Raw genomic sequence first — 55854 nt, 5'->3', positions numbered from 1 at the left:
ACGCTGACCATCGTCCTCGCGACGACTGCGGAACTGCCGGAACTCCTGACACGAGTGCCGGAGGAGGCGAAGGCACGCAGCTTCGTCGGTTTCATTTCCGACGCGCGCCTCGGCCCGTCCACCCTCCTGGTCACGGGGGCGAGCTGGCCGGACATCGAGAACGTGGTCGCCACGCTGCTCACGGCGCCGGTTTCCCGGCCGACCAACCTCAACCGCCGCATGATGGACACGTCGAGCTGGCATCTGCCCGACGCGCCCTTCCTGTCGGAGGCGCGCGCGCTGCGCTTCTCCGAGCTCGGCATCGCCAGCCAGGAATCCTCCGCCCGGCGCCTGCGGACCCGCGCCGTCGTCGCCTTTCCGGGCGATTTCTATGCCGCCGCCTATGGCGAGGCGACACTCTATCTCGACGCCGCCTATTCCGCCGACGTGCTGCCGGGCGACAGCCATATCGAGGTCTTCGTCAACGGCAACGTCGCCGCGACCGTTCCCTTGAATGCGACGACCGGCGGGCTGTTCCAGCAGTTCCCGATCACCCTGCCGCTCCGGCATTTCCGACCGGGCATCAACGAGATCTGGTTCGAGGCGGTGACGCTCACCAGCTCCGACCTGTCCTGCGGTCCGGGGGCGACCCTGCCGGGCCGGAATCGGTTCGCGCTGTTCGACACGACGAGCCTCTCCTTCCCGGACTTCGCCAAGATCGGCGTGCAGCCCAATCTCGCCGCCGTCGCCGGAACGGGCTTCCCCTATTCGCTGGCGACGCGCACGCCTTTGATCCTCGGCCGTCACGACACCGCCAATTACGGGGCCGCTGCGACCCTGCTGGCCCGGCTGGCCCAGCGCGCCGCGCGGCCGCTCGCCGTCGACGCCCTGACCAGCGTCTCGACCGTGAGCGACCAGCCGGCCCTGATCGTTGGCGCTGCGAGCCAGCTGCCGCCCGGCCTCCTGCCTCGCGTCGGGGTGTCGGAGACCGTCAGGACCACCTGGCCGACCCGAGCCGATGCCGTGGTCGTCGCGCCGGAGAACGATGCCGGCGCCGTCTTCGACGCGGTGATCAACCGCTTCCAGGGCCAGAAGGGACCGGCCGTCGCCGAGAACACGCAACCGACGACCGACGCGCTGCGCGATCGCTGGCGCAGTTCGCTGGGGGGGCCGCTCGCCCGCTACTTCGTCGCCTTCGACCAGTGGCTGCAGCGCAACTTCCATCTCTCCTTCGCCCAGCTGCGCATCCCGTCCTCCAACGAGGCTCTCTACGAGCCCGCGGATGGCACGGACCTGATCGCTGCGCAGGCCGTGGAGCCTGCCAGCAAGCAGGTCTGGACCGCCTTCGTCGCGCGCCGCGAAGAGACGCTGGAGGCGACGATCGCCCGTCTCGTCACGCCTGGGAACTGGGCCAATCTCGCCGGACGGGTCACGGCGTTTCGCGGCACCCAGGACGTTCACGTCGTCGCAGCGAACGATCCCAATTTCGTCATGACGCGCAGCTTCTCGCTGACGAACATGCGGCTCATCCTCGCCAACTGGCTCTCGGACAATATCGGCGCCTATGCGCTGGCCCTGCTCGCCGCCTGCATCGCCCTCGGCATCTCGACCTCGCTGATGCTCGGCCGTCTGGGGCAGAAGCCATGAGGCGCTCTCCCATGAAACGGCTGCTCGGAGCCCTCGCAGCGATCATGCTCGCCTTCGTCCCGACGGTGCAGGCTGCCCTGCCGCTCGAAGCCTGGGAGCTCTACCGACAGAAATTCGTCATGGAGGACGGGCGCGTCGTCGATGACGTGAACGGCGCGATCAGCCACAGCGAAAGCCAGGGCTACGGCCTCCTGCTCGCCTGTCTCGCTGGAGACCGCACGAGCTTTGCCCGCATCCTCGCCTTCACCCGCACCGAGCTGCTGATCCGCGATGACGGGCTCGCCGCCTGGCGCTGGGACCCGAACGCGACCCCGCGCGTCACCGACGTCAACAACGCGACCGATGGCGACCTGCTGATCGCCTATGCGCTGAACTGCGCCGGCACAGCCTGGGCGATGCCGGGCTACACCAACGCTGCGCGTCAGCTGGCGCGGAACATTGCGAAGACGACGTTCCTGGCGCGCGGCAGCGAGACCTGGCTGATGCCAGCCGCGAGCGGTTTCTCCGAAAAGGACCGCGCCGACGGCCCGGTGATCAACCCGTCATACTGGGTCTTCGAGGCCCTGCCGGTGATGGCGCGGCTGACCGGCGACAATAGCTGGCTCAAGGTCCAGGCGACCGGGCTCAAGCTGCTCGACACGCTCGCCAAGGCGAACATGCCCGCCCCCGAATGGATGTCGGTCAAGGCCGAGCCGCGGCCGGCAGACGGCTTCCCGGCGCAGTTCGGCTATAACGCGATGCGCGTCCCGCTCTATCTCCTGCGGGCGGGCCTCGCCGAGCCGGCACGCCTTGCGCCCTTCCGCGAAGCCTGGGCCAACGGCCCTGCGATCATCGATGTCCGGACCAGGAAGGTCGTCGAGGAGCTCTCGGATCCGGGCTACCGCATCCTCGTCGCAGCCATAGCCTGCGCCATCGACGGGACCGCGATCCCGCAGGAACTGAAATCGTTCCAGCCGACGGCCTATTACCCCTCCACCCTGCATCTGCTGACCCTGGCGATGCTGAGCGAGAGGTACGCCCGATGCATGTGAAGGCAATCCTGCTCGCGGCGGTGGCATCGGGCGCGCTGTTCTACGGCCTCGGCCGCTACGGACAGGGCGTTGAGCTGCCGGCAGTGAGCCAGCCCGGCACGCCCGGCGCCCTGGCGCTGGAGCAGCCGCACGCGGAGACGGGCGAGGCGAGATCGGAGCTTGCCCAGGCGCAGCAGCCGGGGAACCAGCCCCCCGGGACGCGCCAGGGCCAGCCTCAGGCCCCGGTGGACGAGAGCGCACTGCGCTATTTCGCCAACCAGGGCGATACGCGGCGCTTTGAGGCGGAACTCGCCCGCCTGCGGGCGCTCTATCCGCAATGGCGGCCGCCGACCGACCTCAACACGCCGATCCCGGCCGGCGACCCTGAGCTCGAGCGGATGTGGAAGCTCTTCGCCGAGGGCAAGCTCAGCGAGGTCCGTGCCGCGATCGCCCAGCGCGCCACCAAAGAGACCGGCTGGAGCGCACCGGCCGACCTCGTCCAGCAGCTCGACCAGGCCGAGGCCGGGATTCGCTTGGTCAACGCCTCCAATGCCCGGCAATGGGAACAGGTGATCAGGATCGGCACCGAGACGCCTGCCCTGCTCACCTGCGCCAATGTCGATGCGCTCTGGCGTGTCGCCGAGGCCTTCGTGCGGACCGAGCGCATGGACCGGGCGCGCGACGCCTATTCCTATGTCCTCGCCAATTGCGACAAGGCCGATGAGCGGCTCGGTACGATGCAGAAGGCGCTGGGAACCCTGCCGGACGAGCAGATCAGTGCCCTGCTGGCGCTGGAGAAGCAGAACGAATTCACGAGCATCCGCGACGAGCTCGCCCGCCGCCGCATCGGCCGGGCGTCCGAAGACCCGAAGCTGGTGGTGAGCGCCGACGACCTGCGCCGGCTCGAGACGCTCGCCAATGCCGACACGACGCCGGGCGACCCGATCCTGCTCGGCTTCTACGCCCTGCACCATGGCGAACCGGCCAAGGCGTCTGACTGGTTCCGGATGGCGCTCGCCCGCAATGGCGGAGCCAAGGCGGCGGAGGGCGCGGTGCTCGCCTTCGCGGCCAGCGGAAAGTACCAGGAAGCCGAGGCGCTCGGCTCGCAATGGCTGGAGGCAGGCCAACCCAACCGCAAGGCCTATCTCGACGCCCTGACGGCGCTGCTGACGCAGGAGCCACCGCCGCGCCTGGAGCCGGCCGTGCTGGCGCGCATCGTCAAGACGGTCAGCGGCGACCGCTATGCGCTCGGAGCCGCGGCGCTCGGCTGGTATGCCTATAATTCCGGCCAGATCGTGCCGGCCGAGACCTGGTTCGAGACCGCCCTGGCCTGGGACAAGGCGCATGAGCCGGCGGCCTTCGGACTTGCGCTGTCACGCCAGCGACTGCGCGACACGGCGGGCCTCCAGGCGATCGTCGCCGAATGGCGCGGACGCTCGCAACGCATCGCCGATATTCTCGATCCGCGCCGGCGTGCCCTGCGCTCCCGCGAGCCGGCACCGCCGCGCGAGGTGCGGAGCATGCCGACGGCGCCCGAACACGAACTGGTGGAACGTGCTCCAGCGGAACGGATTTCTCCCGTTCCGCCGCGGGCATCCGTGCAGGCAGAACGCCGCGTCACCAGAAGCGAGCCTGTCGAAGACTATATCCCCGTCGAGCGTCCGCCCGCCATCCGCGAAGCGGCGCGCGCAACCAGCCCTGGCAGCTGCGGCAGCGGCAATTCGGGTGCAGCGGCGCTTGCGCGCGGCTGGTGCCTGCTCAATCTCAAGCGCCCGGCTTCCGCCATGCAGGCCTTCGAGGCGGCGATGCGGACCGGCACCGGCCAGGTCGCCGCCGACGCAGCAGCAGGCAAAGCCTATGCAGCCATCCAGCAGGGACTGACCACCGAGGCGAGCGCGGCTGCGGCCTCCGCCGCCTTGCCGCCTGCCCGGCGGCGCGAGCTCCAGGCCCTGCTCCTCGCCGAACGCTTCTATGCGCAGTACGAAGCGAAGAACTACAATGCGGCGCTGATCACGCTGGGCGAGCGCGCGAAATATGCGCCGGAAACCACCGATCTGATGCTGATGCGCGGCTGGTCCTATTTCAACTCAGGCCGTTACTGGGATGCGCGCAAGGTCTTCAGCGCGCTCTACAAGATCGACAGGTCGCCCAAGGCTCTTGCCGGACTGAGCGCGATCGACGACGCGACCCGCAGGAACCGCTACTAGATCGGCGCTCGCCCGGCCGCTCGGGCCGGCAGCCTGCGCGGCGGCCTCAGACCAGGGCGATCGCTGGCCGCCGCCGTCAGCTCTTGTGCTTTCCGCCGCCGGGGCCATTGCCTTCGCTGGCCAGTTCCACGCGGGCGCGCTTCATGGCTTCGCGGGCGTCGGCGTCGAGCTTCGGGAATTGCGGGTCGAGTTCCTCGAGCTTGTCGGCGACAGCGGCCGCCACGACCAGGCGGCTGAACCATTTGTTGTCCGCCGGCACGACATACCAGGGGGCGTGCTTGGCGGCGGTGCCGGCGATCGCCTCCTCATAGGCGTTCATATAGTCCGGCCAGTGCTTGCGCTCGGCGAGGTCGCCGGCATCGAACTTCCAGTTCTTGTCGGGCTCGTCGATGCGCTCGAGCAGGCGGCGGCGCTGCTCGCCTTTCGAGACGTGCAGGAAGAACTTCAGGACAACCGTGCCGTTGCGCGCGAGATGGCGCTCGAAATCGCGGATGCTGTCGAAGCGCTCCTCCCAGATGTCGTCCTTGACCAGCGCTGGCGGCAGGTTCTGCTTCGCCAGGATCGCCGGATGGACGCGGGCGACCAGCACCTCCTCGTAATAGGAGCGGTTGAAGATGCCGATATGACCGCGCTGCGGCAGGGCGCAGGTCGTGCGCCAGAGGAAGTCATGGCGCAATTCGACCGTGCTCGGCGCCTTGAACGAGGTCACCTCGCAGCCCTGCGGATTGATGCCGGACATCACATGCTCGATCATGCCGTCCTTCCCGGCGGCATCCATGGCCTGCAGCACGATGAGCACGGACCAGCGCCCCTCGGCATAGAGGCGCTCCTGCAAGGCGTGGAGGCGCTTGGTCCCGCTCGCGAGCAGTTCCTTCGCATCGTCCTTGTCGATATCGAGGCCCGCAGTGTCGTTGGGGTCGATGTCGGCGAGCTTGAAGCCCTTCCCGTCCGTGATCCGAAAACGCTTGATCAGGTCGTCTTTCAGCATCGTCATCGCTCCGGTGGACACACAGCCTTCCAGTCGGCCTCGATGTCGATGACGACCCAGCCTTCGGCTCGGCCCCGGCGGGGCCTCGCCGAACTTAGCGGCATGCGGTCCGTGGTCATAGGCCCATCAGGGTTGCCCCACGCGCGAGGTGCCGGAGCAGGCTATCCCTCGCCGGCGGCGACCGCGCGTGCCACCGCGACGAAGCGCCGAAGCACCGGTGTCTCGCGATCAAGTGGCCAGGCGGCGACGAGTTCCGAGACCGTCGAATCCAGCCCCTTCAGGGACCGGTAGACCACGTTCTCAAGATTGAGACGCGACACCGATTGCGGCACCAGCGCGACGCCGATGCCGCCGGCGACCAGGCCGATCATGGTATGGATCTGGTGGACCTCCTGCGCCACCTGGGGCTCGAAGCCGGCGCGGCGGAAGGCGGCACGGAAACGGCCCTCGACATAGCGGCGCTTGCCCGGCGGGGTCATGATGAAACGCTCCTCGCGCAGCGCGGTCAACGGCACCGCCTCGAGCTGAGTTAGCCGGTGGCCGGCCGGCAGCGCCACCACATAGTTTTCGCGGAACAGGGGCAGCGTGCCGAGGCCCGGCTCGCTGAACATCGGCCGCAGCAGGCCGACATCGATCCGGCCGGAGCGCAGAGCCTCTACCTGCTCCTTGGTGACCATCTCCTGCAGGACCAGCGAGACTTCCGGCAATTCCCGGCTGAGCCTGGAGACCAGCACCGGCAGGATATTGAAGGGACAGGCCTCGACGAAGCCGATGGTCAGCCGGCCGATCTGGCCCTGCGCCGCGCGGCGCGCGCCCGCCACCGCCAGATCGAGCTGGCGCAGGATCGCCAGCGCGTCGTTCTGGAAGTTCCGGCCGGCATCGGTCAGTGCGACGCGGCGCTTGGTGCGCTCGAACAGCTTCACCTCAAGCGTCTCTTCGAGCTTGGCGATCTGCTGGCTCAGCGCGGGCTGGGTCACGCCGAGGCGCGCCGCCGCCCGGACGAAATGCAGCTCCTCGGCGAGGGTGACGAAAAAACTGAGCAGTCTCTGGTCCATGCCGCGACCCTAGCCGTAAAACTAATAAGCAAAACTAATTTCTTGATCGCCGATTATTGGCTCAGTCTTGAATTCGTATGCGCGCGGCCGGCAGAGCCGCCGCTTGGCGTGGCGCGATTGGGAGTCTCGGGGATGATGGGCATGAAGCAGAAGGACGTGTTTCTCCGCCTTGCGAGCTGGACGGCGGCGCTCGCGGTCGTGCCCGCCCTGTTCTCGGCTTCCGCCACGGCTCAGACGGCTTGGCCGAGCAAGACGATGCGGATCGTCGTGCCCTACCCGGCCGGCGGCAATGTCGACCTGCTCGGGCGGCTGATCGGGCCGAAGCTGAGCGAGGCGCTCGGCCAGACCATCGTCATCGACAACAAGCCCGGCGCCGCGGGCGCCATCGGCGCCACCGATGCGGCCCGCTCGGAACCCGACGGCCATACCCTGCTGATCGGCGACATCGCGACCCATGCGATCACCCCTGCCTTGCAGGACAAGCTGCCCTACAACCCGCTCACCGACTTCGCTCCGGTGATGCGGCTGACCTCGGTCTCGCTGCTGCTGGTGATCAATCCGAAGAACCCGGCCAAGGACCTGGCGGCGCTGCTCGCCGATGCCAAGGCCAATCCGGAGAAGGTCACCTACGCTTCGGCCGGCGTCGGCACGCCGCAGCAGCTCGCCTTCGAGCTGCTGAAGGAGAAGACCGGCATCAAGGCGACCCATGTGCCCTATCGCGGCTCGGCTCCGGCGATCAACGACGTCATCGCCGGCCATGTCACCGCGATGATCGACGGGACCGCCGTGCCGATGGCGCGCGAGGGCACGCTGCGCGCGCTCGCCGTGACCGGAGCGAAGCGCTCGGCCGCCATGCCTGACGTTCCGACCGTCGCCGAGGCCGGCGTGCCCGGCTATGAGTTCGCCTCCTGGCATGGCGTCTTCGTGCCGGCCGGCACGCCGCCGGCCGTGGTCGAGCGGCTGAATGCCGAGCTCAACAAGATCGTCGCCGACCCGGCCGTGCGCGAGCGCATGGCCGCGCTCAACATCGAGCTCGTCGGCGGCACCTCCGCGGCCTTCGGCGATTTCATCAAGGCCGAATCCGGCAAGATCGCGGAGCTCGTCCGCATCTCCGGCGCTAAGGCTAACTGAGCCTGGCCATGCAGAACGTCTCCGGCGATCAGGCAGGCAATCCAGCGGCGGGCGCAGCGTCCTCTCCGCCTGGAGACCGCCACGTGCTGTTCGTCACGGTCGATCAATGGCCGGCGCGCCTGCTCGGCATCGCCGGCCACCCGACGGCGGAGACGCCGACGCTCGACCAGATCGCCCGCACCGGCACGCGCTTCACCAACGCCTATGCCGAATGCCCGATCTGCATTCCGGCCCGGCGCTCGATGATGACGGGCACGAGCCCGCGCGGCCATGGCGACCGGGTCTTCCAGCCGGCGCTGCCGATGCCCGAGGGGATGCCGACCTTGGCGCGCTCCTTCCGCGATGCCGGCTACCAGACGGCTGCGATCGGCAAGCTGCATGTCTATCCGCAGCGCGACCGGATCGGCTTCGAGGAGGTGCTGCTCGCCGAGGAAGGCCGCGGCCATCTCGGCGGCATGGACGACTACGAGCTGTTCCTGACCGACAAGGGCCAGCCCGGCCAGCAGTTCATGCACGGCATGAGCAACAATGAATACAGCTGGCGGACCTGGCACCTGCCGGAAGAGCTCCACGTCACCAACTGGATCACCTTCGCGGCGGCGCGCACGATCAAGCGGCGCGACCCGACGCGGCCGGGCTTCTGGCACGTCTCCTATACCCATCCGCACCCGCCGATCGTGCCGCTGGTCAGCTATTTCGAGCGCTATCGGGCGCGCGATGTCGATGCGCCGCTGATGGCGGACTGGGCCAGGGACCCGGCGGCGCTGCCCTATGCGGTCCGCGTCGCCCACAACTACTGGGAGCAGCTGCCGCCGGCGCAGCTCGCCGACATGCGCCGCGCCGTCTATGCGCTCTGCACCCATATCGACCACCAGCTGCGGATCCTGATCGGGACGCTGCGCGAGGAAGGCCTGCTCGACGACACGATCATCCTGATCTGCGGCGACCATGGCGACATGCTCGGCGACAACGGCCTCTACGCCAAGCGGCTGATGTACGAGGCCTCGGCCGGCGTGCCGATGCTGCTTTCGGGGGCGACTGGCGACAGCCGCGTCGGGACGGGCGTCACCGATGGCCGCCTCGTCGGGCTGCAGGACATCATGCCGACCCTGCTCGATCTCTGCGGCCTGCCGATTCCGGAGAGCTGCGAGGGCCTGTCGATGGTCGGCGAGCAGCGCCGCGAGATCTTCTACGGGGAATCGCTCGAAGGGGCGAAGGCGACCCGTATGGTGCATGATGGCCGCTACAAGTTGATCTGGTACCCGGCCGGCAACCATTTCCAGCTCTTCGATCTCGACGAAGACCCGCAGGAAATGCGCGATCTTTCCAGCGATTCCGGCCATGCCGAAATCCGGGCACGTCTCGGCGAGGCGCTCGCAGCCAGACTCTATGGCGAGGACGAGGCCTGGCTGCAGGATGGCAAGCTCGTCGGCATGACCGAGCCCGAGCTGGTGATGGCGCCGAACCGCGGCCTGTCGGGGCAGCGCGGCCTGCACTATCCGCCGATCCCGCCGACCGACCCCGCCAAGGCGGTGGGCTCGGGCTGATTGCTGCGCTGTCCAGCGGCATCGGACAGCCGGCCAGCGAGCTCCTTCAGTCCCTCGGATAGGCCGGCGGCATCAGGCTGCGGGCGAACCAGTCGACGAAGCCGATGATGTCGAAGACGGGGCGCCCCGTCGCCCTGGCGATCGCAGCCGAATGCGGCGGCAGATTGGTGCATTCGCACAGGATCGCGCCGACATTCGGATGCTTCTCGACCAGCGCCCGCGCCGCGGCAACCACCTCCTGCTCGAGTACGGCGAAATCGGAGACACCGCCCTTGGCGCCGTAGACCTGGCGGAACAGGCTCTCCGGCGCCAACCCCTCGATCGGCGTATCCGTCCGCACGCCGACGGCTGAAAGATGGCGGGCGCTCAAGGCCTCGGGCGCAAAGGTCAGGATGCCGACCTGCTGCCCGGCCGGCAGCATCGCCTCGATCAGCGGCGCCTGCAGCAGGCTGCTGGTCGCGACCGGTACGGGGAGCGCCGCCGCGAGTTCCTTCTGCAACAGGGCGAGGAAGCCGCAACTCGTGGTGATGCCGCGCACCCCACAGGAGACGAGATCGAGCGCGGCCTCGATGAAGGGCTGCAGGAAATCACCGGGCCGGCCATGCACGATCGCGGCCGGGTCGGCGCCGCGCACGACGCGGAACTGCACCGGCGTGGACCAGCTGCGGGCATTGCCGATGTCGCCGGGAAGCCGCCGGAAATGCGTATCGAGCATCAGGATGCCGATGCCGAGATCGCCAACCGTCCCCGCCTGCGGGCGCGATTTGTCCGTGCCGCCCGTCATGCCGCGCTCCTCGGGTTGGTCAGGCCCCCCTCTTCCGCACTAGCCGCGAAGAACCACGAGAGGAAGCGGTTGGCGCTGAGGGCGGAGAAGGGAATTTCCTCCTGCGCGCAGAGGCCGGGTTTCCCGATCACGCCTGTGCGCAGGAGATCGAGCACCGCGGCGACATGGGCGGCGGCGGTGCGGCGCATCGCGCTGACCGTGCTGCCGCCGATCTGCGCCGGGACGACCTCGCGGGTGAACTGCTCCTCGACGCTGCGCCCATCCTGCCGGGAGGTCGCGCTGATCGAGATCAGCAGTCGGTCGTCGACGATCTCCGGCAACGCGTTGAGGAAGAGGTTGCGCAGGAGGTCGGTCCTGCCGCGCAATTTCAGGTCGTCGAGCAGGAAACGCATATAGTCGAGATGGCCGGGATAGCGGATCGTGCGTGAGGTCAGCCGCGCGACCTGCCCCTCCAGACGCGCGCACAGGCTCGCTGGAATATTGCCGGAAACGAAGTCCTCATAGTCTCGTCCGCCGAGACGCAAGCGGCCGAGATCGCTGAGGGCCGGCAGGCTCGCGCGCCTGCCTTCGACCAGAGCCGTCGAGGGCTGGATGTATTCGCGCAGCAGCGCATCGACATCCCAGGTCAGCCCGTAGCCGAGCCGATTGGCCGGCTCGCGCGGCAAGGTGCCGATGCGGACATCGACCTCCGCCTTCCCCGAGGTCCGGGAAACGAGGTCGAGCACCAACTGCGAGACCAGTCCCGGCGCGATGCCGCATTGCGGGACGAAGCAGCCGGCGGCCGAACGGGCCTCGCTCAGCACCGCACCGAGCCCGGCGGTATCGTCGCCGAGATCGAGATAATGGATGCCGTTGCGGCGCGCGGCGACGGCGACCATCGGTGTGGCCGAGGCCGGCAGCGCCGCGACCACCGCCTGCGACTGCGCCAGGAGGCGGTCGAGCTGCGCGACGTTGCCGGGATCGATCTCCGCCAGCGGCAGGTCGAGCGCCTCCATGCGCCGCCGCGCCGGCTCGGTCGGGTCGACGACCACGACCTCGAACTCCGGTGCCTCCCTCAGGAGCAGGGCCAGCGCCGAGCCGACCCGGCCGGCGCCGACGATGACGACCTTGAACGGGTGTTCAGGCTGTCGCACCGGCTCAGCCATGGAAGCGCGCGAGGAACGCCTTGAGGCGCTCATTGTCGGGACGCCGCAGGATGGCGTCGGGCGAGCCTTGCGCGACGATGCGGCCATTCTCCATGAACACCACCCGGTCGGAGACGTCGGCGGCGAAGGAGATCTCGTGGGTGACGATGACCATGGTCATGCCCTGATTGGCGAGATCGCGCACCACACCGAGCACTTCGCCGACGAGCTCGGGATCGAGCGCGCTGGTGACCTCGTCGAGCAGCAGCGCGTCGGGCTGCATGGCGAGCGCCCGGGCGATGGCGACGCGCTGCTTCTGGCCACCGGAGAGCTGGTCCGGCCGGGCATCGCGCTTCTCGGCGAGGCCAACCTTGGCGATGTAGTCCATCGCGATCTCGACCGCCTCGGCACGCGATTTCCGTTGCACGATCACCGGGCCCTCGATCACGTTCTCCAGTACGCTCATGTGCGGAAACAGGTTGAAGTGCTGGAAGACCATGCCGACATGGCGACGCAATTCGCCCTGCCCGAGCAGATCGCCACTGCCGCGATATTTCTCGCCGACGCGGCGGTTGCGGAAGAGGATCTCGCCGGCGTCCGGCTTCTCCAGCATGTTCATGCAGCGGATGAAGGTCGACTTGCCGGAGCCCGAAGGGCCGATGATCGAGACGACCTCGCCGGCCTTGAGGGCGAGATCGATGCCGTGGAGCACGGTCAGCGCCCCGAAGCACTTGGTGATGCCGCGTGCCTCGAGCACGATGTCGGAGGCGTTCTGGGCCGAAGCCGATGCCGAGGAAGCGGGGGCGGACGAAACGGAGGTCATGGGCGCTCTCGATCAGTTGCCGCGGCGCATGCGGTGTTCGATGTAGTCGGCGAACTTCATCATCGGGAAGAGGATGACGAAGTAGAGCACAGCGACGACCGTGTAGGATTCGAGCGGCCGATAGGTCTGGCCGTTGACGATGCTGGCCATGTAGGTCAGGTCCGCGACCGAGATCACCGAGACCAGCGAGGTGTTCTTGAACTGGGTGACCGACTGGTTGATGAAGGCCGGCATCATCCGGCGGATGGCCTGGGGCAGTATGATGCGCCGCATCACCTGCCAGCCCGACATGCCGATCGCCGCGCCGGCCTCGAACTGGCCCTTGTCGATCGAGACGATGCCGCCGCGGAAGACTTCGGCATAGAACGCCGCCGCATAGAGCGAGAGCGTCAGCAGTGCCGCCGCCCAGTTGGGCATGTCGAAGCCGAGCAGCAGCGGCAGCGCGTAATAGATCCAGAGCAGCTGGACCAGGAGGGGCGTGCAGCGAAACAGCTCCTGGAAGCCTTGCGCGAACCAGTTCAGCGGCCCGATGCCCGAGAGCCTGGCGAAGCAGACGGCGAGGCCGAGGACCAGACCGATCGCGATCGAGCCCGCCGTGTAGAGGACGGTGATCCACGCCCCCCACAGGAAGAGATCGCTGGCCTGGATGATCGGGGCGAAGCTCCAAGTATACATGTCTTGCTAGCCTTCCTTGGGGGCGGCCCTTTTCGGGCCGCCCTATGCTTCAACCACCGAAGCCAAAACCTTCCGGCATGTCGTCGAGCGTGATGCCGAAGGGCGCCAGGCTGTTGACGATCCAGGTCTGGTTGTTGCCGATGCGGCGGTTGTATTCGGCCCAGGCCGAGATGAAGGAGCGCCACTTCTCGTCGCCCTTCCAGTTCAGCGCGACGACCGAAGGCGTCGAGAGCACCGGGCTCGGAACCATGACCTTGCCGATGCCGTTCGCCTTCTTGGTCATCACCAGCCCGTTGAGCATGGTGTTGACGAGGCCGTCGGCCTTGCCGCTGACCACGGCGACGATCGCCTCGTCGCGCGTCTTGAAGCGCAGCATCTTGGCCTTGGGCAGGTATTGCTGGGCGATCAGGTCCTGCGAGGAGCCGAGATCGACCGCGAAGGTGTATTTGGGGTCGTTGAGCTCGGCCCAGCTGAGCTTGGAGAGCTCCGGCTTCGGCGAGACGATGACGAAGCTGTTGAAATAGGTCGGCGCCGAGAAGGCGACAGACATGGCGCGCTGCGGCGTCGCGGTCACGCCGAGGGCGAGATCGACCTTGCCGCTCTGCACATCGAGGATCGAATTCGGCCAGCTCGACTCGACCACTTCGAGCTTGACGCCGAGCGTCTTGGCGATGTCGCGCGCCATCTCGATGGCGAAGCCGCGCCATTCGCCGGTGCGCGGATCCTTGTTGAAATAAGGGTCCTCGTTGATGATGCCGGGGATACGCAGCACGCCGCGCGAACGCACGGATTCGATGCTGTCCTGCGCCTGAACCGGCGACTGGAATGCCGCCAGCCCCAAGCCGGCCGCAAAAATTGCACTGATGATCTTCTTCACGACAGATGCCTCCGTTCCCTTGCCGATGATCTTCGGTCTTGCCCCCGGCATGCCGGGTTATCGGAGGAGCCTAAGGAAGGCACCTCCGCAAACAATGCGAGAGTAGGCCGCTCGCCTACCGGTTTTCTTATATGTTCCGGGCGACCTCGAAGGCCGCCAGGCTGGCTTCGAGCGCTTTCAGATTCTCGGGCCGCAGCGCCGCGAGCGGCGCGCGCACCTCGGCCGAGATCGCTCCGCTGCGGGCCAGCGCGGTCTTCACCGGCACCGGGTTGCTCTCGATGAAGAGATGGCCGGTGACATCGAACAGCGCCTGATGGAGACGGCGCGCTTCGCGCGCCTCTCCTCTGGACCAGGCCGCGCACAGCGCCACGATCTCGCGCGGCAGCAGGTTCGAGGCGACGCTGGTGACGCCATCGGCGCCGACCGCGAGAAATGGCAGGGTCAGCCCGTCATCGCCGGAATGGATGACGAAATCCTCGCCGAGCGCTCGCCGCAGCTCGGTGATCCGCTCGGTCCTGCCGCCGGCTTCCTTGATCCCGACGATATGCGGATAGGCCTTCGCCAGCCGCGCCGCCGTCGCCGGCGCGATCTCGACTCCGGTGCGTCCCGGCACGCTGTAGAGCATGATCGGGATCGTCACCGCTTCGGCGACGGCGGCGAAATGGTCGAACAGGCCGTCCTGCGACGGCTTGTTGTAATAGGGGGTGACGACGAGGATGCCGTCGGCCCCGAGCGCCTCCGCGCGCTTCGCCTTGGCGACGGCAAGAGCGGTCGCGTTCGAGCCGGTGCCGGCCATGACGAAGGCGCGGCCCTTGGCGGCAGCGACCGTGATGCGGATGACCTCGTCGGCCTCTGCCTCGGAGAGGGTCGCAGCCTCGCCCGTGGTCCCGACCGGCACCAGGCCGGCGACGCCGGCTGCGAGTTGGGCGGCGATCAGGCGCTCGAAGGCGGGGGCGTCGACCGCGCCGTCGCGGAACGGAGTGACGAGGGCGGTGAAGACGCCGGAGAGGCGCCGGCGCAGCTCTGAATCGATCATGACTTTCTTTCCCATCTCACTCAGTCGATGACGACCTTGGTCTCGCTCATTTCGCGCAGGGTCATGTGGATGCCCTCGCGGCCGAGCCCGCTGGACTTGATGCCGCCGAACGGCACGTTCTCGGCGCGGAAATCCGGGCCTTCGTTGATCATCACGCCGCCGACCCGCAGCTCGCGCGAGAAGCGCTTCACCAGCGCATGGTCATTGGTGAAGACGCCGGCCTGCAGCCCGTAGGGGCTGTCGCTGACCTCGCCGATCACCTGACCGGGATCGCTGAAGCGGCGCACCGCGAGCACGGGCCCGAAGGTCTCGCTGCGTACCAGCTCGGCTTCAGCCGGCACGTCGTCGAGCAAGGTCGGCGCGAACATGGTGCCGCGGCGCCGGCCGCCGGCGACGACCCTCGCCCCCTGCGCGACGGCGAGCTTGACCCGACGCTCGACCTCCGCCGCCGCGGGCTCGTCGATAACGGTGCCCATCACGGTAGCCTCGTCGGCGGGGTCGCCGGTGCGGACGTCCTCGATCAGCGCCGCGATGCGCGTGATCATCGTGTCCCGGATCTCTTCGTGCAGATAGAGCCGCTTCACGGCGGCGCAGCTCTGGCCGGCGATCTCGAAGCGGTGCCCGATCGCGGTCTGCGCGGCGCGGTCGAGATCGGCATCGGGCATCACGATCAGCGGGTCGTTGCCGCCGAGCTCCATCAGACAGCGCACGAGGCCGGAGGCGTTCTTGAGCGCGAGACCGGCCGCCGGCCCGCCGGTGAAGCTCAGCAGGTCGATATCGCCGCTGGCGATCATGGCGGCGACCTCTGCCCCGCCATGGACGACGCTGAACAGCCCTTGCGGGAAGCCCGCCTTGATCGCGAGCTCGCCGAGCCGCTCCGCCGCGAGCGGCGCCTTGGGCGAGGGCTTGGCGACGACGGCGTTGCCGGCGGCGATCGCCGGGCCGAGCTTGTGGCAGAGCAGATTGAGCGGGTAGTTGAACGGCGTGATCGCCCCGACAACGCCGGCCGGCTCGTAGGTGATCGCGGCGAACTTGCTCGGGGCGCCCGCCACGATCGCGGTCGGCAGCACCTCGCCGTGCAGGACGGTGATCGCATCGCCGCTGAGGCGCAGCGTGTTCTGGGCGCGGCGGACCTCGTTGCGCGCCTCGGTGATCGTCTTGCCGACCTCGGCACAGATGATCTGCGCCATCCCTTCGGCATCCTCGGCGAGCAGCTCGGCGAGGCGATGAAGCAGGCCCTTGCGCTCTGCCGGCGTGCTGAAGCGGAAGGCACGCCAGGCCTTGCGGGCCGCACGCAGCGCATCGGCGACCGCGACCTCGTCGGCGGTCTCGACCTTGCCGACGCTCACACCGGAGAAGGGGTTGAAGACGTCGATCGTCGGCCGGGCGCTGCTTCTGAACGATTTTGCGAGAGTGCCATTCACGGCTCTAGGTCTCCGTTTGATCAATCGAGAAATTGGCGAGGGCGGCGAGAGAAACCGGCCGCAGCGGCCAACGCGGCGGCGAAGCCGAGGGCAGTGCCTCGCCACGCAGTTCATCGAGCATCGGGCGGCAGAAGCGCCCCTGGCAGGCACCGAGCCCGAAGCGACCCATCAGCCGGATCTCCCGGGCCGAGGCGTCGGCCGGCAGCGCGGCGAAATCGGCATAGCGTCGCCCCTCGCAGCGGCAGAGCATGGTTTCGGGCGTCGGCGGCGTCGCTTTGCTGGACAGAGCCTCGGCGAGCGCGAGCTGGAAGTTCCGCGCCTTGCTCAGATCCGCTTCGAGCGATGCGGCGGATGCCGTGCGCCCCAAGCCCGCGAGGATCGCCGACGCGGCGCGCTGGCCGTCGAGGATTGCCGCATCGGCACCGAGAATCTCGCGCCCGTCGCCGGCAAGCAGCACGGGAATCTCTGCCCCGGGAGCCGGCTGGGGGATGCCGGCGCGGTTCGGCTCCAGCCCGTCATGGATCAGCAGATGGCGAGCCTGCAGCAGGCTCTCGGCGGAGCCCGAGCGGACCCGGATCGCGAGCCCCTGCCCCGTCTCGCTGACGCCCAGCACCTCGCTGCCACTGCGATAGGGCACGCGCTTCAAGGCGAGCGCGGCGGCATAGGCGGCCGCTTCGGCGAGCTGCGGCCCGGCCGTCATCAGGCCGGCCAGAGCTTTCGGCTTCTGCCATGGCCTTCCGCGCTCCAGCACGGCGAGCGGCGGGTTGCCGGCGCGGGCGAGCTGGGCAGCGACGGCGAGCAGCAGCGGGCCACTGCCGGCAACGACGATCGGACCTTCCGGCGGCCGGCCGGTTTCCTTGAGCAGGACCTGGGCGCCGCCCGCGCTCATTACGCCCGGCAGCTCCCACCCCTCGAACGGGTGGATCCTCTCGACCGCCCCCACCGCGACGATCGCTGCCCGGACGCGGCGCGCAAAGACCTGACCCACCCTGCGATCCTCGAAGAGGAAGCGCCCCGCGCCATCGACGCCGAGGAAGACGGTCGAGGTCCGCAGCTCGATCTGCCCCGCCGCCCGGTCGAGGCGCGAAGCCAGTTCCGCCCAGTTGCGCTGGTGCCGAGCCGGCCCCCTCCAGATCTCCGGCGCACCGGGAGCCGGCTGACGATGGATGGCGCCGCCGAGCCGGTCGCGCTGCTCTATCAGCAGCACCCGCAGACCGGCTTCCGCCAGGGTCACGGCCGCAGCGACGCCCGCAGGCCCGCCGCCGACGACAAGGACCGGTAGCTCAGTCATGGTGCAGTCCGATGCCGGGCTGGGGGGCAAGGCGCATTCCGGAACGCGCCGGCGTCAGGCAGGCTTCGACGGGCCCCTCGCCCGCAATCGCGACGACGCAGGCCTGGCAGGCGCCAATGCCACAGAACACGCGGCCACGCACGGCTCCGCCCTCGGGGCCGAGATCGGCGATGCCGGCGCGCAGCAGCGCCGCGGCGATGCTCTCGCCCGGACGGAAGGAAACCGGGCGGTCGATCCAATAGAAGCAGGGGTTCATGCCAGGGCCTCGACGGCGGCGAAGCGCTGGGGCGAGAGCAGGGAAAGATCGACGCCCGGCGCCTGGCCGAGGATCATCCGGGCAGCGCTGGCGCCCATGAACGGGCCGAGGCAGATGCCGTCGCCCTCGAAGCCGGTGGCGACCGTGACGCCGCCGAGATGCGGATGCGGGCCGATGATCGGCAGGCCGTCGCGCGAAGCGGTGCGGACACCGGCAAAGGTCCGCAGCACGCGGCGCTCGCGAAGCGGCGGATAGAGATCGAGCGCATCCCGCAGGATCGCCGAGATCGTCACGGCGTCGGTCGTCTGGTCGGCGCGGTGGTCCTCGCGGCTGCCGCCGATCAGGAACTGGCCAGTGACCAAGGGATCGATGACGAGGCCGATATGGGCGTTATCACGGACTATGCCGCGCTTGGCGGCTAGATAGGAGGCCGCCATCAGATGGCCGTCGATCGCTGGCCGGCCGGCGGCGGCGCGGTCGGTCACGACCATCTGGCCCTTCCGCGGGATCAGGACATCGCCGAGACCGAGCAGGCCGACCGAGCCGATCCCGGCGGCGACGAGGACGGCGTCGGCCGCCAGAAGCTCGCCGCGGATCGCGACCCCGACGGCCTGCCCACCCCGCATGACGATTTCGGAGACGGGCGCATTGCGCCGAACCGCGACGCTGCTCCGCTGCAGCAGGCGCTGGGTGATCTCGTAACCGAGCGCGTGGCCGTCATCGGGGATTTCGAGGGCGAAGCAGACGCCGTCGCCGAGGCCCGGAATGCGCGCCAGCAGCGTCGGCCGGTCGACATCGAGCACGCGCTCGCCGGCGGCGGCAAGATCGGCGCCGTGCTCGGCGACGAGATCAGCTTCGAGCGGCGTACGGGCGACCAGGAAGGTCGAGCGGCGATGGAACAGACCGCGCAGCAATCCATCCGCCTCGCAGCTTCCATAGAAGGCGCGAGCATGGCGGGCGAGGTCCATCATCGGCCCGGGCTTCTTGCTCGCGACCGAGACCGCGCCGTCTGAAGCGCCGGTCGCGCCGGCCGCCGGACCGGAGGCATCGAGCAGCGTGACCCGCGCCCCGGCCGCCGCCAGGAAATGCGCGGCGGCGGCGCCGACGATTCCGGCGCCGATCACGGCGACATGGAGGGAAGGAGAGCGGGCCATGCGAGGCGACGGGGCGTCCTGAAAAGCGATGCGCGACCCTCGGTCGCTTCGCCTTTCGGGTCGATCCAAATGATCCGCCCCGACTTGCGCCATTGTTTGAAAGTGGCGGAAGGCCGCCGCCTATGGATATGAGTGGGGCTCCCCGCCGCGGAACGAGCCATGCGCGAAGCCAATCTGACGCTGATCCAGACCTTCTTCATCGTCGCGCGCGACGGCTCCTATTCGGCCGCGGCCCGCAAGCTGGGGATGAGCTACCAGTCCGCCGCCAACCATGTCCGCCGGCTCGAACAGGTGCTGGAGGAGCGCCTCGTCCTCTCAGAGCAGGGCGCCAAGACGGTGACGCTGACGCCGCGCGGGCGCAGCCTCTACAAGCTCCTGCTGCCGGAGCTCGACACGGTCCTGGCGAGGCTCGACCGCACGCTCGACAAGGAGCGGCCGGTGCTGCGCATCGGCCTGCCGCAGGCGATCTTCTACTATCTGCTGCCGCCGATCCTGGCCCGGTTCCGGGAACTCTTCCCACAGGTCGAAATCCTCGCCTATGAGCGCGACACCTCCCTGCCCGAGATGATCAAGGATGGCAGCCTCGATCTGTGCATCACCGAACGCTATTTCGGTGACCCCAACGTGCCGCAGCATCTGGTCTGCACCTATCGGCCGGCACTGGTCTTCCCCACCGCCTGGGGCGCGGCGCCGGCACCGGGCGAGATTCGGGAATGGGCGCAGGGGCGCCCCTTCGTGACCTATGAGCCCGGCCAGCTGCTGCGCAACCTCGCCATCGACTATCTGCGCCCCGACGGGTCGGAGATGGAGATCGCGATCTCGACCTCCGGCAGCTCGAGCGTGAAGCGCTGCGTCGAGGCCGGGATCGGCTTCGCGATCATTCCCGCCTGGTGCCTCGATGGCAGCGAGACCAGCATCGCCGGACTCGAGATCGCCGAGTTGCCGGAGATCCCGATCTATTTCGGCGAAGCGAGCTTCCTCGCCCGCAACCCTTATGTCGTGACGCTTCGCCAGCTCTGCGGCAACCTGATGCAGACGGCGTCCGGCCCGCAGATCCCGGCCGCTTGACGCCGCTTCGCGCCGATCTATGGTCTGGCCCGATCATGGTTCTCCAGGCGTCACGCCCTGGAGCTAAGAGGGAATTCGGTGAGGCGCGCAGCGCCGAGGCCGAGGCTGCCCCCGCAACTGTAAGCGGCGAGCTCTCCACCCATCGTCCACTGGCGCTCCGGTGCCGGGAAGGCCGGGCGGAGCCAGCATCGACCCGCGAGCCAGGAGACCTGCCCTGATCATCGGAAGGTCTTTCGGGCGGGGTGCTCCGGAGGGTTGCGGACAAGCGCGGGACGAGGATCCCGCCGCTCCGTCGCAATCGCCTGCTTCCCGCCTTCATCTCGGGGAGCGATGAATCCAGATGCCCATCTCTACGAGCGCCGCCGGCGCCTTTACTCGCACCAGCTTGACAGGTCGCGGCGCAGCCCTCTATCAGTTTTGTTATAACATTACATATCAGTTCAAGTCGCGCCGGCTTGGCTCATGCCTCGGCGCTGGCCGTTCTCTCCCGCCTTCGAAGGGTTTCATGCACATGGTCCAGCGTTTCTCTCTCCCGCTGGCCCTGGCTGCCGGCCTGTGCCTCGCTTCCGGCGCGCAGGCCGCGCCGACGCAGTATCCGCTGGCGCTGGAGAACTGCAGGGAGACCATCACCTTCAACCAGGCGCCGAAGCGCGTGGTCGCCGTCGGCCAGACGCAGACCGAGATCCTCTACGCGCTCGGCCTGGGCGACCGCGTCGTCGGCACCGCCGTCTGGTTCAGCCCGGTCGCCAAGCCTTATGAGGCGGTGAACGCCAAGGTGAAGCGGCTCGCCGACAATGATCCCAGCTTCGAGGCGGTCGTCGCCCAGGAGCCCGACCTCGTCACCGCGATGTTCGAATGGCATATCGGGCCGAACGGCATCGTCGGGAAGCGCGACCAGTTCGCCAAGGTCAAGGTACCGACCTACGTTTCCCCGACCGACTGCGTCGGCAAGGACAATTCCGGCCCCGGCGACGGCGTGCGGACCAAGATGTTCTCGATGGAGCTGGTCTACCAGAACATCCGCGAATTCGGCGCAATCTTCGACGTGTCCGACCGCGCCGAGGCCCTGATCGCCGAGCTGAAGGCACGCGAGGAGAAGGCGGTGCAGTCGGTTGCCGGGATGAAGGCGCGGGACGTGCCTGTCGCCGTCTGGTTCTCCAGCAAGGACATCAAGGGCGATGCCTTCATCGCCGGCAAGAACGGCGTGCCGGCCTATATCCTGTCGAAGCTCGGGGCCCGCAACGTCATCACCACCAATGAGGAATGGCCGCTGGTCGGCTGGGAGAGCATCGCCGCCGCGAACCCCGCCGTGATCGTCGTCGTCAAGATGGACCGCCGGCGCTTTCCCGCCGACGATATCGATCTCAAGCTCAACTTCCTCAAGACCGACCCGGTGGCGAGCAAGCTCGATGCCGTCAAGCAGGACAGGATCGTGGTGATGGATGTCGGCGCGACGCGCGCCGGGCTCGACACCGTCGACGGCATCGAGGCGCTGGCACGCGGCATCGAGCGCTTCGGCCTGGCGCGGTGAGCCACTACCCCGTCCAGCCGAACTGGCCGGCGCGGATCGGCATCGCGTTCGCAGCGCTCGCCGCGCTGGTCTTCGCCATCGCGCTCGCCGTAACTATCGGCGAGATGCGGATTCCGTTGGGGACCGCCTTCCAGGCGCTTGGCAACGGGCTGTTCGATCTCGGCTATCCGGTCAGCGCGATCCAGCAGGGCGTGATCTTCGACTACCGGCTGAGCCGGGCGCTGCTGGCCGGGCTGTGCGGCGGCGCGCTGGCGCTGTCGGGCGCGATCCTGCAGGCGCTGCTGCGCAACCCGCTGGCCGAGCCCTATATCCTCGGCATCTCGGCCGGCGCCTCGACGGGCGCTGTGGCAGTGATGATCCTCGGCTTCGGCGGAGCGGTGCTGACCGTCTCCGGCGGCGCCTTTCTCGGCTCGGTCGCGGCGCTGCTGATCGTCGCGCTGCTGGCCGCCGGCGCCGGCGGGGCGAGCGACCGCGTCATCCTCGCCGGGGTCGCCGGCTCGCAGCTCTTCAACGCCGCCACGGCGACGATCGTCACGACGCTCGCCAGCGCCGAGCAGGCGCGCGGCGTGATGTTCTGGCTGCTCGGCAATTTCGGCGGCGTGCGCTGGCCGGACGTCTTCGTCGCGACGCCGGTCGCACTCGCCGGCTTCGCGATCTGCATGCTGCACGCCAAGGCGCTCGACGCCTTCGCCTTCGGGGCGGACGCCGCCGCCTCGCTCGGCGTCGCGGTGACGCGCGTGCGCATCATCCTCTTCGCGGTGACCGCGGTGATGACCGCGACCATGGTCAGCATCGTCGGCACGATCGGCTTCGTCGGCCTCGTCATCCCGCATGCCGCCCGTTTCCTGGTCGGCCCCGGCCATGCCCGCCTGCTGCCAGTCTGCCTCGTGATCGGCGCGATCTTCATGATCCTCGCCGATATCCTCTCGCGCATCCTGGTGCCGCAGCAGATCCTGCCGATCGGCGTCGTCACCGCCCTGGTCGGCGCGCCCGCCTTCGCCATCATCCTCTATCGCGCCAGGCGGCCGGCATGACGCTGTCGGCACGCGACGTTTCCTGGGGCACATCCGGGCGGATGATCGTCGGCGGCGTGACGCTCGAAGCCGCGCCCGGCAAGATCCTCGGCCTGATCGGGCCCAACGGCTCCGGCAAGTCGAGCCTGCTGCGGCTGCTCTGCCGGCTGCGCAATGTCTCGTCCGGCGTGGTCGAGCTCGATGGCCGCGATATCGGGCAGGTGTCGCGGCGCGAGCTCGCCCGCCGCCTCGCCTTCGTCGAGCAGCAGGCGACGACCGAGATCCAGCTCTGCGTCTGCGACGTCGTCCGCCTCGGCCGCACCCCGCATCGCGGCGCCCTCGCCTCCTGGAGCGCGGCCGACGAGCAGGCGGTCGATGCGGCACTGACGCGGGTCGGCATGAACGAACGGCACGACCAGCTCTGGCACACGCTCTCGGGTGGCGAGCGCCAGCGCGTGCATATCGCGCGGGCTTTGGCGCAGACGCCGAGCGAGCTCATCCTCGACGAGCCCACCAACCATCTCGACATCCAGCACCAGCTCTCGATCCTGACGCTGGTCCGCCGGCTCGGCGTGACCTGCATCGTCGCCCTGCACGATCTCAACCTCGCGGCGCTGTTCTGCGACGAGATCGCGCTGCTGCACGAAGGCCGGCTGGTCGCCTCCGGCACGCCCGAGACCGTGCTGACCGAGGAGACGATCCGGCGGGTCTTCGGCGTCGCGGTCAGGATCGGCGCCACCGCTTCCGGCCGGCGCCATATCGAATACCTCGTCGACCCCGACTGCTATGGAGAGGCCGCGCCATGACCGCTTCCGACGTACAGCATGCCGTGACCGGCTACTGGACCGCGCGCGCACCGAAATTCGACGGCGTCGCCTCGCATGTCGCCCAGGCCGCGCTCTGGCAGGAGGTCCTGGAAGCAGCCTTCGCCGCAAAGCAGCCGCTCGACGTCGTCGATCTCGGCACCGGCACGGGCGCCTGCGCGCTGGTCGCGGCCTCGCTCGGCCATCGCGTGCGTGCCTATGACGGTGCGGAGGGCATGCTCGCCGTGGCGCGGGCCGCCGCGGAGGCTCAGGGCCTTGCCGTCGACTTCATCGCCGAGACGCTGCAGGACGCGGCGATCGCGCCGGGCTCGGCCGATATCGTAACGCTGCGCAATGTGCTGTGGACGCTGGAGCAGCCGATGGCGGCGCTGCGCAAGGCTCGCGACATCCTGCGCCCGGGCGGACGGGTCGTGATCTCGGACGGGCTCTGGTCGGTCGCGCCGCAATACCGCTCGACCTATCCGGCCGACATTGCCGCCCGCCTGCCGCTGCATGACGGGCTGACCGAGGACAAGGCGCGGCAGATGCTGGACGAGGCCGGCTTCGGCCCGGCCACCTCCTGGCAACATCTCTTCCCGGCTCCGCCCTATCCCGGCGACGTGCCGATGTTCGTGCTGTCTGCGATGCGGCCCTGAAGGCCGCACCGGGGAGCGCCGCCCTTTCCCTCAGTGGCCCGCTGCCGGAACCGGCGGCGTGCCATGGGTGTGGAAGCTCTCGATGGTCTTCAGTCCCCAGGCCTGGCCCTTCTTCCGCTCCTCCTCCGTCCAGGTGACGGTCTGCCAGTCCGGATCGAGGATCAGGCGCGCGCCGGCATTGGCGATCTCGACGCGATTGCCGGCGGGTTCGTAGACATAGAGGAAGAAGGTCTGCTGCACTGCGTGCTTGTGCGGGCCAGTCTCGATGTAGACGCCGTTCTCGAGGAAGATGTCGGCGGCTTCCAGCACATGCTCGCGCTGGTCGACGGCATAGGTGACGTGGTGGAAGCGTCCCAGGCTGCCGGTGTGGTCGCGGGTATAGGCGATGTCATAGCTCTTGTTGTTGACGGTGAACCAGCAGCCGCCGACCTCGCCGGAATCGAGCACGATCTGCTCGGTGACGCGGCTGCCCAGCGCCTTCGGCAGGAAGTCGCGGATCGCCGCGACGTCGCGGGCAAGCAGGTTGAGATGGTCGAGCCGGCGGACTGCGCAGCCGCGGCCGTGATTGCGCTGCGGCTGGTTCTTAAGCGCCGGGCGCTCATGCGGTGGGGCGACATATTTGTTGGTGTCGAAATAGATCTCGAAGACGTGGTCGTCGGGATCGCGGAAGCGATAGGCCCGGCCATGGCCGAGATCGCCATCGACCCAGCCGATGCCGCAACCCATCGCCTCGATCGCCGCGACACGGCGCTGCAGCGCCTGCTCGCTGGTCGCCCGGTAGGCGACATGGCCAATGCCGGTGGTCTTCGCCGCCGTCAGCTTGAGCGTATGGAACTCGTAATCGTCCCAGGCGCGCAGGAAGACGCTGTCGCCCTCGCGCCCGCTCTCGGTCAGCCCGTAGACATTGACGAAGAAATCGAGGCTCTCGGCCGGCTTGTCGGTGAGAAGCTCGACATGCGCGAGATGGGCGATGTCGAAGCAGGGTTCGCTGCTCATCCCCAGACCTCCTTGGCGACTTCGAGGATGCGCGAGAGTTTTGCCCATTGCTCGTCCTCGGCGAGGACATTGCCCTCCTCGGTCGAGGCGAAACCGCATTGCGGCGACAAACAGAGCTGCTCCAGAGGCGCGTATTTCGACGCTTCCTCGATCCGGCGCTTGAGATTGTCCTTGCTCTCGATCTCCCCGAACTTGGAGGTGACGAGGCCGAGCACGACCTGCTTGTCGCCCTTCGGCAGGAAACGCAGCGGCTCGAAGCCGCCGGACCGGTCATCGTCCCACTCCATGAAATAGCCGTCGACATCGATCTGGTTGAAGACCATGTCCGCCACCGGCTCGTAGCCGCCAGAAGCGATGAAGGTCGACTTGAAATTGCCGCGGCAGGTGTGGGTGGTGATCTGCATGTCGGCCGGCTTTGCCTTGAGCGCGGCGTTGAGCACGTCGCGATAGACGAAGATCAGCTTGTCCGGATCGTCGCCGCGCTCGGCCAGCATCTTGCGCTGCTCGGGATCGCAGAAATAGGACAGGCTGGTGTCGTCGAGCTGTAGATAGCGGCAGCCGGCGTCGTAGAAGGCCTTGATCGCCTTGGCATAGGCCTTGCCGAGATCCTCGTAGTAATCCTCCATCCTGAGATAGGCGCTCGGGTCGATCGCCTTCCGCCCGCCGCGGTAGTGCAGCATGGACGGGCTCGGAATCGTCATCTTCGGCACGCGGCTGGTCACCGAGGCCAGGAACTTGAAATGGGCGAGATGCGGGTGGTCGGCCGGGAAGTCGAGCTTGCCGGTGACGCGGATGCCGTGCCCCTTGGTCGCGACGCCCTTGAACTGGATTCCCGCATCGGTCTCGTAGGTCGTGACGCCGGTCAAGCCGTCGAGGAAGTCGAAATGCCAGAAGGCGCGGCGATATTCGCCGTCCGTCACCGCCTGCAGGCCGACCTCCTCCTGCTTCTTGACGAGTTTCCTGATCTCCTCGTCCTCGATCCGGGTCAGATCGGCCTGGCTCATCTCGCCGGCGGCATGCTTGGCCCGGGCGTCCTTGACAGGCGCGCTGCGCAGCAGGCTTCCGACCATGTCGCCCCGGAACGGCGGCTTCTTCCTCTGGGTCATGACGTTTCCTCCCGGTTCTCGTTGATCAGGCAGCGGCCGTTAGGCCGAGATGGTGTTCGAGGCGCTCGGGCTCGGCGATCAGCGTAGCACTGCGCTCGGCCAGGACCACGCGCCCGCGTTCGAGCACGATGGCGTCATCGGTCAGCTCGAGGATCTTTCGCGCATGCTGCTCGATCACGATGGCGGAAAGCCCCTCCTCGCGGAACAAGGCCTTCAGCGCCTTGAGCAGTTCCTCGACGATGATCGGGGCGAGGCCCTCGGTCGGCTCGTCGAGCAGCAGCAGCTTCGGATTGAGCATCAGCGCCCGGCCGATCGCCAGCATCTGCTGCTCGCCGCCGGAAAGCTGGTTGCCGAGATTGGCCTTGCGCTCGGCCAGTCGGGGAAACATGCGGAAGACGCGGGCCGCGTCCCACGGCCCCGGCAGCGCCACCGCCGTCAGGTTCTCCAGCACCGTCAGCGATTTGAAGATGTTGCGCTCCTGCGGCACCCAGCCGATGCCGGCATGGGCCCGCTGCTCGGGCGAGGCCGTGGAGAGGTCGCGCCCGGCGAGCACGATCCGCCCGCCGCGCCGGCGCGTCACGCCGATGATGCTGTTGACCAAAGTCGTCTTGCCGACGCCGTTGCGGCCGAGCAGCGCGAGCGAGCGCCCTTCGGAAAGGCTGAGGTCGATGTCGAACAGCACCTGCGCCTCGCCATAGCCGGCGCTCAGCTTCTCGATCCTCAGGAGTTCGGATGGCGCTGCTTCAGGCATGGGTGCCCTCGCCGAGATAGGCTGCGCGCACGGCTTGATCCCGCGCCATCTCCTCCGGCGTCCCCTCCGCCAGCACGCGCCCGTTGACCAGCACGGTGATGCGCGTCGCGAAGCGGAAGACGAGGTCCATATCGTGCTCGATCAGCAGGACTGAGACATCGTCCGGAAGCTCGGCAACCGTCTGCATCAGCTCGCGCCGCTCGGCTTCCGGCACACCGGCCGCCGGCTCGTCGAGCAGCAGGACCGTGGGCCGCGCGGCAAAGGCAGCGGCGATCTCGATCTGGCGCTGCTTGCCATAGGGCAGCGTCGCGATCTTGCGGTCCATGATATCGTCGAGCCGGAAGCGGCTCAGGATTTCGGCGGTCTGGTCGACGAGTTCGGCGTCGCGGTCGAGTGCGCGGAAAGGCTGGCTGCCGCGGCCGAGCCGCTCCGAGGTGACGAGGGCGATCATCTCCAGCGGCGTCATCGTGCCGAAGAGCTGGTTGATCTGGAAGGTGCGGGCGAGGCCGCGCTTGACCCGCCCCTCGCGCGGCAACCTGGTGATGTCCTCCCCCAGCAGCGCGATGCGCCCGGAGCTCGGCCTGAGCACGCCGGTGAGCTGGTTGACGAAAGTGGTCTTGCCGGCGCCGTTCGGGCCGATCAGGGCGTGCCGGGCGCCCTTCGCGAGCGAAAAATCGACATGGTCCGTCGCGGTGATCCCACCGAAGCTCTTGCAGAGGTCGAAGGTCTGGAGAGCAACGCTCATCACGCGCCTCCCTTGCCGAGGCGGGCGAAGCGGCCGACCACCGTCTTGATCGCGCCATGGATGATCTCGCGGCCGCCGAGCACGAACAGCACGAGGAAGAGCCCGATCCAGAACATCCAGTACTGCGGGGTGAAGCTCGAAATCGCGTCCTGCAGCAGCTTGAAGGCGATGGCGCCGACGAGGCCGCCATAGAGATAGCCGGCGCCGCCGATGATCAGCACCAGCATCAGATCGGCCGAGCGATGAAAGTCGAGCACGTCGAGCGAGACGAACTGCGTCGTCTGGGCGAGCAGCGCCCCGGCCGCGCCGGCATAGGCGGCCGCCAGGGTGTAGGCCGCGGCGAGGCGCCGCCCGTTCGGGACGCCCGAAGCCGAAGCGCGCAGCGGATTGTCTCGGACCGCGCGCAGCGAAAGCCCGAAGGGCGAATGCACCACCCGCCGCGCGATCAGAAACAGCACGAAAAGGACGCTGAGCGAGTAGAGATAGGCGGTGCGGCCGAAGATATCGAACTCGAACTGGCCGAGCACCGGCTTCATCATCACGCCCTGCAGCCCGTCGGCGCCACCCGTCAGCGAGCCGAAGGAGTTGGCCAGCTCGTAGAGGATCAGCGCGACGCCGAGCGTCACCATCAGCCGGGTGAGATCGCTGCCGCGCAGGACCAGCGGGCTGGTCAGGAGGCCGACCAGCCCGGCGGCTGCCATGCCACAGGCAAGGCCGGCGAGCGGGTCGCCGGTGACGTGCTTGGCCAGGAGCCCGGCCGCATAGGCGCCCATGCCGAGAAAGGCGGCATGCCCCAGCGAGACGATGCCGGCATAACCGAGGATCAGGTCGAGCGAGAGCGCGAACAAGGCGAGGATCGCGATCTCGTTGAGCAGCAGCAGATGGCTCGGGAACAGCAGGAAGGCCGCGAAGGCGAGTATCCAGAAGGCGATCTCGGCCGGATGCCAGCGGCGGCCGGCATAGAGCGCCTGCCGGACGCGGGCCTCGAAACTCTCGGCCCTCATGCCCGCGCCCTCGCGAACAGCCCATGCGGCCGGGTGATGAGCAGCACGACCATCAGCGCGTAGATGATGAAGGCGCCGACCTGCGGCACGAGATATTTGCCGACGACATCGGCGACGCCGAGCAGCATCGCCGCGAAGAACGGCCCGGTGATGCTGGAGGTGCCGCCGACCGTGACGACGATCAGGAAGTAGATCATGAACTTCAGCGGAAAGGTCGGGTCGAGCCCCATGAGTTCGATGCCGAGCGCACCGCCGAGACCGGCCAGCCCGCTGCCGAGCGCGAAGGTGAGCGCAAAGAGCCGGTTGACGGGAATACCGAGCCCGCGCGCCACCCGCGCATCGTCGACGGCGGCGCGCAGGCGGCTGCCGAAGCGGGTGTGGGTAAAGCCCCATTGCAGGGAGACGGCGAGCAGCCCGCAGATCGCGATGACGAAGAGCCGATAGCGGCCGATGCCGATCCCGGCGATCTCGAAGCGCCCCTGCAGCCAGGCCGGCAGGCGGATGAACTGCTGGGTCGAGCCCATCAGCCAGTCGGTGCCGGCCACTGCCATGAAGACGAGGCCGATCGAGAACATCACCTGGTCGAGATGGCTCTTGGCATACATCGGCCGATAGATCAGGCGCTCGAGCACGATCCCGATCACGGCCGCGGACAGGAAGGCGAGCGGCAGGCTCGCCAGGAAAGGCAAGCCGAGCCGCTGCATCGCCAGCACGGCGACATAGCCGCCGAGCATGGCGAAGGCGCCGTGGGCGAGGTTGACGAAGTTCATCAACCCCATCGTCACGGAGAGCCCGCAGCCGAGGACGAAAAGCACCATCCCATAGGCGATGCCGTCGAACAGGATGGTCAACATGCGTTTCGTTCCGCCCGGGCCTGGCCCGCTGCCGTCACTTGCGGGCCTTCACCGGGTCCTTGACGTCCTTGATCGTCGCGAACTCGACATTCTGGAGCTCGGAGCCGACCTTCTCGGTCTTGCGGACATAGATGTTCTGGATGATGTCGCGGGTGTCCGGGTCGATCTTCACCGGCCCGCGCACGCTCTCCCAGGAAGCGCCCTTCATCGCCGCGATCAGCTTGTCGCCATTGGCGTCGCCCTTGGTCGCCTCCAGCGCCTTGGCGATCAGCTTCATGCCGTCATAGCCGCCGACCGCCATGAAGTTCGGCCGCATGCCGGGATTGGCCTTCTGGAAGGCTTCGACGAAGGCCTTGTTGGCCGGGCTGTCATGGGCTGCCGAGTAGTGATGCGTGGTGATGGCGCCGAGCGCCACGTCCCCGATGCCCTGGAGAATGTCGTCGTCGACCACGTCGCCCGGGCCGATCAGCTTGATGCCCGCCTTGTCGAGACCGCGCTCGACGAACTGCTTCATGAACTGCGCGCCGACGCCGGAGGGCACGAAGACGAAGAGGGCATCGGGCTTGGCTTCCGAGACGCGCTGCAGGAAGGGCGCGAAGTCGGGGCCGCGCAGCGGCACGCGCACGCTCTCGACCGTGCCGCCGGCCGCCTTGAACTTGTTGGCGAAGGAGGTTTCGGCATCGATGCCCGGACCGTAGTCGGTGACGACGGTGAAGACCTTCTTGATGCCGTTCGCCCAGGCCCAGTCCGCCATCGGCTCGGAGGCCTGCGGAAGGGTGAAGGAGGTGCGTGCGATATAGGGCGAGGCCTCGGTGATCGTCGCGGTCGCGGCCGCCATCACGATCTGGGGTACCTTGGCCTGCGTCGCGATCTGCGCGGTGGCCATGGCGAGCGGGGTCAGACCGAAGCCGGCCAGCACCGAGACCTTGTCGTTGACGACCAGCTCCTGCGCGAGGCGGCGCGTCGCGTCGGCGTTGCCGGCATCGTCCTTGAGGATCACTTCGAGCTTGCGCCCGCCATGGACGGCGCCCTCCTGGGCCAGGAAGAGCTTCACCGCGGCGTCGATCTGCCGGCCGGTCGAGGCGAAGGGGCCCGTCATCGGCAGGATGAGGCCGATCTTCAGCGCCTCCTGCGCCAGTGCCACGCTGGTGACCGACGCGGCCAGCGCGAAGCCCAGCACTCCTTTGAGAACAGTCCTGCGATGCGTCATGTCGTTCCTCCCCGAGAGTTCTGCTCGATCCCCGTTTGCGGGGTTCTTCTTGTGCTCAGTCGTCTTCGTCGTCGCGATAGACGAGGCCTGCCTTGGCGAGGCCTTCGCGCATAGCGTACATGTCCAGGCCGAGTTCGCCAGAGGCCAGACGCCGGCGCTTCTCCTCCTCGCCGGCCTCGCGCTTGCGGCCGGCTTCGGCGACCGCAGCCGCTTCGAGCCGCGGCACGACCACGACCCCGTCATCATCGGCGACGACGACATCGCCGGGGTTGACCAGCGCCCCGGCGCAGACCACCGGGACATTGACCGAGCCCAGCGTCGCCTTGACCGTGCCCTTGGCCGAGATCGCCCGCGACCAGACCGGAAAGCCCATGCGGGTCAGCACGCGGACATCGCGCACCCCGGCATCGATGATGAGGCCGACGCCGCCGCGCGCCATCAGCGAGGTCGCCAAGAGGTCACCGAACATGCCGTCGGTGTTGTCGGCGGTGCAGGCGACGACGAGGACGTCGCCCGGCCTGACCTGCTCGATCGCGACATGGATCATCCAGTTGTCGCCGGGCTGGGCCAGTACCGTGACAGCGCTGCCGGCGATCTGCGCGCCGGCATAGATCGGCCGCATATTGGGCTTCATCAAGCCGCTGCGCCCCATCGCCTCATGCGTGGTCGAGACGCCGAGCTCGCCCAAGGATGCGATGTCGGCGGCAGCGGCGCGCTTGTTCGTCCTGACGACCACGGGCTTCATGCCAGCGTCTCCAGCGCTTCCGGGAAGAGGCGCTGATACGCCTCGCCATAGGTCATCGCCTTGCCGGAATTGCGCCCACCCTGCATGCCGCGGTTGAGCGCGACGCGGGTGTAATATTCCCAGAGATGCTTCTGGGCGGCGAGTATCTCAAACGCCTGGCGCTTTACTTCCCAGACCTCGTCGATGTTGAGAATGACATTCGGCTTGAAATTGCACTGCTCGGGCTGGTGCGGCTCGAACAGGAAGAGCGGCGGCGCCGCATAGGCGCGCTCGGGGTTGGGCTTGTGGCCGGCCGCCTGGGCGATGATGCGCGCCTCCTGGGCGAAGCGCGTCGCCTCGGGGTGGTCGACATTGTAGGGGTCTTCGAGCGCGTGGGTCAGGACGAAGCTCGGATTGAGTTCGTGGAAGATGTCGATCGCGCGCTCCAGCATCGGCTCGGTCGTGCGCAGCGGGTAGTCGCCGGCGTCCATGAACTCGATCTCGGCGCCGAGGAGCGCAGCGGCGCGCTCAGCCTCGTCGCGGCGCTGCGCCTTGACGTCCGCCATCTTCACCCCCGCCTTCTTCCAGGCGAACTGGCTCTCGCCGCGCTCGCCATAGGACAGGCAGAGGATCTTGACGCGGAAGCCGCGCCTTGCGTGCAGCGCGATGGCGCCGCCAGCGCGCCAGACGAAATCGCCGGGATGGGCGGTGACGACCAGACCTGTCTTCTGCGGGCTCGGCATCGATCGAAAGTCCTCTTGTCGCGAACTCAGGCGGCCGGCCGCGGCGCCACGAAGGCCTGGCCGTCCATCAGGATGCGGGCGGTGCGCAGCAGCCCGGCCCGTTCGACCACCGGCTTCTCGGGCGTGCCGCCGACCGTCAGGCGCACGGTGAACTCGCCGGTGGGATGCTCGACCGAGAGCGAGCGCTCCCTTCCCGAAGGCATGATGGCGACGGAAGCCGCCGGCGATCCCGGCAGGGCAGCGGCGGTCGCGACCGTGACGGCGGCGAAAACGCCGATCGAGGCATGGCATTCATGCGGGATGAAGCTGCGCGTCGCGATGGCGCCACCGGCGCGCGGCGCCGCGACGAGCGCGATCTTCGGCACGACCTTGCCGGAGACGTCGCCGAGATTCATCAACGGGCCGGCCGCCAGCCTTATGCGCTCGATGCGCGCCTTGAGCTCGAGATCCTTGTCGAGCTCTTCGCGCGACTCATGGCCGGTGCGGCCGAGATCGGCAGCCCGCATCACGATGACCGGCATGCCGTTGTCGATCAGCGTGACCTCGACGCCGTCGACGATATCGACCGCATTGCCGGTGGGCAGCAGAGTGCCGCAGACCGAGCCCTCGGTACCGAGGAAGCTGATATCGATCGGCGCCGAGGTGCCGGGCACGCCGTCGATCCTCGCTTCCCCGCTGACGCCCGCCTGCCCGTCGCCGGTCTGCATCACGAGATCGGCGACGGTACCGGTGTTCAGCGTGCGGACGCGCACTGTCGTCGAAGCGCCGGCCGCGGGAACGAGGCCGCGCGCCAGGGCGAAGGGCCCGATGCCGGCGAGGATGTTGCCGCAATTCGGGGTCGTGTCGACGCTGGCGGTCTCGATCCCGACCTGCGCGAAGAGGAAATCGATGTCGCAGTCCGGCTCGGTGGAGCGCGAGACGATCGCGACCTTGCTGGTCAGCGGATGGGCGCCACCGAGGCCGTCGATCTGGCGCTTGTCGGGCGAGCCCATCACCGCAAGCAGGATGGCGTCGCGCTCGGCCGGATCGGAAGGCAGGTCCTCGCGGAGGAAATAGGCGCCCTTGGAGGTGCCGCCGCGGATCAGCATGCAGGGTATCGCGATCTGCATCGGCTCTCGGCCTCCGGCCGTGATCTTGGCGCCAGCGATGAGGCCGTGGCTCGAACCTGAACGGGCCGGGATCGCGGACAGCCTTGGCCTCGCCGCCAATGCGGCCGGGCGCGGTATCCTGTTCCTCCCGTTCGCCGCGACCATGGCCGCCGGCGATTGCTTATTCAAATGACAAGAATGCAGCGTTTCATGCACAACTCTCAGTAATCGATCAGCTGGTCAGGCGCTCGCTCTTCAGCGCGTCGACGACCAGCGAAAGCAGTTCGCGCGCTGCGGGCTTCAGGGCCACGCCTTTGCGCGTGATGATCCCGAGCGTGCGGGTCACCGTCGGCGAACGCAGCGGGATCGCCGCAAGCTCCTCGGCGGCGGCAATGTCGAGCGCGAGCTGCGGCAGGATGGTGAAGCCGAGGCCGGCACGGACGAAACTCACCGCGGTCGCGACACGCTGGACCTCGTAGCGCCAGGCGAGCTTCTCGCGGCGGGCGCCGAGCGCATCGTCGATCAGGATGCGATTGCCGGTTTCGGCGCTGATGCGGACCAGTGGCAGGCCCTCGAGCTGGGTCCAGGTCAGCGAAGGCGCGGCCGCGAGCGGCGAATTGCGCGGGCAGACCAGCACGAAGGGCTCCTTGACCACCGGCTTGAGATCGAGGTCCCAGCGGTTGGCGGCGACGATGGTGATGCCGAACTCGGCCTCGCCGGACTGGACCTTGTCGGCGATCTCCGAGGCGGAATTGTCGTGCACCCTGATGTGGATGTCCGGATGGCGGCGCACGAACTCCGCAATCACCTCCGGCATGCTGCGCATCGCGATGGTCGGCAGGCAGCCCACCTCGACGCTTTCCCCCACCTCCTCGGCATCGAGACGCAATTCGTCGAGGGATGTACCGAGCTCCTCGAAGATGCGGCGGGCCTTGGGCAGGAGGGCGGTGCCGGCCTTCGTCAGGGAGACCTGGCGCGTCGTCCGCTGCAGGAGCTGGATGCCGAGCCCCTCCTCGAGCTTGCGGATGCGGTGGCTCAGCGCTGTCTGCGACAGGTTGAGATGGGAGGCAGCAGCGTGGAAGCTGCCACGCTCCGCGATGCTTACGAAGGCCTGCAGGCCGAGCACGTCGATCCTCACAAGCGGCCCTTCCCTGCGCATGGTCGGTTCTGCTGCAAGATTTTCATCAAACCGGAGATTGTTCAAATCCACCTTTTCGCGGCCTCTGTGCAGCAGATCCCAGAATATCGCGATCCTCGCTGCGAGACTGATTCCGAACTTGCCCGCAAGATATTGGTGGTGCTTAGAAATTGTGCGGCATCTTCGCCAGTGGGAGCGGCGGCGAACTCACGGCATGGGCCCGCCCCCATCGTAACGCCGTGCCTCGCCTTGACGAATCCCGCCGCAGGCTGACTTCATCCGGCCAGAGGCATGATGTTCCGTTTCATCCACTCATCGGACCTGCATATCGGCAAGCGCTTCGGCAACATGTCGGAGGAGCTGCGCGGCCGCCTGCGCGATGCCCGCCACACCGTGCTCGACCGGCTCGCCGCCCAGGCGCGCGCCGCGGGCGCCGGCACGATCCTGCTCGCCGGCGACTGCTTCGACACGGAGACACCGAGCCCGGCCATGTTGCGTCAGGCGCTCGCCGCCATGGCCGGCCACACCGGCCTGCGCTGGGTGATGCTGCCGGGCAACCATGATTCCCTGCTCGCAGACGAGCTATGGGCCGCCGCCCGCTCAGCCCTGCCGGCCAATGTCGTGCTGGCGACGGAACCGGAGCCGATCCTGCTGGAAGCGGCAGTCGCGCTTCTCCCCGCCCCCTGCACGACGCGCCGCCCCGGCCGCGACCTGACCGAATGGATGGATCGGGCGGCCACACCGGAAGGCGCGCTACGTATCGGCCTCGCCCATGGCGCGATCCAGAGTTTTTCCGAGGACGGTTCCGGCCTCGACATCATCGCGCCCGACCGTGCCTCCCGCGCCGGGCTGGACTATCTCGCGCTCGGCGACTGGCACGGCCAGATGGCGGTCAATACCCGCAGCTGGTACAGCGGCACGCCCGAGCCCGACCGTTTCAAGCATGACGAGCCCGGGCGGGCGCTGCAGGTCGCCCTGCCCGGCCCCGGCGCTCTGCCCGAGGTCGCGCCCGTCGAGACCGGCAGCTTCGCCTGGCGCAGCCTTTTCCTGGAACTGCTCTCGGGCGACGATGCCGCCGCCATGCTCGCCGCCGAGCTTCCCGCCGGAGCGGCCCGCCGCCAGACGCTGCTGCGCGTCGTCGCCTCCGGCCGTCCGCGCCCGTCGGCGCGAATGGCATTTGAAGCCGAGATCGCAGCCGCCGCCCCGGAATTCGCCGAGCTGCAGCTCGACAGCGAAGCGCTGACCGCCGATTGCGAGGATACCGATCTCGACGCGATCGATCGGGCTGGCGCCCTGCGCCAGGCCGCAGAGTTGCTGCTCGCCGAGAGCCGCGATGAAAGCCGCCCGGAGGCCGAGCGCGAGATCGCCGGCGAGGCGCTGGTGCGGCTGTTCTCCTATTGCGACGCGATGCAGCCATGAAGCTGACCGCGCTACGCCTCCACAATGTCCGGCGCTTCGCCGGCACCGGCGTCGCCGTCGAAGGCATCGGCGACGGCGTCAACGTGCTCTGCGCCGTCAACGAGTTCGGCAAGTCGACCTGCTTCGACGCGCTGCATGCGCTGTTCTTCCAGCCCTATAGCGGCACGCCCGGCGCGGTGCAGGCGCTGCGGCCCTATAGCGGCGGTAGCCCCCTGGTCGAGGCCGATATCGCGACGCCCGAGGGTGCGTTCCGCCTGACTAAGCAGTTCTATGGCGGCAAGCGGGCGATGGTGCGCGAGCTTTCGAGCGGCCGCCTGATCGCGCAGGCCGACGAGGCGGAAAAGTTCCTCGGCGCTCTGGTGCAGGGCGGCACCACCGGCCCGGCGGGTCTGCTCTGGGTGCGCCAGGGCATCACCGGCATCGAGCGGCGCGCCAAGAGCGAGGAAGAGAGCGAGAAGCGGGCGCGCGAATCCGTGCTGGTCTCGGTGCAGGGCGAGGTCGAATCGCTGACCGGCGGCCGACGCATGGCGCAGGCCGTCGCCGCCTGCGAGGAAGAGCTGTCGCGGCTGGTGACCGCGACGCGGCGGCCCAAGGCCGGCGGCCCCTACGCCCTCGCTCTCGACGAACGCGACCGTCTCGCCGAAGCCGAGCGCAAGCTGGCGACCGAGGTCGCCGAACTACGCGCCGCGCTCGACCGGCGTCGCAGCATTCGCAACCGGCTGGACGAACTCGAGGATCGCGACGAGGAGAATGCCCGGCGCAGCGCCCTGGCGCTGGCCGAGAAGGACCTCGCCACCGCCAAGACCCAGGGCGAGGCGCTGAAGACCGCCGAGGCGCAAGCCGCCCTGGCCCGCAGCCAGCGCGATGCGGCCAACCAGGCGCTCTCGACCTATCGGCGCAGCCTGGCGCGCCTTGCCGAATTGCAGGCCCTCGAAAGCGAGGGCACGGGCAAGCGCGACGACGCCCTGGCCCGACAGCGCGCCGCCGCGGAGTTCGGCCGGGCCGCCGCTGCCGCGGTCGAGGCCGCCGAAAGCGAGGAAAGGCAGGCGCGCGACCTGCTCGCCCGGCTGGAGAAGGCCCTGCGGGCGCGCGAAGCGGCCGAGCGCCTCGCCGGCCTGCGCGAGGCCCATGCCGGCGCGGAGGCCGAGCGCGCGGCGATCGAAGCCATCGAGGCCGAGATCAGGGCGCTCGCCCTGCCTGCAGCTGGCCTGCGGCAGCTCGAAGCGCTCGAAACCGAACTCGTCGGGCTGCGTGCCGTCGTCGCCGCGCGGATGCCGCTGTTGCGCATCGATTATCGCGACGGCGTCGCCGCGGCCGTCAGCATAGCCGGCACGGCGCTGGCTGATGGCGAAGAGAAGGCCCTGACCGGCAGCACCAGCCTGGACATCGCCGAGATCGGCAAGATCACATTGACGCTGCCGCAGGGCCAGGACGGACAGGCAGAGCTCGCTCAGGCCGAGGCCCGGCGGGAAAAGGGGCTGAAACTGCTCGGCATCGCCAGCCTTGCCGAAGGCCGTCAGCGCGAAGGCAAGCTCCGCGAACTGGAGACCGCGCTCCGGCTCGGCCAGCAGCGTTTTGCCCTGCTGGCGCCGCAGGGTCTGGCCGCGCTGCAGGAGAGCATCGCCCGGCTGGAGGCCCAGCGCGGCGAAACCATCGAGATCAAGGCCGATCCGGAAGTCGCTCGCCTTGCTCTCGAAACCGCCGAGGCCCGCGTCACCACATCGCGCAACGCCGTGCGGGAGGCCCAGCCGCAGCGCGAGGCGGCCGATGCCGCCATTCTTGCCGCCGAGCGGGCCCTGGCGGCGATCTCCTCCGAGCGCGCCGGGCTCACGAGCCTGTTAGGAGCCGAGGAGGGCCGCGCGGCCCAGGCGGCCGGGCTCGAGGCGGGTTTCGCGAGGGCCGAAGCCGAACTGGCGACGGCCTTGGAACGCGTCGAGAGCCTGCGCGCCAGCGCGATCGACCTCGCCGGCGCCGAGGCGAAGCTGCGGCGGATGCGCTCGATCGTCGATTCCACCGCGAACGAAATCGCGAAACTGCGGGAGGATGCCGCCGAGCTCAACGGCCAGATCCGCGCCCGCGCCGATGCCGCCGTCGAGGAGGCCTGGCAGGAGACCAGCGAGAAGCTGGCGGCGGCCGAGAAGCGCCGCGCCGGGCTGGAACGGGAGGTCGCCCTCCTCTCGCGCCTGCGCGACGCGCTGGAAGCGGCCCGCACCACGGCGCGCGACCACTACTTCCGCCCGGTGATGGCCGAATTGAAGCCCCTGCTCGGGCTGCTCTTCGAGGATGCCTCGGTCACCTTCGACGAGGAAACCCTGCTGCCGCGCACGGTCCGCCGCAACGGCCTCGAGGAGCCGGTCGGCGTGCTCAGCGGCGGCATGCGCGAACAACTCGCCGTGCTCACCCGCCTCGCCTTCGCCCGGCTGCTCGCCAAGGATGGCCAGCCGGCCCCCGTCATCCTCGACGACGCGCTGGTCTATTCCGACGACGACCGCATCGAGCGCATGTTCGATGCCCTGCACCGGCAGGCCAGCGACCAGCAGATCATCGTCTTCTCCTGCCGTCAGCGCGCCTTCTCCCAGCTCGGCGGCAATATCCTGCGGATGAAGCCCTGGACCCCGGAAGGTTGAAAGCTCTCTCGCCGGCAAGCTTGGAAACCATCTAAACTACTGATTTATTTTACATTTTATCCTGCCCCGGGTATCATGGACCGATCTCCCTGAGGTCGCGATGTCACCTGGTCCTGTTTCCGAACCTTCGTCCGGCGGAATGCTGAAGCTGTTTTCAGACAGCCTTTCGCTCAAGGCCGGAACCTTCTTCATCGCCGAAGGCGAAAGCGTGACCGGCCCGATGCGCTCGGGGCTCAAGGTCGGCGTGATGCTGGACGGGCGCCAGACACTCGAGCTCGACGACCGGCCGCCGGTGATGATCGAAGGCCCGGCCCTGCTCGTCGCCGCCAATGGCGGCGAGCATATTCAGCAGCGCACCGGCCTGACGGGCGGCGCGGTACGCTGCGCGCTGATGCAGTTCGAGCTGGATTTCGTCGCGCGTGAATTCGGCGCCGAACTCTCGCGACTTTTGCTGCTGTCCGGCCCTGACGATGCCGGCCTCTGGGTCCGCCCGGCGAGCGCCGAACTGCGCGCTCTTGCGCTTCAGATGGCGGAATGCCGCGTCGGCGAATCGCTCCGCAGCTTCTATCTCGCCGGCAAGGCGCTCGAACTCGGGGCGCTCGCCGTCAACGAGATCATCGGCGAGCGGCCGGTTCGGCCGGCGAAGCTCGATGCGCGCACGCGCGAGCAGATCCAGGCGGTGCGCGAGATCCTGGAGCAGTCCCTGCAGGAACCGCCGAGCCTCTCGGAGCTGGCGCGTCGCACCGGCCTCAATCCGAGCAAGCTGACCTCGGCCTTCCGCGCCCAGTTCGGCACCAGCGTCTTCGGCTACCTGCAGGAATATCGGCTCCAGCAGGCGCATGAACTGATCGCCAGCGGCGAGGCCAGCATCGCCGTCGCCGCCTTCCGCGTCGGCTACAGCCCGGCGCATTTCTCGAGCGCCTTCCGCAAGCGTTTCGGCATTTCGCCGAGCGCCTTGCGTTGACCGCCAGCGGTTCCGCGCCTCGTTTTCTCTCGTTGAAGCGGTTCGAAACTGCAGCGAAAGAATTACTGCCGCGATCGAAAGCCGACTTCGTTGCCCCCAGTGCGGCGTTCCTGAAACAACCCGCACGGGTAATCCACCGCAAGGTGGCGGGGCAAAGGTCGGGTTCATGAACTTCATCATCGGCAATCGCACTGCGGCCAAGGCCTCGGTCGCGCTCGCGGCGATCATCGTCGGCTGGTCGGGCTCCGGCCACGCCCAGAACGCGCCGGCGATCGGCCTCGACACGATCGAGGTCCAGGGCGAGCGGGCGAACGGGCCGGTCGACGGCTATGTCGCGCGGCGCAGCGCCACCGCGACCAAGACGGACACGCCGCTGATCGAGACGCCGCAATCGGTCAGCGTCGTGCCGCGCGCGCAGATGGACGACCAGGGCGTGCAGAGCGTCAGCCAGGCACTACGCTACAGCGCGAGCGTTCTGGGTGAAACCCGACTCTCCTCAGGACGTTACGACAGCGTCTTCATCCGCGGATTCGGCGGCAGCGGCGGCAGCGCCGGCTTCATCAACAATCTCGACGGCCTGCGCCTGCAGCGCGGCGTCAACTTCCTCGTGCCGATCGCCGAGCCCTGGGGGCTGGAGCGTGTCGAGGTGCTGCGCGGTCCGTCCTCGGTGACCTTCGGCCAGGTCAAGCCGGGCGGCCTGATCAACATGGTCAGCAAGCGCCCGCAGGAGCAGGCGCATGGCGAGGTCCAGGTCCAGGTCGGCAGCTATCAGCGCCGCCAGCTCGCCTTCGACATCGGCGGGCCGGTGACGGAGGACAAGACGATCCTCTACCGCCTCGTCGGCCTCGGACGCGCCGCCGACACGCAGGTCGACTTCACCAAGGAAGAGCGGCTCTACATCGCGCCGTCGCTGACCTTCCAGCCGAATGCGGCGACCAGCCTGACCCTGCTGACCTCATTCCAGCGCGACCCCGAAACCGGCTTCTACGGCTTCATCCCCTCGGTCGGCACGGCATTGCCGAACCGGAACGGGCGCATCCGCAGCAATCTCTTCCCGGGCGAGCCGGACTATGAGGGCTACAGCCGCAACGCGCTCAACCTCGGCTATGCCTTCGAGCACCGCTTCAACGACGTCTTCACCTTCCGCCAGAACCTGCGCTACAGCGACCTCGAATCGCGCAACCGCACGGTCGCCGTCGCCTCGCTCGCGGCCAACCAGCGCACCCTCAACCGGCGCGTCACCGCCTCGAACGAGAAGGCCCAGACCTTCGGCGTCGACAACCAGCTCCAGGCCGATTTCCGCACCGGCCCGCTGACGCACAAGCTGCTCTTCGGCGTCGACGGCTACTGGGTGGACGGCACCGCCTTCACTGGCGCCGGCGGCGTCGTGCAGCCGCTCGACGCCTTCGTCCCGGTCTATGGCCGCCGGCCCTTCGCGGTCCCGGCCATTCCCGGCACGACGCAGCTCACCGAGCAGTACGGCGTCTATCTGCAGGACCAGATCAAGCTCGACCGGCTCTCGCTCCTGGTCGGCGGCCGCTTCGACCGCGCCATGGCCCGGACGCGCAACATGGCCAACGGCGCCCTGACCAAGCAGGACGACACCGCCAATACCGGGCGCGTCGCGCTGATGTACAATTTCGACAATGGCTTTGCGCCCTATGCGAGCTATTCGACCTCGTTCGAGCCGATGGCCGGAACGAGCTTCGGCGGCAGCCCGTTCAAGCCGAGCGAGGGCGAGCAGTTCGAAGTCGGCCTGAAGTACGAACCGCCCGGCTACAACGCCTTCTTCCAGGCTGCGCTCTACGACCTGACTCAGACCAATGTTCCGACCGCCGACCTGAACAATGTCGGGTTCCAGATCCAGACCGGCGAGATCCGGGCCCGCGGCTTCGAGTTCGAGGCGCGCGCCACGGTGCTGGAGAACCTCGATCTCGTCGCCGCCTATGCCTATACCGACGCCGAGGTGACCAAGAGCAACGGCGCCGATCTCGGCAAGCGGCCGCCTGTCGTGCCGCGCCACATGGCCTCGCTCTGGGCGCACTACACCTTCAAGACCGGCCTGTTCTCCGGCCTCGGGCTCGGCACCGGCGTGCGCTATGTCGGCAAGGGTGCCGGCGATCCCGGGAATACCTTCTTCACCGACGACTACGCCCTGGTCGATGCCGCGATCAGCTACGATCTCAGCGCCGCCAATGCCGCAATGAAGGGCTGGAAGATCCAGGTCAACGCCCAGAACCTGTTCGACAAGGAGTATGTCGCCGGCTGCTACGGCGCCGTGCAGTGCTCCTTCGGCCTGCGCCGGACGGTGCTGGCGACGCTGTCCTATCGCTGGTGAGGACGGACGGCGTGCGCACGGCATCCGCCAGCAACAACCCGGGCGAGCTTTCGCCCGGCACCGCGGTCGCGCTGCCGCATGCACGCCAGTTCGAGATCCACTCGGCGCAAGGCCTGCCCTATCGCCTGCTGGTCGCTGTGCCTCCCGAGGCGCCACCCGCCGCAGGCTTCCCGGTCCTGGTGCTGGTCGATGGCGACGCGCTGTTCGCGACGGCGTTGACCAACGCCCGCCTGCAGGGTGGCCGGCCCGAAGTGAGCGGCGTCGGCCCGGCGGTGATCGTCGGGATCGGCTATCCCGGCGCAGCCCCGTTCGATGCCGAGCGGCGGCGGCAGGACCTGCTGCCGGATGTTGGCGGTGCCGACCGCTTCCTCGATCTGATCGAGACGCGATTGCTCCCGATGGTGGCAGATCTCGCGCCGATCGACCGGGCGCAGCTCGCACTCGCCGGACATTCCTTCGGCGGGCTTTTCACCCTGCACGCCCTGTTCAACAGGCCGGGGCTGTTCCGCAGCCTCGTCGCCGGCAGCCCTTCGATCTGGTGGAACGAGCGCGCCATCCTCGCCGCTCGGGCGCAGTTCCTGCGCAGCCCGGCGCCGATCCTGCGGCCAAGGCTGCTGATCACCGTCGGCGGCGAAGAACAGAAGACCGATCCACTCCGGTTCCCCGATCGCGCGACCCGGCTGGAGAAGGCCCGCATGGTCGACAATGCCGCCGAGATGGCAAACAGCCTCGCCGCCTCCGGCCGGCTCGACTGCGAGCATGTCGTCTTCACCGGTGAGAACCATGTCTCCGTCATTCCCGCCATGCTCTCGCGCGCCGTGGCCTTCACGCTCGCCGAGCCATCCGTTCGAGGGGATAGCGCCCGATGATCGCCCGGCTGACGCGGATCGCGACGAGGCTCGTCGCCCCCCTTCTCGCGCTTGGCATGATCGCCACCCCGGCGGCGGCTCAGCCGGTGACGGTGACGGACCTCGCCGGGCGCACGGTGACGCTGCCGGGGCCGGCGAAGCGCATCGTGCTCGCCCAGGGACGCCAACTCAACGGGCTCGGCCTCCTGCATCCCGATCCGATCAGCCTGCTCGCCGGCTGGGGCAGCGATCATAAGCGGCAAAATCCCGACGCCTATGCCCGCTATGCCGCGAAATTCCCCGCAATCGAGACCCTGCCGACGGTCGGCGATGGCGGCACGCAGGACGGCTTCTCCTTCGAGAAGGCCGTCTCGCTGGCGCCGGATCTCGTCATCCTCAGCCAGTCGCTGGCCGGCTCGCGGCACGGACCCGGCGATCTGGTTGCGCGTTTCGAGGCGGCCGGCATCACCGTCGCCGTAGTCGATTTCTACCTGCAGCCGCTGCGCGACACGGTGCCGAGCCTGCGCGTGCTCGGCAAGCTGATCGGCCGCGAGGAGCAGGCCGAGGCCTATATCCGCTTCTATGAGGAGCGCCGCGAACGACTCGCCAGCCGCGTTCGCGGCATCGAGCGGCCGAGCGTCTTCATGCATGCTCACGCCGGCGGCTTCGACTGCTGCCAGTCACCCGGCAAGGGCACGTTCGACGACTTCATCACGCTCGCCGGCGGCCGCAACATCGCAGCTTCCATCCTGCCAGGCGCCACCGGCCAGATCAGCCTCGAGCAACTGCTCGCCGCCGACCCGGCGGTCTATGTCGCGACCGGCGGCGTGCATCTCGCCCGGCGGGGCGGGCTCGTGCTCGGGCTCGGCGTCTCGCCGGAAGAAGGCGCGCGCAGCTTCGCCACCCTTATCGCCAGCCCCGGCATCAGCGCGCTCAGCGCCGTCCGCAGCGGCCGGGCCTATGGCCTCTGGCAGCTCTTCAACGACACCCCGCTGCATATCGTGGCGATCGAGGCGCTGGCCAAATGGATCCATCCCGAGCGCTTCGCCGATCTCGACCCGCAGGCGACGCTGAACGAGATCCAGGCGCGCTTCTCGGCGATTCCGCTCGACGGCACGCTCTGGATCGACGGGACGGCCAAGAGCCGACCTTGAGCGACCGTCTTCGCAGGAGCAGGAAGGCTTTCCGACCATGACGATCCTTTGTGCCGAAGCGCGCTTCAGCCTCGCCGATCCCGACGCCCTGCTGCGGGCGCTCCGCGAGCACCTCGTCGAACACCATGCGACGGTGAGCGAGCGGGACGGCGCGACGCTGATCGCCCTCGATGGCAGCGAGGCTGTGCTGCGCCTGATGGCGGGCGAGCTTCTCGCCCGTGTCGAGGCGCCGAGCCTCGCCGGCCTGCAGGCGATGAAGCTCGCGATCGCGAGCCATGTCGTCGAACTCGCGCCTGCCGGCAGCGCGCCCGCGATCAGTTGGCAGGGCGATGGCAGCGGCCCCTCGCTCCTGCCCGATTTCCGGGTTCTGACAGTGACCGGAACCGAGCGGCTGACGCCGCATATGCGCCGCATCCGCTTCCGCGGCGAGGATCTCGCACGCTTCGACTCGCTGGAGGCGCTGCATGTGCGCCTGTTCATCCCGCCGGCGGGCCTCGCCGAGCCGATCTGGCCGATGCTGAGCGAGGACGGGCTGATCACCCAGCCTCCGGCCGAGCAGCGCCCGGCCGTCCGCAAATATACGATCCGCGAGATCGACGCCGCCGCCGGCACGCTCGCCATCGATTTCGTGTTGCACGGCGATGTCGGGCCGGGCTCGGCCTTTGCCGAGCGCGCCGCCGCCGGCGACCGGATCGGCATGGCGGGCCCCGGCGGGCGCGGCCTGCGCGAAGCCGAACGCTATCTCTTCCTCGCCGACGAGACCGGCCTGCCCGCCGTCGCCCGCATGCTGGCGAACCTGCCCGGCGATGCGCAAGGGCTCGCCTTGATCGAGGTCGCTGATGCGCAGGAGCAGCAGGCGCTCGAGGCCCCGGCCGGCTTCACCATCCGCTGGCTGCATCGCGACCGGGCCAAGGCCGATGCGGCGCCGCAGCTGCTGGCGGAATTCGAGGCCCTGGACTGGGAGCAGGACGGACCGGGGACCTATGTCTGGGCCGCGATGGAGCACGACACGTTCCGGCTGCTGCGCGCCGCCGCGCGCCAGCGGCTGCGCCCGAACCTCGACCAACATCTGATCGTAAGCTACTGGCGCAACGGCCTTTCCGAGGAGCAGCACGCCCTGGAGAAGAAGGCAGCCGCCCGCGCCGCCTGAGCGCAAACGTCGCCGGCCGACACCTGCCTCAGAACGGGTTGACGTAGTTGGTGATCGCGATCTGCCGCAGCAGGACCTTGCGGATGACATGGGCGGGCTTGACGTGCTCCGTGAAGATCGCGGCGTCGCCGGCCGCACCTGCCGGAAGGGCGCTCGCGAAGCCCTGATCGTCGAGCCGGACGCGCACGATGAACGGCGCCGCATGCACTGCCGTCGGTGAGACGGCGAGCCCCGAGGTCTGCACCTGCCCGGTCGAGATCGCCTGCAGCACGCTCTCGACCTTGCCGGTCTGGACGGTGCCCGGCGTCCGCTTGAAGGTCAGCTCGACGGGCTGGCCCACGGCGAGATAGCGCGCATCGATCTGGTTGATCTCGACGCCGATGATGGTCGCCGAAGTGTCGATGAAGGCCATGACGGGCGACAAGGGCAGACTCGATACCCGCGCCCCCTTGCGCAAGGCGAGGTTGGTGACATAGCCGTCCGCCGGCGCACGCACGGTGGTCTTGTCGAGGTTCCATCTGGCGCCTTCGAGCTGCGCCCTCAGCTGATCGACCGAGGCCTGACGTTCCTCGACGTCGAAAGTCCTCCCCGTGCCATGCGTCTGCAGCTGGGTCATCTCGGCGAGACGGGTCTCCTGGAATCTGAGCTGCGCCTCGATGGCCTGGACCTGAGCCTCGAAAGGAACGGGGTCGATCCGGAACAGCACGTCGCCGGCCTTGACCGGGCTGTTGGCCTGGACCGGGACGTCGATCACCTCGCCGGCGACACTGGGGACGATCGCGACCGAGTTCCTGACGACGAGCGCAGGCCCCTGCGGCGCGCCCCAGTTCATCGGGATGAACAGGCCGATCAGCAGGAGCAGCAGGACGAGAACCGGCGAGACCTTCCAGAACAGGTTGAACGGAACGATTTTCAACTTCACCAGGATGAAGAGCAGCGCGAGATAGACGTTGAGCAGGACGACGATCATCGGGCCGCCTCCACCTTCCCGGTCGCGCGATCAGCCGGCTGTGGCACGTCGACATAAGCCCAGATCAGCACGATCGGCCACAGCACGAAGCCGAGGAACAGGGTCACCCAGCCGCCGATGCTCACCGCCTCGGCCCAGGGATGGCCCCGCCGCCTTGCCACCATGCCAGGCCACATCGCCATGAAGACGATGACGAAGACCGTGCTGGCAACCAGGACGATCAGGACGATCCAGGCGAAGATGTCGAGTCCACTCATGGGGGGCTCCTGAAACGGGTCAGGTCGAACAGACAGGATTGAGCGGCGGCAGCGGCGCGCGCGCCGCTGCCGGAGCCTCAGCCTGCTGGGAGCAGGTATTCACCGCGCTTGCCATCGCCTCGCCTTTCTCTGGCTCCCAGCCACTGCCGCTGCCGAACAGCGAAGCTTCAAGCGCGGCGACCAGCGGTCCCAGGCGAGCATCGGCACGCACGCGTTGGCGCTCGCCGGGCGACAGGCGCTCCAGCCAGACGCCGAGCGCGCGATAGGTCGCGGCCGGATCGCCGGCCCGCGCTTCCTGCACCAGAGCACGGCGTGCGAAAGCTTCCGAACCCTGCCGGCGCTGCTGCCAGCCATGCCAGGCGGCGACCAGCCGGCGCCGGATGAAGATCGACGCCAGAACGATCAGGGCAACGGCAGCAGCTGCAGCGGCAATCAGCCCGAGAGGCGGCGCTTTCGCTCCGCCGGCGACATGGCTCGCCGGCGCGGCGACCGAGATCGTAAGGCCCGGCAGGCTTTCGGCCCGCGCCCGCTTGTCGGCGAGGCTCCACCAGGGCTGGGACAGGTCCGGCAGGACATAGCTGCCGCCGCGCTCGAAGACATAGGTCGCCTTGTCGACGCGCTCACCGTCGACGATGCCGCGATTGCTCTTATCCTCGACCGTCGGCGGGTCGACATAGACGCGCACGCCATCGGGCGCCGTGAACCGGAACTCAGCCATGCCCAGCGCCGGCACGCCCGCTGCCTGCCGCCGGATCGTCCGGGTGACCGCGTCCCCCGCCTTGAAACGCGTACTGCCGGGATCGGGCGTCCAGCTCTCGCTGGCCGTCACCTTGTCGGCCGCGAGCACGGGGCCGGAGATATCGAGGCCGGCCGGGACGCCGACATCGATCCGCGTCGCCTCCCCCTTGGCCGAGCCCATCGGATCGCCGCGGCGGTCGAGCAGCGTGACCTCGGGCGCCGGGATGGCGATCTGCCCGCCGCGCCGCGGGAATACGGTGAACGCGAAGCTCTGGCCGACATAATCCTGGTCGGAAATGCGATCGCGCATCGTCGTCGCCTGCGTCTCGAAGCGCAGAATCTGGGCGCCGGCCGCTTCCGGCACCCGAACCAGCGGGGGATGCGGCATCTCGCCCGGAAACAGCACGTCGATATTAAGCTGCACGGGCTGGCCGATCACGACGCCCTCGGCCGGCACGACGCGGGTCCGCACCAGCGGCTGGCTCGCCGGCTGCTGGGCCATGGCAGGCCCAAAGATGGCAAGGGCGAACAGAGCGGCGAGCAACCTCATGGCGCTTTCTCCGCTGGCGCCGCCTGGAGCTGATAGGCGAACTTGGCGCGCAGGAAGTCGGCAGGCCTGGTCTGCACCCGCTTGAGCCAGAGCGCGCGCACCGCCTCGTCCGACATCGGCTGGGCGGCCTCGACCGTCGTGTCCTCGCCGCCCTTCTTGTTCTTGTCGAACACCACCTCGTCGGGCTTGTCGTCGGTGTTGCCGGTCTCGCCGCCCTCGGTCTTCTTGCGCTCGCCGCGGATACGGGCGATCTCGCGGTTGTTCAGCGCCGCCTCCCAGCCGGGGCGCAGCGCCAGCGCCCGATCATAGCGCTTCAGGGCGTCGTCATACTGGCCGAGCATGACCAGCGCATTGCCCTGATCGAATGCGCCCACCGCCGTATCGCGCGCGGCGAAGGCCTGCGCGGCCTCCTTGAATTCGCCGGCCCGAAACAGCGCGACGCCGCGCCAGAGCGGGTCGCGGAACGCCTTTGCCGCGTCAGCCGCCCGGCCCTCGTCGATCAGGACGCGCCCCCGTTGATCGGCCGTCAGCCAGAGCGCCTGCCAGCCCAGGCGATGGGAGGCGAAAAGCAGCGCCAGGGCCGCTATGCCCGCGATCACCGCATAGGGCGAGCTTGCGAATGCGCGCCTCATGGCAGCACCCATCCGCGCCGGAACCAGAGCAGCGCCAGGAGGGCGATCAGAGGCGTCAGCCAGTAGCCGGCCTCGCGCCAGTGCTGGCCCTCGCCCGCGACGCTTCCCAGCTGATCGGCGCGGTCGAGCCGCCGCACGATCTCGGTGACGTCGGCCTGATCGACCGTCGTTTCGATCAGGGTCGCATCCAAGGCCTTGGCGATCTCAGGCAGGCCGCCGGCTTCCGACCCCGGCGCCAGCAGGGACAGGATCGTCACCGCGCTCCCGCCGCCGGAGTGCCCCGCGATCGCCTGCGGCGTCGCGGCATCCGCCATGATCAGCACCGAGCCGGCATCGTCCATGCCTGCGAGCACCCGCCTCGCCAGCGCCAGCGCCCCGGCGAGATCGTCACCCTCCCGCGGCATGATCTCCGGCGACAGGGATTTTGCGAGATCGAGCACGACCGCGCTATCCGGGGTCGGCGGCAGGACGAGATGTGAGGAGCCGGAATAGGCGATCAGGCTGGCCGCCGCCCCTTCCCGCGCCGTGAGGATATCGGCCAGCTTCTGGCGGGCGCGGTCGAGCCTCGTCGGCGCGAGGTCCTGCGTTAGCATGGACGGCGTGACCTTCAGCACGATGGCGACGGGTGGCTTGGCCTGCGCAAATGGCGATGGCTCGCGCTGCCAGGCAGGGCCCGCAACAGCAATCGTCACCAGCAGCCAGGCCAGCGCGAGTGCATTGGCCGGGGAGACGATCGCCGGCCGCGTCTCCCCATCCACGAGATGCGGCAGCAGGGCCGGATCGATGACACGGCGCCACCTCACCAGCATATCGGCGCTGCGATGCGTCAGGAGCCAGAGCGCCGCCGCGGGGATGAGCGCCAACAGCCAGAGCGGGCGCTCGAAATGGAACGGGGCGAGCGCCGCGATCACGACGACCTCCCCGCGATCGCAGGAGAGCGGGCGGAAGCGTGGTCGCTCCGGTGGCGCCATGCCAGCTGCAGCCCCTGCGCGAGCAGCGTCAGAACGAGGCCGGCGGCGAGCGGAATCCAGTAGATGTCGCGCCGTGGCCGGAAGCTGACCGTGTCAATCCGGCGCGTCTCGATCTCGTCGAGGCGCTGGTAGATCTGAGCGAGCTGCGCGCGGTCGAGCGCCCGGAAGAAGCCGCCGCCGGTGGTGCTCGCCACCTCCTTGAGCGCTGCCTCGTCGAGCTTGTCCTCGCCCGCGGCCGTTGGATCGCCGACCGCGACGGTGTGGATGACGATGCCCTTGTCCTTGGCGACGCGCGCCGCCTCGGCCGGCGGCACCTTGCTGACCGTGTCGTTGCCGTCGGTCAGGGCGATGATCGTCCTTGCCTTGACCGTGCTGCGCGCGAACAGGCCGATGCCGAGACCGATCGCGTCGCCGAAGGCGGTGCGCGGACCGGCCATGCCGACAGCGGTGTCGCGCAGCATCGCTCGGCTCAGCTCGAGGTCCGTGGTGAAGGGCACCAGGGCGAAGGGCGCATCGCCGAAGACGACGACGCCGACGCGGTCGCCTTTCCGGCGCGAGAGGAAATCGTCGAGCACCTGCTTGACCGCCGTCAGCCGGTCGACGGTCTGCCCGGACTGGTCGACGAAATCCTTGGTGTCCATCGAGCCGGAAAGGTCGACCAACAGAAGCAGGTCGCGCGTCGGCAGGTCGCGATGCAGCGGCGGATCGATCCATTGCGGCCGCGCCAGCGCCGCCAGCGCGAGCAACCAGACCAGGGTGAGCACGGCAAACCGCGCAGCACCTCGTCGCGCGACCACGCCCCCCTGGAATGGCTTCTGCCCGCTCAGGCGCGCCAGCTGGTCGAAGAACGGCACGCGCAGGCCGGCGCGACGCTCGGCATGGGCCGGCAAGCCGAGCCAGATCAACGGCAGCGGGGCGAGCAAGGCGAGCCAGGGATAAGCGAAGGCGAGCATGGTCAGGCCTCCGCCGTCAGGCGGCCGCGCTGGCCGTGAAGCCAGGACCTCGCCTGTGCGAGTGCTTCCGCCGCAGCCGCCGGTTCGAGGGCCGTCGTCGCCGTGACGGCGCCCTCGATCGCCGAAGCGAGGGCCGCGACCTGCCGATCGCCAGGCGCCGTCTCGGCAAGAAAAGCCCCCCAGGCCCGACCGGTCAGGGCGGCGACCCGCTCCCGGCCATGGGCGACGAGGGCAACACGCTTCAGCACGGCCGAGATTGCTTCCGCCGTAACCGGAGCGGCACCGAGCCCGTCGAGCTCGGCCGCCGCGGCACGCAGATAGGCATCGGCGCGATAGCGTGACCAGCGCCGCCAGCCGAGCACGCAGAGGGCCGCCAACACGGCGCAGCCGACGATCGCGGTTCCGGCGGCCGGTGGCCAGAACGGGACCGGCGGCGGCAGGGCCAGATCGGCGAGCCTGCTGAGATCGCCGGGATCGCTCATGGCGCGCTCCGCCCGGTCGCGCCCGCCATCTGCTGCGCGCGCCGCTTGCCGATGAGTTCCCGCAGCTGTTCGCCAGCATCGCGCTCCGTCGAGATCGGCAAAACGGGGATGGCCCGACTGCGCGAGAGCTGCGCCAGTCGCGCACGCCACTCGGTGCGCTCCCGGGAAAACTCCCGCCGGAGCGATGCGGCCGATGAATCGATTTCGATCTGGGAACCGCCCGAACTGAAGGTTGCCGGTCCGATATCGGGCAGGTCCTGCTCCAGCGGGTCATGGATGAAGATCGCGAGCACATCGTTATGGGCGCAGAGCCGCGTAACGAGCCGTGCCGTCTCGTCATTCTCGCCCGCGACATCCGAGATCAGGCAGATCAACCAGTCATGGGTCGCGATCCGGGCGGCGGCCCGCAAGGCCTCGTTCAGCCGGCCCGGCCCTGCCTCCCGATCGCCCGGTTCCGCGAGGGCCGCGTTCTGCCGGGCGACTTCCGAGAGCACGCGGACCGCGCCATGGTCGCGCGCCTGCGGTCGCACCGTGACAAGGCCGCGATCGCCGAAGACGACGGCGCCGACCCGGTCGCCGAGCGAGGTCACCCGCCAGGCGGCGAGCGCGGCAGCCTCGGCCGCCGCCACCGATTTCATCGCCCGCCGGCTGCCGAAGAACATCGTGCTGCGCTGGTCGACCAGCAGCAGCACCGGCCGGTCGCGCTCCTCGGAGTAGACCCGGACATGTGGGCTGCCGAGCCGCGCCGTCGCCAGCCAGTCGATGGTGCGGGTGTCGTCGCCCTCGAAATAGTGGCGCAGCTCCTCGAAGTTCAGACCGCGCCCGCGCAAACGCGAGGCATGGCGCCCGGCGAGGAGGCTGTGCACCGGCTGGCGCGGCAGGAAGCTGAAGCCGCTGGCGCGATGCTTGAGGCGCAGGAGTTCGTCCAGGCTCACGAAGGCGCGCGCGCCATCGACTGAAGCGCTGCCAGCCGCCCTCGGTTTCTCCCGCATCAGCGCCATGGCGTTCCGCCCTACACTGCGACCGCGACCTGCCTGACCACCTCGTCGAGAACCGCGTCCGCGTTCATGCCGTCCGCGCCGGCCTCATAGGACAGCGAAACCCGGTGCCGCAGGCAGTCATGCGCCACGGCCTGAACATCCTCCGGCGTGACGAAATCGCGGCCCTGCAGCCAGGCATAGGTGCGCGAGCAGCGATCGAGTGCCAGCGAGCCGCGCGGACTGGCCCCTACCGCAATCCAGTTCTTCAGCTTGTCGCCGAACTCGGCAGGACGGCGCGTCGCGGCGATAAGCGCGACCATGTAGCTTTCGACAACGTCCTTGGTCACGACACGGTCGATCTCGGCGCGTGCGTCGAAGATCACTTGCTGCGGGATCTTGGCGGGCTCGGCTTCGGCCGGGTGCGCGGCGCTCTCGCTGCGGACCAGCCGCATCACCTTCACCTCGTCGGCATCGGACGGGTAGTCGATGCGGATATGCATCAGAAAGCGGTCCATCTGCGCTTCCGGCAGCGGATAGGTGCCTTCCTGCTCGATCGGGTTCTGGGTCGCGAGCACCATGAAGAGCGGCGGCAATTCATAGCGCTTGCCGGCCACGGTGACGTGGCGCTCCTCCATCGCCTCGAGCAGGGCGGACTGGACCTTGGGCGGGGCACGGTTGATCTCGTCGGCGAGGACGAGATTGCCGAAAATCGGTCCCTTCCGGAATTCGAAAGCGCCGTCCGGACGCAGGATCTCGCCGCCGGTCACGTCGGAGGGCAGCAGGTCCGGCGTGAACTGGATGCGGCTGAAGTCCGATTCGAGATTCTTCGACAGGCTCTTGATCGCACGGGTCTTGGCGAGGCCGGGCAAGCCCTCGAGCAGGACGTTGCCATTGGCGAGGAGCGCGATGACGATGCGTTCGACGACGCGCTCCTGGCCGATGATGTCCCGGTTTATCCGGCTCTGGAGGTCGCCGACGGCACTGCGTACGCTCGGTCCGGTTCCGTCCATCGCCCGTTCCCTTCGGCCAGCATCGGGAGATTCTGCCGAGCGAGGCGGGCAAGTCACTGCTGTAACCGTTACAGCGCCGGTTCGTGTCGCCCCTCGCCTGCTTGCCTGGACGCGGCGAGCATGAGCCGGCCCACGGCTCGGCAATACTTCGAGCGGCCGCAGCCGGACCGCTCGCCGTGTATCGGCGTCATGGGTTCTGTGGGAGCAGGTCGTTCCCGAAGAAGTCGGTCTGTCGCGTCGCGCTGGTCTGATTGGCCCGGACATAGGCCGGCCCACCGGTCCGCGCCGGGTTGGGGCCGGGGTCGAGATAGCTGCGCTGCGGCGGTTGGACAGAGGCAGGCGAAGGCGCTGGCGCCAAGACCGGCGGGGCCTGCTCGGCGGTCGTGGTGCAAGCGACCAGGGGCAAGCAACACAAAAGGGCAGCCGGCAGGCGGAAGGACTTCAGCGCGTATTTCATCCGATCCTCGACAATTAAAGACAAACCCTGGCCATGCGGCGCTGTGAGGATGCGGCCCCTTCGCCGCGAGAGCAAGGGGCCGCGTGGGTGCTCAGCGTACGGCTCGCAGTTGTTCCTCGATCTTGGTCAGGTTGAAGGAGCCGGGCGTCTGGCTCGGCGGATAGTCCTTCATCGTTTGCAGGAACTTCGCGGCAAGCGCCTGGATCGGAACAATGACGAAGACGCGCTCCAGGAACCAGTCATTGTAGACATTGGCATTGTGCTGCGCCTTCTCGAACGGGTCGCGGCGGAGATGGAACAGCAAGGGCACGCGCAGTTCGGTGAAGGGCTCGCGCCAGACGCCGAAAGCCTGCCCGCGGTTCTCGAGGAAGACGACCTTCCAGTCCTCATAGCGCGCCGCCACGACCTGGCTGTCGTCATTGACGTACCAGAACTCCTTGCGCGGCGATTCCTTGGTCTTGCCAGTGAGATAGTCGAGAAGGTTGTAGCCATCGATATAGTTCTTGTAGGGCCGGCCGTTGAGCGTGACGCCCTTGAGAAGCTGTTCCGCGATATCCGGCGCGCCCGCTACCGCCGCGAAGGTCGGCAGCCAGTCCTCATGGGCCACGATGCCATTCAGCGTCGTGCCTGCCGGGAACTTTCCCGGCCAGCGAACAAAGGCCGGCACGCGATAGGCGCCCTCCCAGTTCGAGTTCTTCTCGCTGCGGAAGGGGGTGGTCCCCGCGTCCGGCCAGGTGTTGTAGTGCGGGCCGTTGTCGGTCGAGTAGAAGACGATCGTATCGTTGGCGACGCCGAGATCGTCGAGCACCTTGAGCAGCTCGCCGACCATGCCGTCATGCTCGACCATGCCGTCCGAGTAGTCGTCCTGTCCGGACTTGCCCTTGCTCGCCGGCTTGATGTGGGTGCGGAAATGCATCCGCGTCGCATTCCACCAGGTGAAGAACGGCTTGTTGGCGCGGACCTGGCGCTGGATGAAATCCTTCGCGGCGGCCAGCGTCTCCTCGTCGATCGTCTCCATCCGCTTCTTGGTCAGCGGCCCGGTATCTTCGATCTTGCCGTCGGCCGAGGCTTTGATCACGCCGCGCGGGCCGAACTTCTTGCGGAACTCGGGATCCTTCGGATAGTCGGGGTTTTCCGGCTCCTCCTCGGCATTCAGATGGTAGAGGTTGCCGAGGAACTCGTCGAAGCCGTGCTGGGTCGGCAGGTGCTCGTCGCGGTCGCCCTGGTGGTTCTTGCCGAACTGGCCCGTGGCGTAGCCGCGCGACTTCAGCACGGTCGCCATGGTGACGTCGGTCTTCTGCCAGCCCTCTTTGGCGCCCGGCAGCCCGACCTTGGTCATGCCGGTCCGCACCGGAACATTCCCGCCGATGAAGGCGGCACGCCCCGCGGTGCAGCTCTGCTGACCATAATAGTCGGTGAAGCTGACGCCTTCCCGGGCGATCCGGTCGATGTTCGGCGTCATGTAGCCCATCATGCCGCGATTATTGTGGCTGATGTTCCAGGTGCCGATATCGTCGCCCCAGATGACGAGGATATTCGGCTGACGGCCTGAGCCGCCGCTCGCCTGAGGCGTCGGAGCCGGCTGCTGCGCCTGGGCCTGTGTGCCGGCCGCGGCGGCGGCCACGAAGGCCGTTCCCGACAACAGGATGCGGCGGCGGTTGAGGTCGATGTCGTCCCTTGCAGTCGCAGTCTGGTCGGTCTTGTTCGGGTCTGCTGTCATCGAACATCCTCCTTGTGCTTCTGTGGGGACTACTCAGGATGCCGGCCTGACAACGCAGCGGAAGCCGACATGGCTTGTCGATGTATCGACTGGCTCGGCGTGCCGCGCAGCCGGGCGGTAGCGGCGGCAATAGCTCGGTGCGCAGAGATGCGAGCCGCCTTTCAGGACCTTGCGCGGGATAAGGATCTCCGGCTGGCGCGGATCGTAGCTGTCCGCTTCCGGCCCCCCGCGAGGGTTCTGCGGCACACAGCAGGCCTTCGGCGCATCGGCCTGATGGCGGGTGGACCAGAAATCGGAGGTCCATTCCCAGACATTGCCGATCATGTCGTAGAGCCCGTAGCCGTTGGGCGGATAGCTGCGGACGGGCGAGGTCCGGGCCCAGCCATCGTCCTTGGTGTTCTCGTGCGGGAAGCTGCCCTGCCAGGTGTTGGCCATGTGGCGGCCTTCGGGGACGAGTTCGTCGCCCCAGACGAATTCGCTGCCCTCGCGACCGCCCCAGGCCGCAAACTCCCACTCCGCCTCGGTCGGCAGCGATTTCCCGACCCAGGCGGCATAGGCTTCGGCGTCGCGATAGGCGACATGGACGACAGGGTGATCGTCGAGCCCCTTGATCGAGGAACCCGCGCCATAGGGCTTGCGCCAGGTCGCCCCGAACTTGAAGGTCCACCATTGCGACCAGTCGCGCAGGTCGACCGGGTGCGTCGGCGGGTTGAACATCAGCGATCCCGCCCGCAGCATATGCGGCAAAGCCCCCGGATAATCCTTCGGGTCCGGCGCGATCTCGGCGAAGGTCACATGTCCGGTCGCCTCGACGAAGGCGCGGAACTGCGCGTTGGTGACAGGGATCTCGTCGATCCAGAAGGCATCGACGGTGACGCGGTGGCTCGGCGCCTCCTCGGCATAGTGCACGTCGGAGCCCATGCGGAAGGTGCCGCCCTCGACCCGTCGCATGCCATTGGTAAGAACCGGCTTATCGAGCATTTTCGGCCCCTGCCCTAGCGGCTTTCCGGAAAGACCGTCTTCCAGTCCTTCTTCATGTCGACGACCGTCCAGCCCTTGGCCGCGGCCTCGTCAAGTGCCCTATCGAGCTTGCCGATCTGGGATTTGCGATCATAGGCCCATTCGCGCTCGGCGTCGGTATGATGGACGATCAGTGCCAGCCGCGTACCATTTCCTCCCGCCGTGTATTGCAGCAT

At 68.4% G+C, this 55854-nt stretch carries 52 protein-coding genes and 1 riboswitch (2 of these 53 only partly in view); of the genes, 17 read left to right on the top strand and 35 right to left on the bottom strand.

Features of this window, described 5'->3' with window-relative positions:
- The 3 genes in view from AC1REK_RS18935 to AC1REK_RS18925 are tightly spaced (at most 11 nt apart) and all read left to right on the top strand, a layout consistent with a single transcriptional unit that may run on beyond the window.
- A protein-coding gene (locus AC1REK_RS18935; RefSeq protein ID WP_492268862.1) for a cellulose biosynthesis cyclic di-GMP-binding regulatory protein BcsB crosses the window boundary here: on the top strand, positions 1 to 1626 show its 3' portion. 774 nt of this gene lie to the left of the window's left edge; only the last 1626 of its 2400 coding nucleotides appear in the window; the start codon falls outside the window, past its left edge; it ends in the stop codon at positions 1624 to 1626.
- 11 nt (positions 1627 to 1637) lie between these two features.
- On the top strand, positions 1638 to 2657 hold the full coding sequence (locus AC1REK_RS18930) for a family 8 glycosyl hydrolase (RefSeq protein ID WP_492268863.1): 1020 nt from the start codon (positions 1638 to 1640) through the stop codon (positions 2655 to 2657).
- Positions 2648 to 4843: a hypothetical protein gene (locus AC1REK_RS18925; RefSeq protein ID WP_492268864.1), complete on the top strand. Its 2196-nt coding sequence runs from the start codon at positions 2648 to 2650 to the stop codon at positions 4841 to 4843. The genes AC1REK_RS18930 and AC1REK_RS18925 overlap by 10 nt, the downstream gene beginning before the upstream one ends.
- A gap of 76 nt (positions 4844 to 4919) precedes the next feature.
- Here AC1REK_RS18925 and AC1REK_RS18920 read toward each other — a convergent pair whose 3' ends face one another.
- Positions 4920 to 5831: a polyphosphate kinase 2 family protein gene (locus tag AC1REK_RS18920; RefSeq protein WP_492268865.1), complete on the bottom strand. Its 912-nt coding sequence runs from the start codon at positions 5829 to 5831 to the stop codon at positions 4920 to 4922.
- A gap of 161 nt (positions 5832 to 5992) precedes the next feature.
- Entirely contained in the window at positions 5993 to 6886 is an 894-nt protein-coding gene (locus tag AC1REK_RS18915) for a LysR family transcriptional regulator (protein ID WP_492268866.1), read from the bottom strand.
- A gap of 141 nt (positions 6887 to 7027) precedes the next feature.
- Between AC1REK_RS18915 and AC1REK_RS18910 the strand changes: the two genes are divergently transcribed.
- A complete protein-coding gene (locus AC1REK_RS18910; RefSeq protein ID WP_492268867.1) occupies positions 7028 to 8017 on the top strand; it encodes a Bug family tripartite tricarboxylate transporter substrate binding protein in 990 nt (329 codons plus the stop codon).
- A gap of 83 nt (positions 8018 to 8100) precedes the next feature.
- The gene (locus AC1REK_RS18905) at positions 8101 to 9564 is read left to right on the top strand and encodes a sulfatase-like hydrolase/transferase (RefSeq protein ID WP_492268868.1); all 1464 of its coding nucleotides are present in this window, start codon (positions 8101 to 8103) and stop codon (positions 9562 to 9564) included.
- Positions 9565 to 9610: 46 nt separating this feature from the next.
- Here AC1REK_RS18905 and AC1REK_RS18900 read toward each other — a convergent pair whose 3' ends face one another.
- The 10 genes from AC1REK_RS18900 to AC1REK_RS18855 all read right to left on the bottom strand — a co-directional run bounded on the left by AC1REK_RS18900 (position 9611) and on the right by AC1REK_RS18855 (position 19008).
- The gene (locus AC1REK_RS18900; RefSeq protein WP_492268869.1) at positions 9611 to 10348 is read right to left on the bottom strand and encodes an aspartate/glutamate racemase family protein; all 738 of its coding nucleotides are present in this window, start codon (positions 10346 to 10348) and stop codon (positions 9611 to 9613) included.
- A complete protein-coding gene (locus AC1REK_RS18895) occupies positions 10345 to 11481 on the bottom strand; it encodes a saccharopine dehydrogenase family protein (protein WP_492268870.1) in 1137 nt (378 codons plus the stop codon). Before AC1REK_RS18895 ends, AC1REK_RS18900 begins: the two co-directional genes overlap by 4 nt.
- A gap of 4 nt (positions 11482 to 11485) precedes the next feature.
- Positions 11486 to 12295, bottom strand: coding sequence for an amino acid ABC transporter ATP-binding protein (locus AC1REK_RS18890; protein WP_492268871.1), 810 nt, complete (start codon positions 12293 to 12295; stop codon positions 11486 to 11488).
- 12 nt (positions 12296 to 12307) lie between these two features.
- A complete protein-coding gene (locus AC1REK_RS18885) occupies positions 12308 to 12970 on the bottom strand; it encodes an amino acid ABC transporter permease (protein ID WP_327523115.1) in 663 nt (220 codons plus the stop codon).
- Positions 12971 to 13019: 49 nt separating this feature from the next.
- A complete protein-coding gene (locus tag AC1REK_RS18880; protein ID WP_248310005.1) occupies positions 13020 to 13847 on the bottom strand; it encodes a transporter substrate-binding domain-containing protein in 828 nt (275 codons plus the stop codon).
- A gap of 127 nt (positions 13848 to 13974) precedes the next feature.
- A complete protein-coding gene (dapA, locus tag AC1REK_RS18875) occupies positions 13975 to 14883 on the bottom strand; it encodes a 4-hydroxy-tetrahydrodipicolinate synthase (RefSeq protein ID WP_492268872.1) in 909 nt (302 codons plus the stop codon).
- 20 nt (positions 14884 to 14903) lie between these two features.
- Complete coding sequence (locus tag AC1REK_RS18870; RefSeq protein ID WP_492268873.1) at positions 14904 to 16307, bottom strand: aldehyde dehydrogenase family protein; 1404 nt, start codon at positions 16305 to 16307, stop codon at positions 14904 to 14906.
- 4 nt (positions 16308 to 16311) lie between these two features.
- Entirely contained in the window at positions 16312 to 17598 is a 1287-nt protein-coding gene (locus AC1REK_RS18865; protein WP_492268874.1) for an FAD-dependent oxidoreductase, read from the bottom strand.
- Entirely contained in the window at positions 17591 to 17854 is a 264-nt protein-coding gene (locus AC1REK_RS18860; protein WP_327523119.1) for a 2Fe-2S iron-sulfur cluster-binding protein, read from the bottom strand. The genes AC1REK_RS18865 and AC1REK_RS18860 overlap by 8 nt, the downstream gene beginning before the upstream one ends.
- Positions 17851 to 19008, bottom strand: coding sequence for an NAD(P)/FAD-dependent oxidoreductase (locus AC1REK_RS18855; protein ID WP_492268875.1), 1158 nt, complete (start codon positions 19006 to 19008; stop codon positions 17851 to 17853). The genes AC1REK_RS18860 and AC1REK_RS18855 overlap by 4 nt, the downstream gene beginning before the upstream one ends.
- 159 nt (positions 19009 to 19167) lie before the next feature.
- On the opposite strand from AC1REK_RS18855, the gene AC1REK_RS18850 reads away from it, so the two are divergent.
- The 5 genes from AC1REK_RS18850 to AC1REK_RS18830 all read left to right on the top strand — a co-directional run bounded on the left by AC1REK_RS18850 (position 19168) and on the right by AC1REK_RS18830 (position 24079).
- The gene (locus tag AC1REK_RS18850; protein WP_492268876.1) at positions 19168 to 20076 is read left to right on the top strand and encodes a LysR family transcriptional regulator; all 909 of its coding nucleotides are present in this window, start codon (positions 19168 to 19170) and stop codon (positions 20074 to 20076) included.
- A gap of 19 nt (positions 20077 to 20095) precedes the next feature.
- A riboswitch (cobalamin riboswitch) is annotated at positions 20096 to 20307 on the top strand.
- Positions 20308 to 20581: 274 nt separating this feature from the next.
- A complete protein-coding gene (locus tag AC1REK_RS18845) occupies positions 20582 to 21607 on the top strand; it encodes an ABC transporter substrate-binding protein (protein WP_492268877.1) in 1026 nt (341 codons plus the stop codon).
- Positions 21604 to 22641: a FecCD family ABC transporter permease gene (locus tag AC1REK_RS18840; RefSeq protein ID WP_492268878.1), complete on the top strand. Its 1038-nt coding sequence runs from the start codon at positions 21604 to 21606 to the stop codon at positions 22639 to 22641. The genes AC1REK_RS18845 and AC1REK_RS18840 overlap by 4 nt, the downstream gene beginning before the upstream one ends.
- The gene (locus AC1REK_RS18835) at positions 22638 to 23426 is read left to right on the top strand and encodes an ABC transporter ATP-binding protein (RefSeq protein WP_492268879.1); all 789 of its coding nucleotides are present in this window, start codon (positions 22638 to 22640) and stop codon (positions 23424 to 23426) included. The genes AC1REK_RS18840 and AC1REK_RS18835 overlap by 4 nt, the downstream gene beginning before the upstream one ends.
- Complete coding sequence (locus AC1REK_RS18830; protein ID WP_492268880.1) at positions 23423 to 24079, top strand: class I SAM-dependent methyltransferase; 657 nt, start codon at positions 23423 to 23425, stop codon at positions 24077 to 24079. Before AC1REK_RS18835 ends, AC1REK_RS18830 begins: the two co-directional genes overlap by 4 nt.
- A 30-nt stretch (positions 24080 to 24109) precedes the next feature.
- Here the strand turns inward: AC1REK_RS18830 and AC1REK_RS18825 are convergent, their stop codons facing one another.
- The 11 genes from AC1REK_RS18825 to AC1REK_RS18775 all read right to left on the bottom strand — a co-directional run bounded on the left by AC1REK_RS18825 (position 24110) and on the right by AC1REK_RS18775 (position 34438).
- Positions 24110 to 25075 (bottom strand): catechol 2,3-dioxygenase, encoded by a 966-nt coding sequence (locus tag AC1REK_RS18825; protein ID WP_492268881.1) that lies wholly within the window; start codon positions 25073 to 25075, stop codon positions 24110 to 24112.
- Complete coding sequence (locus AC1REK_RS18820; protein ID WP_492268882.1) at positions 25072 to 26181, bottom strand: 5-methyltetrahydropteroyltriglutamate--homocysteine S-methyltransferase; 1110 nt, start codon at positions 26179 to 26181, stop codon at positions 25072 to 25074. The genes AC1REK_RS18825 and AC1REK_RS18820 overlap by 4 nt, the downstream gene beginning before the upstream one ends.
- A gap of 25 nt (positions 26182 to 26206) precedes the next feature.
- The gene (locus AC1REK_RS18815; RefSeq protein ID WP_492268883.1) at positions 26207 to 26932 is read right to left on the bottom strand and encodes an ABC transporter ATP-binding protein; all 726 of its coding nucleotides are present in this window, start codon (positions 26930 to 26932) and stop codon (positions 26207 to 26209) included.
- Complete coding sequence (locus tag AC1REK_RS18810; RefSeq protein WP_492268884.1) at positions 26925 to 27677, bottom strand: ABC transporter ATP-binding protein; 753 nt, start codon at positions 27675 to 27677, stop codon at positions 26925 to 26927. The genes AC1REK_RS18815 and AC1REK_RS18810 overlap by 8 nt, the downstream gene beginning before the upstream one ends.
- The gene (locus tag AC1REK_RS18805) at positions 27677 to 28681 is read right to left on the bottom strand and encodes a branched-chain amino acid ABC transporter permease (protein WP_492268885.1); all 1005 of its coding nucleotides are present in this window, start codon (positions 28679 to 28681) and stop codon (positions 27677 to 27679) included. Before AC1REK_RS18805 ends, AC1REK_RS18810 begins: the two co-directional genes overlap by 1 nt.
- Complete coding sequence (locus AC1REK_RS18800) at positions 28678 to 29535, bottom strand: branched-chain amino acid ABC transporter permease (protein WP_492268886.1); 858 nt, start codon at positions 29533 to 29535, stop codon at positions 28678 to 28680. The genes AC1REK_RS18805 and AC1REK_RS18800 overlap by 4 nt, the downstream gene beginning before the upstream one ends.
- Before the next feature lie 34 nt (positions 29536 to 29569).
- Entirely contained in the window at positions 29570 to 30745 is a 1176-nt protein-coding gene (locus tag AC1REK_RS18795) for an ABC transporter substrate-binding protein (RefSeq protein ID WP_492268887.1), read from the bottom strand.
- Positions 30746 to 30800: 55 nt separating this feature from the next.
- Complete coding sequence (locus tag AC1REK_RS18790; protein WP_492268888.1) at positions 30801 to 31490, bottom strand: 4-carboxy-4-hydroxy-2-oxoadipate aldolase/oxaloacetate decarboxylase; 690 nt, start codon at positions 31488 to 31490, stop codon at positions 30801 to 30803.
- Positions 31487 to 32212 carry a PIG-L deacetylase family protein gene (locus AC1REK_RS18785; protein ID WP_316020512.1) on the bottom strand — a complete coding sequence of 242 codons (726 nt, stop codon included), beginning with the start codon at positions 32210 to 32212 and terminating at the stop codon, positions 31487 to 31489. Before AC1REK_RS18785 ends, AC1REK_RS18790 begins: the two co-directional genes overlap by 4 nt.
- Positions 32213 to 32238: 26 nt before the next feature.
- Positions 32239 to 33321 carry a 4-oxalomesaconate tautomerase gene (locus AC1REK_RS18780; RefSeq protein ID WP_492268889.1) on the bottom strand — a complete coding sequence of 361 codons (1083 nt, stop codon included), beginning with the start codon at positions 33319 to 33321 and terminating at the stop codon, positions 32239 to 32241.
- A 211-nt stretch (positions 33322 to 33532) separates the two neighbouring features.
- Entirely contained in the window at positions 33533 to 34438 is a 906-nt protein-coding gene (locus tag AC1REK_RS18775) for a LysR family transcriptional regulator (protein WP_327523135.1), read from the bottom strand.
- 294 nt (positions 34439 to 34732) lie between these two features.
- Between AC1REK_RS18775 and AC1REK_RS18770 the strand changes: the two genes are divergently transcribed.
- From AC1REK_RS18770 to AC1REK_RS18740, 7 genes are all read left to right on the top strand, one after another.
- Positions 34733 to 35857: a metallophosphoesterase family protein gene (locus tag AC1REK_RS18770; RefSeq protein ID WP_492269123.1), complete on the top strand. Its 1125-nt coding sequence runs from the start codon at positions 34733 to 34735 to the stop codon at positions 35855 to 35857.
- Positions 35854 to 38484, top strand: a complete 2631-nt coding sequence (locus AC1REK_RS18765; RefSeq protein ID WP_492268890.1) for an AAA family ATPase — start codon at positions 35854 to 35856, stop codon at positions 38482 to 38484. Before AC1REK_RS18770 ends, AC1REK_RS18765 begins: the two co-directional genes overlap by 4 nt.
- A 139-nt stretch (positions 38485 to 38623) precedes the next feature.
- Positions 38624 to 39448, top strand: coding sequence for a helix-turn-helix transcriptional regulator (locus AC1REK_RS18760; protein WP_492273813.1), 825 nt, complete (start codon positions 38624 to 38626; stop codon positions 39446 to 39448).
- Between the two features lie 166 nt (positions 39449 to 39614).
- Entirely contained in the window at positions 39615 to 41786 is a 2172-nt protein-coding gene (locus AC1REK_RS18755) for a TonB-dependent siderophore receptor (protein ID WP_492268892.1), read from the top strand.
- Between the two features lie 11 nt (positions 41787 to 41797).
- Positions 41798 to 42655, top strand: a complete 858-nt coding sequence (locus AC1REK_RS18750; RefSeq protein WP_492268893.1) for an alpha/beta hydrolase — start codon at positions 41798 to 41800, stop codon at positions 42653 to 42655.
- Complete coding sequence (locus tag AC1REK_RS18745; protein WP_492268894.1) at positions 42652 to 43788, top strand: ABC transporter substrate-binding protein; 1137 nt, start codon at positions 42652 to 42654, stop codon at positions 43786 to 43788. Before AC1REK_RS18750 ends, AC1REK_RS18745 begins: the two co-directional genes overlap by 4 nt.
- Before the next feature lie 37 nt (positions 43789 to 43825).
- Complete coding sequence (locus tag AC1REK_RS18740) at positions 43826 to 44938, top strand: DUF2218 domain-containing protein (RefSeq protein WP_492268895.1); 1113 nt, start codon at positions 43826 to 43828, stop codon at positions 44936 to 44938.
- Positions 44939 to 44966: 28 nt separating this feature from the next.
- Here the strand turns inward: AC1REK_RS18740 and AC1REK_RS18735 are convergent, their stop codons facing one another.
- The 12 genes from AC1REK_RS18735 to AC1REK_RS18680 all read right to left on the bottom strand — a co-directional run.
- Entirely contained in the window at positions 44967 to 45908 is a 942-nt protein-coding gene (locus AC1REK_RS18735; protein WP_316017863.1) for an HlyD family secretion protein, read from the bottom strand.
- Entirely contained in the window at positions 45905 to 46165 is a 261-nt protein-coding gene (locus tag AC1REK_RS18730; protein ID WP_316017864.1) for a DUF3302 domain-containing protein, read from the bottom strand. Before AC1REK_RS18730 ends, AC1REK_RS18735 begins: the two co-directional genes overlap by 4 nt.
- Before the next feature lie 19 nt (positions 46166 to 46184).
- Entirely contained in the window at positions 46185 to 47453 is a 1269-nt protein-coding gene (locus AC1REK_RS18725) for a hypothetical protein (RefSeq protein ID WP_492268896.1), read from the bottom strand.
- A complete protein-coding gene (locus AC1REK_RS18720; RefSeq protein ID WP_492268897.1) occupies positions 47450 to 48085 on the bottom strand; it encodes a tetratricopeptide repeat protein in 636 nt (211 codons plus the stop codon). Before AC1REK_RS18720 ends, AC1REK_RS18725 begins: the two co-directional genes overlap by 4 nt.
- A complete protein-coding gene (locus AC1REK_RS18715) occupies positions 48082 to 48996 on the bottom strand; it encodes a VWA domain-containing protein (RefSeq protein ID WP_492268898.1) in 915 nt (304 codons plus the stop codon). Before AC1REK_RS18715 ends, AC1REK_RS18720 begins: the two co-directional genes overlap by 4 nt.
- Positions 48993 to 50009 carry a VWA domain-containing protein gene (locus tag AC1REK_RS18710; RefSeq protein WP_492268899.1) on the bottom strand — a complete coding sequence of 339 codons (1017 nt, stop codon included), beginning with the start codon at positions 50007 to 50009 and terminating at the stop codon, positions 48993 to 48995. Before AC1REK_RS18710 ends, AC1REK_RS18715 begins: the two co-directional genes overlap by 4 nt.
- 2 nt (positions 50010 to 50011) lie before the next feature.
- The gene (locus AC1REK_RS18705; protein ID WP_492268900.1) at positions 50012 to 50491 is read right to left on the bottom strand and encodes a DUF4381 domain-containing protein; all 480 of its coding nucleotides are present in this window, start codon (positions 50489 to 50491) and stop codon (positions 50012 to 50014) included.
- A complete protein-coding gene (locus AC1REK_RS18700; protein ID WP_492268901.1) occupies positions 50488 to 51426 on the bottom strand; it encodes a DUF58 domain-containing protein in 939 nt (312 codons plus the stop codon). The genes AC1REK_RS18705 and AC1REK_RS18700 overlap by 4 nt, the downstream gene beginning before the upstream one ends.
- 77 nt (positions 51427 to 51503) lie before the next feature.
- On the bottom strand, positions 51504 to 52481 hold the full coding sequence (locus tag AC1REK_RS18695) for an AAA family ATPase (RefSeq protein ID WP_492268902.1): 978 nt from the start codon (positions 52479 to 52481) through the stop codon (positions 51504 to 51506).
- A 548-nt stretch (positions 52482 to 53029) separates the two neighbouring features.
- The gene (locus tag AC1REK_RS18690) at positions 53030 to 54658 is read right to left on the bottom strand and encodes an arylsulfatase (RefSeq protein ID WP_492268903.1); all 1629 of its coding nucleotides are present in this window, start codon (positions 54656 to 54658) and stop codon (positions 53030 to 53032) included.
- Positions 54659 to 54691: 33 nt separating this feature from the next.
- Positions 54692 to 55639, bottom strand: coding sequence for a formylglycine-generating enzyme family protein (locus tag AC1REK_RS18685; protein ID WP_492268904.1), 948 nt, complete (start codon positions 55637 to 55639; stop codon positions 54692 to 54694).
- 14 nt (positions 55640 to 55653) lie between these two features.
- Positions 55654 to 55854: the 3' portion of an HAD family hydrolase gene (locus AC1REK_RS18680; RefSeq protein WP_492268905.1), read on the bottom strand. 819 nt of this gene lie beyond the right edge of the window; only the last 201 of its 1020 coding nucleotides appear in the window; its start codon lies beyond the right edge, outside the window — the gene reads right to left on this strand; it ends in the stop codon at positions 55654 to 55656.

This window comes from Allobosea sp. GW823-FHT02B03 (assembly GCF_058797755.1).
The sequence above is the reverse complement of the archived record's forward strand: the minus strand, read 5'-3'. Positions and strand labels throughout refer to the sequence as shown.

What these genes read in the sequence shown, in the direction of transcription:
- AC1REK_RS18930 (WP_492268863.1), top strand. Translation starts at nt 1,638, where the DNA reads ATGAAACGGCTGCTCGGAGCCCTCGCAGCGATCATGCTCGCCTTCGTC.
- AC1REK_RS18925 (WP_492268864.1), top strand. Translation starts at nt 2,648, where the DNA reads ATGCATGTGAAGGCAATCCTGCTCGCGGCGGTGGCATCGGGCGCGCTG.
- AC1REK_RS18920 (WP_492268865.1), bottom strand. Translation starts at nt 5,831, where the DNA reads ATGCTGAAAGACGACCTGATCAAGCGTTTTCGGATCACGGACGGGAAG.
- AC1REK_RS18915 (WP_492268866.1), bottom strand. Translation starts at nt 6,886, where the DNA reads ATGGACCAGAGACTGCTCAGTTTTTTCGTCACCCTCGCCGAGGAGCTG.
- AC1REK_RS18910 (WP_492268867.1), top strand. Translation starts at nt 7,028, where the DNA reads ATGAAGCAGAAGGACGTGTTTCTCCGCCTTGCGAGCTGGACGGCGGCG.
- AC1REK_RS18900 (WP_492268869.1), bottom strand. Translation starts at nt 10,348, where the DNA reads ATGACGGGCGGCACGGACAAATCGCGCCCGCAGGCGGGGACGGTTGGC.
- AC1REK_RS18890 (WP_492268871.1), bottom strand. Translation starts at nt 12,295, where the DNA reads ATGACCTCCGTTTCGTCCGCCCCCGCTTCCTCGGCATCGGCTTCGGCC.
- AC1REK_RS18885 (WP_327523115.1), bottom strand. Translation starts at nt 12,970, where the DNA reads ATGTATACTTGGAGCTTCGCCCCGATCATCCAGGCCAGCGATCTCTTC.
- dapA (WP_492268872.1), bottom strand. Translation starts at nt 14,883, where the DNA reads ATGATCGATTCAGAGCTGCGCCGGCGCCTCTCCGGCGTCTTCACCGCC.
- AC1REK_RS18865 (WP_492268874.1), bottom strand. Translation starts at nt 17,598, where the DNA reads ATGACTGAGCTACCGGTCCTTGTCGTCGGCGGCGGGCCTGCGGGCGTC.
- AC1REK_RS18860 (WP_327523119.1), bottom strand. Translation starts at nt 17,854, where the DNA reads ATGAACCCCTGCTTCTATTGGATCGACCGCCCGGTTTCCTTCCGTCCG.
- AC1REK_RS18855 (WP_492268875.1), bottom strand. Translation starts at nt 19,008, where the DNA reads ATGGCCCGCTCTCCTTCCCTCCATGTCGCCGTGATCGGCGCCGGAATC.
- AC1REK_RS18850 (WP_492268876.1), top strand. Translation starts at nt 19,168, where the DNA reads ATGCGCGAAGCCAATCTGACGCTGATCCAGACCTTCTTCATCGTCGCG.
- AC1REK_RS18845 (WP_492268877.1), top strand. Translation starts at nt 20,582, where the DNA reads ATGCACATGGTCCAGCGTTTCTCTCTCCCGCTGGCCCTGGCTGCCGGC.
- AC1REK_RS18835 (WP_492268879.1), top strand. Translation starts at nt 22,638, where the DNA reads ATGACGCTGTCGGCACGCGACGTTTCCTGGGGCACATCCGGGCGGATG.
- AC1REK_RS18830 (WP_492268880.1), top strand. Translation starts at nt 23,423, where the DNA reads ATGACCGCTTCCGACGTACAGCATGCCGTGACCGGCTACTGGACCGCG.
- AC1REK_RS18825 (WP_492268881.1), bottom strand. Translation starts at nt 25,075, where the DNA reads ATGAGCAGCGAACCCTGCTTCGACATCGCCCATCTCGCGCATGTCGAG.
- AC1REK_RS18820 (WP_492268882.1), bottom strand. Translation starts at nt 26,181, where the DNA reads ATGACCCAGAGGAAGAAGCCGCCGTTCCGGGGCGACATGGTCGGAAGC.
- AC1REK_RS18815 (WP_492268883.1), bottom strand. Translation starts at nt 26,932, where the DNA reads ATGCCTGAAGCAGCGCCATCCGAACTCCTGAGGATCGAGAAGCTGAGC.
- AC1REK_RS18810 (WP_492268884.1), bottom strand. Translation starts at nt 27,677, where the DNA reads ATGAGCGTTGCTCTCCAGACCTTCGACCTCTGCAAGAGCTTCGGTGGG.
- AC1REK_RS18805 (WP_492268885.1), bottom strand. Translation starts at nt 28,681, where the DNA reads ATGAGGGCCGAGAGTTTCGAGGCCCGCGTCCGGCAGGCGCTCTATGCC.
- AC1REK_RS18800 (WP_492268886.1), bottom strand. Translation starts at nt 29,535, where the DNA reads ATGTTGACCATCCTGTTCGACGGCATCGCCTATGGGATGGTGCTTTTC.
- AC1REK_RS18795 (WP_492268887.1), bottom strand. Translation starts at nt 30,745, where the DNA reads ATGACGCATCGCAGGACTGTTCTCAAAGGAGTGCTGGGCTTCGCGCTG.
- AC1REK_RS18790 (WP_492268888.1), bottom strand. Translation starts at nt 31,490, where the DNA reads ATGAAGCCCGTGGTCGTCAGGACGAACAAGCGCGCCGCTGCCGCCGAC.
- AC1REK_RS18785 (WP_316020512.1), bottom strand. Translation starts at nt 32,212, where the DNA reads ATGCCGAGCCCGCAGAAGACAGGTCTGGTCGTCACCGCCCATCCCGGC.
- AC1REK_RS18780 (WP_492268889.1), bottom strand. Translation starts at nt 33,321, where the DNA reads ATGCAGATCGCGATACCCTGCATGCTGATCCGCGGCGGCACCTCCAAG.
- AC1REK_RS18770 (WP_492269123.1), top strand. Translation starts at nt 34,733, where the DNA reads ATGTTCCGTTTCATCCACTCATCGGACCTGCATATCGGCAAGCGCTTC.
- AC1REK_RS18765 (WP_492268890.1), top strand. Translation starts at nt 35,854, where the DNA reads ATGAAGCTGACCGCGCTACGCCTCCACAATGTCCGGCGCTTCGCCGGC.
- AC1REK_RS18760 (WP_492273813.1), top strand. Translation starts at nt 38,624, where the DNA reads ATGCTGAAGCTGTTTTCAGACAGCCTTTCGCTCAAGGCCGGAACCTTC.
- AC1REK_RS18755 (WP_492268892.1), top strand. Translation starts at nt 39,615, where the DNA reads ATGAACTTCATCATCGGCAATCGCACTGCGGCCAAGGCCTCGGTCGCG.
- AC1REK_RS18745 (WP_492268894.1), top strand. Translation starts at nt 42,652, where the DNA reads ATGATCGCCCGGCTGACGCGGATCGCGACGAGGCTCGTCGCCCCCCTT.
- AC1REK_RS18740 (WP_492268895.1), top strand. Translation starts at nt 43,826, where the DNA reads ATGACGATCCTTTGTGCCGAAGCGCGCTTCAGCCTCGCCGATCCCGAC.
- AC1REK_RS18735 (WP_316017863.1), bottom strand. Translation starts at nt 45,908, where the DNA reads ATGATCGTCGTCCTGCTCAACGTCTATCTCGCGCTGCTCTTCATCCTG.
- AC1REK_RS18730 (WP_316017864.1), bottom strand. Translation starts at nt 46,165, where the DNA reads ATGAGTGGACTCGACATCTTCGCCTGGATCGTCCTGATCGTCCTGGTT.
- AC1REK_RS18725 (WP_492268896.1), bottom strand. Translation starts at nt 47,453, where the DNA reads ATGAGGTTGCTCGCCGCTCTGTTCGCCCTTGCCATCTTTGGGCCTGCC.
- AC1REK_RS18720 (WP_492268897.1), bottom strand. Translation starts at nt 48,085, where the DNA reads ATGAGGCGCGCATTCGCAAGCTCGCCCTATGCGGTGATCGCGGGCATA.
- AC1REK_RS18710 (WP_492268899.1), bottom strand. Translation starts at nt 50,009, where the DNA reads ATGCTCGCCTTCGCTTATCCCTGGCTCGCCTTGCTCGCCCCGCTGCCG.
- AC1REK_RS18705 (WP_492268900.1), bottom strand. Translation starts at nt 50,491, where the DNA reads ATGAGCGATCCCGGCGATCTCAGCAGGCTCGCCGATCTGGCCCTGCCG.
- AC1REK_RS18695 (WP_492268902.1), bottom strand. Translation starts at nt 52,481, where the DNA reads ATGGACGGAACCGGACCGAGCGTACGCAGTGCCGTCGGCGACCTCCAG.
- AC1REK_RS18690 (WP_492268903.1), bottom strand. Translation starts at nt 54,658, where the DNA reads ATGACAGCAGACCCGAACAAGACCGACCAGACTGCGACTGCAAGGGAC.
- AC1REK_RS18685 (WP_492268904.1), bottom strand. Translation starts at nt 55,639, where the DNA reads ATGCTCGATAAGCCGGTTCTTACCAATGGCATGCGACGGGTCGAGGGC.